General features: G+C 66.7%; 52 protein-coding genes and 1 tRNA gene (2 of these 53 running past the window's edge). 35 read left to right on the top strand and 18 right to left on the bottom strand.

The genetic code is table 11. From position 1 onward, the window contains the following. Both AC5Y4D_RS16650 and AC5Y4D_RS16645 read left to right on the top strand, forming a co-directional pair. A protein-coding gene (locus AC5Y4D_RS16650) for an acetyl-CoA C-acetyltransferase (RefSeq protein ID WP_500037639.1) crosses the window boundary here: on the top strand, window positions 1–396 show its 3' portion. It extends 786 nt beyond the left edge of the window; only the last 396 of its 1,182 coding nucleotides appear in the window; its start codon lies off the left edge, out of view; it ends in the stop codon at window positions 394–396. Window positions 397–540: 144 nt separating this feature from the next. After that, window positions 541–1,467 carry a co-chaperone YbbN gene (locus tag AC5Y4D_RS16645; RefSeq protein WP_500037638.1) on the top strand — a complete coding sequence of 309 codons (927 nt, stop codon included), beginning with the start codon at window positions 541–543 and terminating at the stop codon, window positions 1,465–1,467. A 78-nt stretch (window positions 1,468–1,545) separates the two neighbouring features. On the opposite strand, the gene glgB is transcribed toward AC5Y4D_RS16645, so the two are convergent. Together glgB and AC5Y4D_RS16635 are read right to left on the bottom strand one after the other, a co-directional pair. Further along, on the bottom strand, window positions 1,546–3,744 hold the full coding sequence (gene glgB, locus AC5Y4D_RS16640; protein WP_500037637.1) for a 1,4-alpha-glucan branching protein GlgB: 2,199 nt from the start codon (window positions 3,742–3,744) through the stop codon (window positions 1,546–1,548). 6 nt (window positions 3,745–3,750) lie between these two features. Beyond that, complete coding sequence (locus tag AC5Y4D_RS16635; RefSeq protein ID WP_499941034.1) at window positions 3,751–5,841, bottom strand: alpha-1,4-glucan--maltose-1-phosphate maltosyltransferase; 2,091 nt, start codon at window positions 5,839–5,841, stop codon at window positions 3,751–3,753. A gap of 317 nt (window positions 5,842–6,158) precedes the next feature. Here AC5Y4D_RS16635 and glgP point away from each other — a divergent pair, with 317 nt between their 5' ends. Beyond that, on the top strand, window positions 6,159–8,747 hold the full coding sequence (glgP, locus tag AC5Y4D_RS16630) for an alpha-glucan family phosphorylase (protein WP_499941033.1): 2,589 nt from the start codon (window positions 6,159–6,161) through the stop codon (window positions 8,745–8,747). A 49-nt stretch (window positions 8,748–8,796) separates the two neighbouring features. Here the strand turns inward: glgP and AC5Y4D_RS16625 are convergent, their stop codons facing one another. After that, entirely contained in the window at window positions 8,797–10,800 is a 2,004-nt protein-coding gene (locus tag AC5Y4D_RS16625; protein ID WP_499941032.1) for an ATP-dependent DNA helicase, read from the bottom strand. A gap of 3 nt (window positions 10,801–10,803) precedes the next feature. Next, window positions 10,804–12,102, bottom strand: a complete 1,299-nt coding sequence (locus AC5Y4D_RS16620) for a nicotinate phosphoribosyltransferase (RefSeq protein WP_499941030.1) — start codon at window positions 12,100–12,102, stop codon at window positions 10,804–10,806. 63 nt (window positions 12,103–12,165) lie between these two features. Here AC5Y4D_RS16620 and clpS point away from each other — a divergent pair, with 63 nt between their 5' ends. From clpS to rdgB, 8 genes are all read left to right on the top strand, one after another. Next, window positions 12,166–12,471, top strand: a complete 306-nt coding sequence (gene clpS, locus AC5Y4D_RS16615) for an ATP-dependent Clp protease adapter ClpS (RefSeq protein ID WP_055579620.1) — start codon at window positions 12,166–12,168, stop codon at window positions 12,469–12,471. Between the two features lie 24 nt (window positions 12,472–12,495). After that, window positions 12,496–13,077, top strand: coding sequence for an oxidative stress transcriptional regulator AosR (gene aosR / locus AC5Y4D_RS16610; RefSeq protein WP_500037636.1), 582 nt, complete (start codon window positions 12,496–12,498; stop codon window positions 13,075–13,077). Window positions 13,078–13,093: 16 nt separating this feature from the next. Next, entirely contained in the window at window positions 13,094–14,116 is a 1,023-nt protein-coding gene (locus tag AC5Y4D_RS16605) for a P1 family peptidase (protein WP_500037635.1), read from the top strand. Between the two features lie 76 nt (window positions 14,117–14,192). Further along, window positions 14,193–14,855 carry a rhomboid family intramembrane serine protease gene (locus tag AC5Y4D_RS16600; protein ID WP_499941025.1) on the top strand — a complete coding sequence of 221 codons (663 nt, stop codon included), beginning with the start codon at window positions 14,193–14,195 and terminating at the stop codon, window positions 14,853–14,855. After that, window positions 14,852–15,667: a glutamate racemase gene (gene murI, locus AC5Y4D_RS16595; RefSeq protein ID WP_500037634.1), complete on the top strand. Its 816-nt coding sequence runs from the start codon at window positions 14,852–14,854 to the stop codon at window positions 15,665–15,667. Before AC5Y4D_RS16600 ends, murI begins: the two co-directional genes overlap by 4 nt. Before the next feature lie 70 nt (window positions 15,668–15,737). Further along, window positions 15,738–16,517 (top strand): cyclic nucleotide-degrading phosphodiesterase, encoded by a 780-nt coding sequence (locus tag AC5Y4D_RS16590; protein WP_500037633.1) that lies wholly within the window; start codon window positions 15,738–15,740, stop codon window positions 16,515–16,517. Between the two features lie 30 nt (window positions 16,518–16,547). Further along, window positions 16,548–17,327, top strand: coding sequence for a ribonuclease PH (gene rph / locus AC5Y4D_RS16585; protein ID WP_500037632.1), 780 nt, complete (start codon window positions 16,548–16,550; stop codon window positions 17,325–17,327). Then, complete coding sequence (gene rdgB / locus AC5Y4D_RS16580) at window positions 17,324–17,959, top strand: RdgB/HAM1 family non-canonical purine NTP pyrophosphatase (protein WP_500037646.1); 636 nt, start codon at window positions 17,324–17,326, stop codon at window positions 17,957–17,959. Before rph ends, rdgB begins: the two co-directional genes overlap by 4 nt. Here the strand turns inward: rdgB and AC5Y4D_RS16575 are convergent. Both AC5Y4D_RS16575 and AC5Y4D_RS16570 read right to left on the bottom strand, forming a co-directional pair. Then, the gene (locus tag AC5Y4D_RS16575) at window positions 17,937–18,284 is read right to left on the bottom strand and encodes a DUF3817 domain-containing protein (protein ID WP_500037631.1); all 348 of its coding nucleotides are present in this window, start codon (window positions 18,282–18,284) and stop codon (window positions 17,937–17,939) included. The genes rdgB and AC5Y4D_RS16575 overlap by 23 nt on opposite strands. Further along, window positions 18,281–18,667 carry a hypothetical protein gene (locus tag AC5Y4D_RS16570; RefSeq protein WP_499941016.1) on the bottom strand — a complete coding sequence of 129 codons (387 nt, stop codon included), beginning with the start codon at window positions 18,665–18,667 and terminating at the stop codon, window positions 18,281–18,283. Before AC5Y4D_RS16570 ends, AC5Y4D_RS16575 begins: the two co-directional genes overlap by 4 nt. Before the next feature lie 73 nt (window positions 18,668–18,740). On the opposite strand from AC5Y4D_RS16570, the gene AC5Y4D_RS16565 reads away from it, so the two are divergent. From AC5Y4D_RS16565 to AC5Y4D_RS16545, 5 genes are all read left to right on the top strand, one after another. Continuing rightward, window positions 18,741–18,824 (top strand) — tRNA-Leu (locus tag AC5Y4D_RS16565). A gap of 39 nt (window positions 18,825–18,863) precedes the next feature. Beyond that, on the top strand, window positions 18,864–19,484 hold the full coding sequence (locus AC5Y4D_RS16560; RefSeq protein ID WP_500037630.1) for a TIGR03085 family metal-binding protein: 621 nt from the start codon (window positions 18,864–18,866) through the stop codon (window positions 19,482–19,484). Between the two features lie 129 nt (window positions 19,485–19,613). Further along, window positions 19,614–22,178 carry an ABC transporter ATP-binding protein/permease gene (locus AC5Y4D_RS16555; RefSeq protein WP_500037629.1) on the top strand — a complete coding sequence of 855 codons (2,565 nt, stop codon included), beginning with the start codon at window positions 19,614–19,616 and terminating at the stop codon, window positions 22,176–22,178. Further along, window positions 22,175–23,914, top strand: a complete 1,740-nt coding sequence (locus tag AC5Y4D_RS16550) for an ABC transporter ATP-binding protein (protein ID WP_500037628.1) — start codon at window positions 22,175–22,177, stop codon at window positions 23,912–23,914. Before AC5Y4D_RS16555 ends, AC5Y4D_RS16550 begins: the two co-directional genes overlap by 4 nt. 58 nt (window positions 23,915–23,972) lie before the next feature. After that, the gene (locus AC5Y4D_RS16545) at window positions 23,973–25,040 is read left to right on the top strand and encodes a phosphotransferase family protein (protein ID WP_500037645.1); all 1,068 of its coding nucleotides are present in this window, start codon (window positions 23,973–23,975) and stop codon (window positions 25,038–25,040) included. Window positions 25,041–25,144: 104 nt separating this feature from the next. Here the strand turns inward: AC5Y4D_RS16545 and AC5Y4D_RS16540 are convergent, their stop codons facing one another. Both AC5Y4D_RS16540 and AC5Y4D_RS16535 read right to left on the bottom strand, forming a co-directional pair. Beyond that, entirely contained in the window at window positions 25,145–25,960 is an 816-nt protein-coding gene (locus AC5Y4D_RS16540) for a mycofactocin-coupled SDR family oxidoreductase (RefSeq protein WP_500037627.1), read from the bottom strand. Next, window positions 25,957–27,114 (bottom strand): acyl-CoA dehydrogenase family protein, encoded by a 1,158-nt coding sequence (locus AC5Y4D_RS16535; RefSeq protein ID WP_500037626.1) that lies wholly within the window; start codon window positions 27,112–27,114, stop codon window positions 25,957–25,959. The genes AC5Y4D_RS16540 and AC5Y4D_RS16535 overlap by 4 nt, the downstream gene beginning before the upstream one ends. A gap of 189 nt (window positions 27,115–27,303) precedes the next feature. Between AC5Y4D_RS16535 and fabG the strand changes: the two genes are divergently transcribed. The 6 genes from fabG to AC5Y4D_RS16505 all read left to right on the top strand — a co-directional run bounded on the left by fabG (window position 27,304) and on the right by AC5Y4D_RS16505 (window position 32,869). After that, complete coding sequence (fabG, locus tag AC5Y4D_RS16530) at window positions 27,304–28,053, top strand: 3-oxoacyl-ACP reductase FabG (RefSeq protein ID WP_500037644.1); 750 nt, start codon at window positions 27,304–27,306, stop codon at window positions 28,051–28,053. An 86-nt stretch (window positions 28,054–28,139) separates the two neighbouring features. Continuing rightward, window positions 28,140–29,336 (top strand): acetyl-CoA C-acetyltransferase, encoded by a 1,197-nt coding sequence (locus AC5Y4D_RS16525; RefSeq protein ID WP_499941387.1) that lies wholly within the window; start codon window positions 28,140–28,142, stop codon window positions 29,334–29,336. Then, entirely contained in the window at window positions 29,333–30,538 is a 1,206-nt protein-coding gene (locus AC5Y4D_RS16520; protein WP_499941005.1) for a CoA transferase, read from the top strand. The genes AC5Y4D_RS16525 and AC5Y4D_RS16520 overlap by 4 nt, the downstream gene beginning before the upstream one ends. Beyond that, on the top strand, window positions 30,535–31,728 hold the full coding sequence (locus AC5Y4D_RS16515) for an acyl-CoA dehydrogenase family protein (protein WP_499941003.1): 1,194 nt from the start codon (window positions 30,535–30,537) through the stop codon (window positions 31,726–31,728). The genes AC5Y4D_RS16520 and AC5Y4D_RS16515 overlap by 4 nt, the downstream gene beginning before the upstream one ends. A 4-nt stretch (window positions 31,729–31,732) precedes the next feature. Next, window positions 31,733–32,422, top strand: a complete 690-nt coding sequence (locus tag AC5Y4D_RS16510; RefSeq protein ID WP_499941001.1) for a GntR family transcriptional regulator — start codon at window positions 31,733–31,735, stop codon at window positions 32,420–32,422. 78 nt (window positions 32,423–32,500) lie between these two features. After that, entirely contained in the window at window positions 32,501–32,869 is a 369-nt protein-coding gene (locus tag AC5Y4D_RS16505; protein ID WP_499940999.1) for an Rv1352/Rv1906c domain-containing protein, read from the top strand. On the opposite strand, the gene AC5Y4D_RS16500 is transcribed toward AC5Y4D_RS16505, so the two are convergent. Genes AC5Y4D_RS16500 through AC5Y4D_RS16475 form a run of 6 tightly spaced genes read right to left on the bottom strand, consistent with a single transcriptional unit; the run spans window position 32,866 to window position 39,752 of the window. After that, window positions 32,866–34,380, bottom strand: a complete 1,515-nt coding sequence (locus tag AC5Y4D_RS16500) for a class I adenylate-forming enzyme family protein (protein ID WP_499940998.1) — start codon at window positions 34,378–34,380, stop codon at window positions 32,866–32,868. The two genes, AC5Y4D_RS16505 and AC5Y4D_RS16500, sit on opposite strands and share 4 nt — an antisense overlap. Then, complete coding sequence (locus AC5Y4D_RS16495; protein ID WP_499940996.1) at window positions 34,373–35,875, bottom strand: class I adenylate-forming enzyme family protein; 1,503 nt, start codon at window positions 35,873–35,875, stop codon at window positions 34,373–34,375. Before AC5Y4D_RS16495 ends, AC5Y4D_RS16500 begins: the two co-directional genes overlap by 8 nt. Then, complete coding sequence (locus tag AC5Y4D_RS16490; RefSeq protein WP_500037625.1) at window positions 35,865–37,307, bottom strand: AMP-binding protein; 1,443 nt, start codon at window positions 37,305–37,307, stop codon at window positions 35,865–35,867. Before AC5Y4D_RS16490 ends, AC5Y4D_RS16495 begins: the two co-directional genes overlap by 11 nt. Further along, window positions 37,307–38,092 (bottom strand): enoyl-CoA hydratase/isomerase family protein, encoded by a 786-nt coding sequence (locus tag AC5Y4D_RS16485; RefSeq protein WP_499940993.1) that lies wholly within the window; start codon window positions 38,090–38,092, stop codon window positions 37,307–37,309. Before AC5Y4D_RS16485 ends, AC5Y4D_RS16490 begins: the two co-directional genes overlap by 1 nt. Then, window positions 38,089–38,895 carry an enoyl-CoA hydratase/isomerase family protein gene (locus AC5Y4D_RS16480; protein WP_499940991.1) on the bottom strand — a complete coding sequence of 269 codons (807 nt, stop codon included), beginning with the start codon at window positions 38,893–38,895 and terminating at the stop codon, window positions 38,089–38,091. Before AC5Y4D_RS16480 ends, AC5Y4D_RS16485 begins: the two co-directional genes overlap by 4 nt. Window positions 38,896–38,930: 35 nt before the next feature. Then, window positions 38,931–39,752: an enoyl-CoA hydratase/isomerase family protein gene (locus tag AC5Y4D_RS16475; RefSeq protein ID WP_499990992.1), complete on the bottom strand. Its 822-nt coding sequence runs from the start codon at window positions 39,750–39,752 to the stop codon at window positions 38,931–38,933. Between the two features lie 131 nt (window positions 39,753–39,883). Between AC5Y4D_RS16475 and AC5Y4D_RS16470 the strand changes: the two genes are divergently transcribed. Then, window positions 39,884–40,564, top strand: a complete 681-nt coding sequence (locus AC5Y4D_RS16470; protein ID WP_499940988.1) for a hotdog family protein — start codon at window positions 39,884–39,886, stop codon at window positions 40,562–40,564. Then, window positions 40,561–41,451, top strand: coding sequence for an enoyl-CoA hydratase/isomerase family protein (locus AC5Y4D_RS16465; RefSeq protein WP_499940986.1), 891 nt, complete (start codon window positions 40,561–40,563; stop codon window positions 41,449–41,451). The genes AC5Y4D_RS16470 and AC5Y4D_RS16465 overlap by 4 nt, the downstream gene beginning before the upstream one ends. Here AC5Y4D_RS16465 and AC5Y4D_RS16460 read toward each other — a convergent pair. Further along, window positions 41,448–42,233, bottom strand: coding sequence for a TetR/AcrR family transcriptional regulator (locus AC5Y4D_RS16460; protein ID WP_499940984.1), 786 nt, complete (start codon window positions 42,231–42,233; stop codon window positions 41,448–41,450). The two genes, AC5Y4D_RS16465 and AC5Y4D_RS16460, sit on opposite strands and share 4 nt — an antisense overlap. 231 nt (window positions 42,234–42,464) lie before the next feature. On the opposite strand from AC5Y4D_RS16460, the gene AC5Y4D_RS16455 reads away from it, so the two are divergent. Continuing rightward, on the top strand, window positions 42,465–43,472 hold the full coding sequence (locus tag AC5Y4D_RS16455; protein WP_499940982.1) for a dihydrodipicolinate synthase family protein: 1,008 nt from the start codon (window positions 42,465–42,467) through the stop codon (window positions 43,470–43,472). Between the two features lie 51 nt (window positions 43,473–43,523). Here the strand turns inward: AC5Y4D_RS16455 and AC5Y4D_RS16450 are convergent, their stop codons facing one another. Beyond that, window positions 43,524–44,738, bottom strand: coding sequence for a CaiB/BaiF CoA transferase family protein (locus tag AC5Y4D_RS16450; protein ID WP_499940980.1), 1,215 nt, complete (start codon window positions 44,736–44,738; stop codon window positions 43,524–43,526). A 210-nt stretch (window positions 44,739–44,948) separates the two neighbouring features. On the opposite strand from AC5Y4D_RS16450, the gene AC5Y4D_RS16445 reads away from it, so the two are divergent. The 9 genes from AC5Y4D_RS16445 (at window position 44,949) to AC5Y4D_RS16405 (ending at window position 54,760) form a co-directional block, all read left to right on the top strand. Next, a complete protein-coding gene (locus AC5Y4D_RS16445) occupies window positions 44,949–46,286 on the top strand; it encodes a flavin-containing monooxygenase (RefSeq protein ID WP_499940978.1) in 1,338 nt (445 codons plus the stop codon). Further along, window positions 46,283–46,909 carry a TetR/AcrR family transcriptional regulator gene (locus AC5Y4D_RS16440; protein ID WP_500037624.1) on the top strand — a complete coding sequence of 209 codons (627 nt, stop codon included), beginning with the start codon at window positions 46,283–46,285 and terminating at the stop codon, window positions 46,907–46,909. The genes AC5Y4D_RS16445 and AC5Y4D_RS16440 overlap by 4 nt, the downstream gene beginning before the upstream one ends. A gap of 10 nt (window positions 46,910–46,919) precedes the next feature. Beyond that, window positions 46,920–47,855 (top strand): alpha/beta hydrolase, encoded by a 936-nt coding sequence (locus AC5Y4D_RS16435; protein WP_500037623.1) that lies wholly within the window; start codon window positions 46,920–46,922, stop codon window positions 47,853–47,855. A 121-nt stretch (window positions 47,856–47,976) separates the two neighbouring features. Then, the gene (locus AC5Y4D_RS16430) at window positions 47,977–48,831 is read left to right on the top strand and encodes an enoyl-CoA hydratase (RefSeq protein WP_500037622.1); all 855 of its coding nucleotides are present in this window, start codon (window positions 47,977–47,979) and stop codon (window positions 48,829–48,831) included. A 13-nt stretch (window positions 48,832–48,844) separates the two neighbouring features. Next, window positions 48,845–50,056, top strand: coding sequence for an amidohydrolase family protein (locus tag AC5Y4D_RS16425; RefSeq protein WP_500037621.1), 1,212 nt, complete (start codon window positions 48,845–48,847; stop codon window positions 50,054–50,056). A gap of 8 nt (window positions 50,057–50,064) precedes the next feature. Then, window positions 50,065–51,690, top strand: a complete 1,626-nt coding sequence (locus tag AC5Y4D_RS16420) for an acyl-CoA synthetase (protein WP_500037620.1) — start codon at window positions 50,065–50,067, stop codon at window positions 51,688–51,690. Further along, complete coding sequence (locus AC5Y4D_RS16415) at window positions 51,687–52,532, top strand: amidohydrolase family protein (protein ID WP_500037619.1); 846 nt, start codon at window positions 51,687–51,689, stop codon at window positions 52,530–52,532. Before AC5Y4D_RS16420 ends, AC5Y4D_RS16415 begins: the two co-directional genes overlap by 4 nt. Further along, window positions 52,519–53,556 carry an acyl-CoA dehydrogenase family protein gene (locus tag AC5Y4D_RS16410; RefSeq protein ID WP_500037618.1) on the top strand — a complete coding sequence of 346 codons (1,038 nt, stop codon included), beginning with the start codon at window positions 52,519–52,521 and terminating at the stop codon, window positions 53,554–53,556. The genes AC5Y4D_RS16415 and AC5Y4D_RS16410 overlap by 14 nt, the downstream gene beginning before the upstream one ends. 4 nt (window positions 53,557–53,560) lie before the next feature. Next, window positions 53,561–54,760, top strand: a complete 1,200-nt coding sequence (locus AC5Y4D_RS16405; RefSeq protein ID WP_500037617.1) for an acyl-CoA dehydrogenase family protein — start codon at window positions 53,561–53,563, stop codon at window positions 54,758–54,760. Here the strand turns inward: AC5Y4D_RS16405 and AC5Y4D_RS16400 are convergent. Continuing rightward, a complete protein-coding gene (locus AC5Y4D_RS16400) occupies window positions 54,757–55,005 on the bottom strand; it encodes a hypothetical protein (RefSeq protein WP_499940961.1) in 249 nt (82 codons plus the stop codon). The genes AC5Y4D_RS16405 and AC5Y4D_RS16400 overlap by 4 nt on opposite strands. 187 nt (window positions 55,006–55,192) lie before the next feature. On the opposite strand from AC5Y4D_RS16400, the gene AC5Y4D_RS16395 reads away from it, so the two are divergent. Continuing rightward, window positions 55,193–55,945 (top strand): YoaK family protein, encoded by a 753-nt coding sequence (locus tag AC5Y4D_RS16395; protein ID WP_500037616.1) that lies wholly within the window; start codon window positions 55,193–55,195, stop codon window positions 55,943–55,945. A gap of 48 nt (window positions 55,946–55,993) precedes the next feature. On the opposite strand, the gene AC5Y4D_RS16390 is transcribed toward AC5Y4D_RS16395, so the two are convergent. Then, on the bottom strand, window positions 55,994–56,892 hold the 3' portion of the coding sequence (locus AC5Y4D_RS16390; protein ID WP_500037615.1) for a thiolase family protein. Its footprint extends 247 nt past the window's final position; the window shows 899 of its 1,146 coding nt (coding positions 248–1,146); its start codon lies beyond the right edge, outside the window — the gene reads right to left on this strand; its stop codon occupies window positions 55,994–55,996.

Raw genomic sequence — 56,892 nt, 5'->3', positions numbered from 1 at the left:
GAGAAGGCCCAGGAGTTGGGTCTGACCTGGCTGGCCGAGATCGGCGCCCACGGCGTGGTGGCCGGACCGGACTCCACCCTGCAATCCCAGCCCGCCAATGCCATCAAGAAAGCGCTTGACCGCGAAGGGATTTCGGTCGACCAGCTGGACGTGGTGGAGATCAACGAGGCGTTCGCGGCCGTGTCGCTGGCCTCGACCAAGGAACTCGGCGTGGACCCTGAGATCGTCAACGTCAACGGCGGGGCGATCGCCGTCGGGCACCCCATCGGCATGTCCGGCGCCCGCATCACGCTGCACGTGGCGCTGGAATTGGCTCGGCGCGGATCGGGCTATGGCGTAGCGGCGTTGTGCGGCGCCGGCGGACAGGGCGACGCGCTCATCCTGCGTGCTCCGTGAGTTTGCTGACGACGGCTCATTCAGCGACGGCCGCAGGCTTTGTGAGATTGGTCATATCGCTAAGTTACCGGTCGGTACGTGCGGTTTTCGGTGCCGCCGTGACCGGCTCACGACTGCGGCGGGCGGCGTGACAGACTTAACGGCGTGACACGTCCTCGACCCCCGATCGGGCCTGCGCTGGCCGGCGCGGTCGACCTGTCCGGTCTCAAACAGCGCGCTCAACAGAACGCGGCGAGCGCTTCGACGGGCCCGGCGGGAGGCGAGCCGGGTGGGCCCGGCGCCGCGCAGATCATTCAGGTCACCGAGGCCAACTTCGAAGACGAAGTTATCAACCGTTCCGACGAGGTGCCGGTCGTCGTGCTGCTGTGGTCACCGCGCAGCGAGGTCTGCGTCGAGTTGCTCGAGACGCTGGCCGGCCTGGCAGCGGAGGACAACGGCAAGTGGGCGCTGGCGGCGGCCAACGTGGACGCCTCGCCGGGGATGGCCCGGGTGTTCGGCGTCCAGGCGGTCCCGACGGTGGTGGCACTGGCCGCGGCCCAACCGATCTCCAGCTTTCAGGGTCCGCAGGAGGGCGATCAGCTACGGCGCTGGATCGACAAGCTGCTCGAAGCGACCGCCGGCAAGCTCCGGGGCGCGCCGGCGTCGGGAGAGTCGGCACCGGTCGACCCGGTGCTGGCCAAGGCGCGTGCGGATCTGGACGCGGGCGACTTCGCCGCGGCCAAAGAGTCCTACCAGGCGGTGCTGGAGGCGAACCCGGGCAGCGTCGAAGCCAAGGGCGCCATCCGCCAGATCGAGTTCCTCACCCGCGCCACCGCGCAGCGTCCGGACGCCGTCCTAGCCGCCGATGCCGCGCCGCAAGACATCGAAGCCGCTTTCGCCGCCGCTGACGTGCAGCTCCTCAACCAGGACGTCAGTGGAGCGTTCGCCCGGCTGATTGCGTTGGTGCGCAACACATCCGGAGACGAGCGCACCAAAGTTCGCACCCGGCTGATCGAACTGTTCGAGTTGTTCGACCCGGCTGACCCAGAGGTGATCGCCGGACGGCGCAACCTCGCCAACGCGCTGTACTGAGGTCTTTTCCCAGCGCGAGCAGACGCAGAATCGCGTCATAGCGCTCGCCTGAGTGCGATTCTGCGTCTGCTCGCGGGGTCAGCGTTCCTCGGGTTCCAGCCAGAGCGCCGACATGGGCGGCAGCACCATCACCGCTGACGCGGGTCGACCGTGCCAGGGATCGTCGGTGGCGTCGACCCCGCCGAGGTTGCCGATCCCCGAGCCGTTGTAGACCGTTGCGTCGGTGTTGAGCACCTCCCGCCAGCGTCCGGCCAGAGGCAGGCCGAGACGGTAGTTGCTGTGCTCGGCGCCGGCGAAGTTGAACACGCACGCCATGACCGAGCCGTCGCTGCCGTAGCGCAGGAAGCTCAACACGTTGTTGGCCGAGTCATTGGCGTCGATCCAGGAGTAGCCCTCGGGTGTGGTGTCCTGGCTCCACAGCGCCGGATGGCTGGTGTAGATCGCGTTGATGTCGCGGACCAGCCGTAACGCTCCGTTGGAGAAGCCCTGCTCGTCGAGCTGCCACCAGTCCAGGCCGCGTTCCTCCGACCACTCGGCGCGCTGCCCGAACTCCTGGCCCATGAACAGCAACTGCTTGCCGGGGTGGGCCCACTGGTAGGCGAGCAGGCTGCGCAGGCCGGCCGCTTTGGCGTGATTGTCGCCGGGCATCCGGCCCCACAGCGTCCCCTTGCCGTGCACCACCTCGTCGTGGCTCAGGGGCAGCACGTAGTTCTCGCTGAACGCATACAGCAACGAGAACGTCATCTCGTGGTGGTGGTAGTTGCGGTAGATCGGGTCACGGCTCAGGTAGTCGAGCGTGTCGTGCATCCAGCCCATGTTCCACTTCATCGAAAACCCAAGGCCGCCAAGGTTGGTCGGCCGGGTCACGCCCGGCCACGACGTTGACTCCTCGGCGATGGTGACGATCCCCGGGGCGGCCTTGTGGGCGGTGGCGTTCATCTCCTGCAGGAATTGCACCGCCTCCAGATTTTCCCGCCCGCCGTAGATATTCGGCGTCCAACCACCTTCCGGGCGCGAGTAGTCCAGGTAGAGCATCGATGCCACCGCGTCCACCCGCAGCCCGTCGATATGGAACTCGTGCAGCCAGTACAACGCGTTGGCGACCAGGAAGTTTCGCACCTCGGGCCTCCCGAAGTCGAAAACGTAAGTCCCCCAGTCCAACTGCTCGCCGCGCTTGGGATCGGAATGCTCGTAGAGTGGGGTCCCGTCGAAGCGGCCCAGCGCCCATGCGTCCTTGGGGAAATGGGCAGGAACCCAGTCCACGATGACGCCGATACCGGCCTGGTGCAAGGCGTCGACGACCGCGCGGAACTCGTCGGGCGTGCCGAAGCGCGAGGAGGGCGCGTAATACGACGTGACCTGGTAGCCCCACGAGCCGCCGAACGGATGCTCGGCGACGGGCAACAGTTCGACATGGGTGAAGCCCTGCTCCACAACGTATTCGGTCAACTCGTGAGCAAGCTGACGATAACTGAGTCCGGGCCGCCAGGAGCCCAGATGGACTTCCAGGGTGCTCATCGGCTCGAATACCGGGTTGCGCTGCGCGCGCCGCGCAAGCCAGTCCTCGTCACTCCAGCTGTACTGACTGACCGTGACGCGGGATGCGGTCTGCGGCGGCACCTCGGTACCGAAGGCGAACGGGTCGGCGCGATCGACGACGGCGTCGTCGGCGCCGTGCACCCGGAACTTGTAGAGACCGTCGACGGGGAAGTCCGGCCAGAACAGCTCCCAGACACCGGAGGAGCCCAGCACCCGCATCGGGGCGTCGTAACCGGTCCACCCGTTGAACTCGCCGATCAGGTTGACGCCCTTGGCATTCGGGGCCCATACCGCGAACGATACGCCCGTCACGACGCCGTCGGGTGTGGTGAACGAACGGGGATGGGCGCCGAGCACCTCCCACAACCGTTCGTGGCGGCCTTCGGCGAACAGGTGCAGATCGACTTCGCCCAGCGTCGGAAGGAATCGGTAGGCGTCGGCCACGACGTGCGTACCGGAGCCGTCGTAGGCGACCTCGAGCCGGTAGTCGACCAGGTCGACGAAGGGCAGTGCGACAGCGAACAGTCCGGAGTCGATGTGCTGCAACGGGAATCGCTGCTCGCCGACGAGCGCGACGACGCTGGTCGCGTGCGGGCGAAGGGTCCGGATCACCGTGTGGTCACCGTATTCGTGGGCGCCGAGAATGCTGTGCGGGTTGTGGTGCACGCCGGCGACCAGGCGTCCCAACTCGTCGGGGTCGGGTGCCAGATGTGTCGTGGCGAGATCAGTCCGATTCATTACCTCTCACTTCCTGCGCAGCAGCGTGATTCGGGATTCTTCGGGAATGGCGGGCATGTTGACGATGTGCGCCACTGCCCGGCCCGGATCGAGGCGAACGTAATTGGCTTGGCCCCATTGGTATTCCTCGCCGGTGATCTCGTCGCGGACCCAGAATCGGTCATAGGGCTCCATACCCAGTGCCTCCATGTCCAACCACAGCGTCGATTCCTCGGCCACGAAAGCATTCAGGGTGACGACCACCAGGACGCAGTCGCCGGTGGCCGGGTCGAACTTGCTGTAGGCCAGCAGGGCGTCGTTGTCCAGATGATGGAAGTGGATGGTGCGCATCTGCTGCAGTGCGGGATGCAGGCGCCGAATCTCGTTGAGCCGGGCGATGAACGGCTCCAACGAATTCCCGGCCGCCAGCGCGCCGGCGAAGTCGCGGGGACGTAGTTCGTACTTCTCCGAATCCAGATATTCCTCGCTGCCCTCGCGCACCGCGCGGTGCTCGAACAGCTCGTATCCCGAGTACACCCCCCAGGCCGGACTCATGGTCGCTGCCAGCGCCGCCCGGATGGCGAACATTCCCGGGCCGTTGTGCTGCAGGATCGCATGCAGGATGTCGGGGGTGTTGACGAAGAGGTTCGGGGTGCGGAAGTCGGCGAGTCGGGCGATGTCGTTGCCGAACTCGGTGAGCTCCCATTTGGCGGTGCGCCACGTGAAATAGCTGTAGGACTGGGTGAATCCGAGTTTGGCCAGACCGTACTGACGGGCCGGGGGAGTGAAGGCCTCGGACAGGAACAACACGTCGGGGTCGACGGATTTGACCTGGCCGATCAGCCACGCCCAGAAGTTCGGTGGCTTGGTGTGCGGGTTGTCGACGCGAAAGAACTTGACACCGTGGTCGATCCAGTGCCGCACGACGCGCAGGACTTCGTCGTAGAGACCGGCCGGGTCGTTGTCGAAGTTGATCGGATAGATGTCCTGGTACTTCTTGGGCGGGTTCTCCGCGTAGGCGATGGTGCCGTCTGGCAATTCGGTGAACCAGTTGCGGTGATCGCGCGCCCACGGGTGATCCGGGGCGCATTGCAGCGCCAGATCCAGGGCCACTTCCAGGCCCAGATCGCGTGCGGTGGCGACGAAGTCGTCGAAATCATCGATGGTGCCCAGCTGCGGGTGCACCGCGTCGTGGCCGCCTTCGTCACTGCCGATCGCCCAGGGTGAGCCGACATCGCCGGGGGCGGCGGTGGGATTGTTGTTGCGCCCCTTGCGGTGCACCTTGCCGATCGGATGGATCGGCGGCAGGTAGACGACGTCGAATCCCATCTCGGCGATCCGGGGCAACGCGGCCGCCGCAGTGGCGAAGGTGCCGTGTACCGGTTTGCCGTCGGCGTCCCACCCACCGGTCGAACGCGGAAACATCTCGTACCACGAGCCAAAGTGAGCAAGCGGCCGATCCACCCAGACGTCGAACTGCTCACCGCGGGTGACCAACTCCCGCAACGGGAACTCGTCCAGCAGATCGGCGATCTCCGGTGTCAGCGCCAACGCGGTTCGGGTCACCGGATCGCCCGGCGTCCGCAGCGCCGTAACGGCTTCCAACAGCGGTCCGCGCTGCTGGCGCGGCACACCCGTCGCGGCGCGTTCCAACAGCGCGGCCCCGACCAACAGGTCGTTGGACAGTTCCTTTTCGCCTTGGCCCGCATCGAGTTTCGCGACCAACCCGTGACGCCAGGTATGAATCGGATCACCCCAGCCGTCCACGCGAAACGTCCACAGACCTACCCGGTCCGGAGCGAATTGACCATGGAACACATACGGTTCCAAGCCCAGTGACATCGGCAGGTGTAGCGGTTTGACACGATCTTCCGGCGGCGCTCCCGCCGGCTTCACATCGGTGTCCGGGGCCTGCACCGCCTTGATCCGGCGGACCTCGGTCACCTGCGGATAGCGAGTTCCGAGGTAGCGCACCACCAGGGTGGCCGCCACCGCCTCGTGACCTTCCCGCCATACCGCGGCGCGGACCGGGATTACCTCCCCGACGACCGCTTTGGCGGGATACGTACCGCATGAGACGACGGGCTGGACGTCATCGATCTCGACACGACCGGGCACCAATCACTCCGTTCCGATTCGCCCGGTTCCTCCCCGGTCCGTGTGAGCGGACCGCATCGTCACCGGACGGTTCCGATTTGTCCGGCTCCTCCGCGGCCCGGCCCTGGGCCGCATCATCGCCGGAGTGTTCTGCGAGTACTCACCCCGGGCGAACGCACAGGTCGTTGTCGGGGTGTCATCTGTGGGTCGGTCCGTTCGCCTCTTTGCGCCCCATACCCACCCTAGTGGCCGACTACACCGAAGGTGTCCAAGCCGACTGCCCGACAGATCCCGAAGGAATCCTGCACGCTGCGAAAACCTCAGTAAGGTTGAAATGCGTGAAAGCACTCCGCCGCTTTACCGTCCGTGCCCACCTTCCCGACCGCCTCGCGGCGCTCGACCAGCTGTCGACCAACCTGCGCTGGTCCTGGGAGAAGCCCACGCAGGACCTGTTCGCCACCATCGACCCCGAGTTGTGGTCCCGATGTGGCCAGGACCCGGTCGCGGTGCTCGGCGCGGTCAAGCCGTCGCGCCTGGACGAACTGGCGCTCGACGAAAACTTTCTGCGCCGGCTCGACGAGCTCGCAGCCGATTTGGACGACTACCTGACCCGACCGCAGTGGTACCAGCAGCAGGATGCGGCTCAACTGCCCACCGGCATCGCGTACTTCTCGATGGAGTTCGGGGTGGCCGAGGTCTTGCCCAATTACTCCGGCGGCCTGGGGATACTCGCCGGCGACCATCTGAAGTCGGCTTCTGACTTGGGGCTGCCTCTGATCGCGGTGGGCCTCTACTACCGCTCCGGATATTTCCGCCAGTCCCTGACCGCAGACGGCTGGCAGCAGGAGACCTATCCCTCGCTGGACCCGCAGGGGCTGCCGCTGCGGCTGCTGACCGACGCAGCCGGGGATCCGGTGCTGGTCGAGCTGGCGCTGCCGGACTCCGCGCAGCTGCGGGCCCGGATCTGGGTGGCGCAGGTCGGTCGGGTGCCGCTGCTGCTGCTGGACTCCGACGTCCCGGAGAACGAGCACGAATTGCGCGGTGTCACCGACCGTTTGTACGGCGGCGACCAGGAACACCGCATGGTGCAGGAACTGCTGGCCGGCATCGGCGGCGTACGGGCCATTCGCGCATTCACCGCTATCGAGGGGCTGCCGGCGCCCGAGGTGTTCCACATGAACGAGGGCCACGCGGGATTCCTCGGCGTCGAACGGATCCGCGAGTTCATCACGGACTCGGGTTTGGACTACGACACCGCGCTGACGGTGGTGCGGGCCAGCACCGTCTTCACCACCCACACCCCCGTGCCGGCGGGTATCGACCGGTTCCCGGTCGAGTTGGTGCGACGCTATTTCGACGACGAGCGTGACGGCGTCCCAACGCTGTTGCCCGGCGTGCCGACCGCGCGTGTGCTGGCGCTGGGCGCCGAAGACGACCCCACCAAGTTCAACATGGCGCACATGGGATTGCGGCTCGCACAGCGCGCCAACGGTGTCTCGCTGCTGCACGGCCAGGTGAGTCGGGCGATGTTCAACGAGCTGTGGCCAGGATTCGACCCAGGCGAAGTGCCGATCGGCTCGATCACCAACGGTGTGCACGCGCGCACCTGGGCGGCGCCGCAGTGGCTGCAGCTGGGTCGCGAACTGGCAGGCTCGGATTCGTTCCGCGAACCGGCGGTATGGCTGCGGTTGCAGCAGGTCGACGCCGGACATCTGTGGTCGATCCGTTCCCAGTTGCGGGCCCTGCTGGTCGAGGACGTCCGGGCCCGGCTGCGTGAATCATGGCGGGAACGCGGCGCGTCAGAAGCCGAATTGAGTTGGATCGCAACGGCATTCGATCCCAGCGTGCTCACCATGGGGTTCGCCAGGCGGGTCCCGACCTACAAGCGGCTGACCCTGATGCTGCGCGACCCGGATCGGCTGGAGCGGTTGTTGCTCGATCCGGAACGGCCGATCCAGTTGATCGTCGCCGGTAAGTCGCATCCCGCCGACGACGGCGGCAAGGCACTGATCCAGCAGGTGGTGCGGTTCGCCGATCGGCCGGAGGTGCGGCACCGCATCGCCTTCCTGCCCAACTACGACATGTCGATGGCCCGGTTGCTGTACTGGGGCTGTGACGTCTGGCTGAACAATCCGCTGCGACCGTTGGAGGCCTGTGGCACGTCCGGAATGAAGAGTGCGCTGAACGGTGGGCTGAATCTGTCGATCCGCGACGGATGGTGGGACGAGTGGTACGACGGCGAAAACGGTTGGGAGATACCGTCGGCCGACGGAGTGGCCGACGAGCACCGCCGCGACGACCTGGAGGCCACGGCGCTGTACAACCTGCTCGAGCAGGCGGTGACGCCGAAGTTCTACGAACGCGACGAGCACGGGACGCCGCCGCGTTGGATCGAGATGGTGCGGCACACGTTGCAGACGCTCGGACCGAAAGTGCTGGCTTCGCGGATGGTCACCGATTACGTCGAGCAGTACTACACGCCGGCGGCGCAGTCGCTGCGCAAGACCGTGGCCGCTCCGGAAGGTGGCGAGGTGTTCGATGTGGCACGCGAACTGGCCGCGTACCGTCGTCGCGCCGAAGCCGCCTGGCCCGAGATCGACATCACCGACGTCGACAGCACCGGGCTGCCGGACACCCCCCTGCTCGGGTCGAAGCTGACCCTGACCGCCACCGTGCAACTGGCCGGCCTCTCACCCGACGAAGTGGCCGTGCAAGCGGTGGTGGGCAGGGTCGACGCGGCCGACGAGCTACAGGATCCGCTCGTGCTGGGGATGACCTACGCCGGCAGCGCCGAAGGCGGCAACCAGGTGTTCTCGACGACGACGCCGCTACCGCTGGCCGGGGCGCTGGGGTACACCGTGCGGGTGCTGCCGCGGCACCCGATGCTGGCCGACAGCAGCGAACTCGGTCTCGTCACGCTCGCCTAATGCCGGCGAGCAGTCCCCCGCAAGCGGGAGGTGCCCCCAGCAAAAGCCCCTATTTCGTGCCGAAATCGGGTGCTTTTGCGTCTGCTCGCGCGGGGGAGTTACCCACCAACCGGGTGAGGGCCGCGCGGACCTGGGCGGCGTTCGTCGTCGGCCAGAACGGGGGCAGCGAGGCGCGCAGGTATTCGCCGTAGCGGGCGGTGGCCATCCGCGAGTCCAGTACCGCGACCACGCCGCGGTCTTCGACGCGACGCAGCAGCCGTCCCGACCCCTGCGCCAGCAACAGCGCCGCGTGGCTGGCGGCGACGGCCATGAAACCGTTTCCACCGCGGGCGGCCACGGCGCGCTGGCGGGCGCTGAGCAGCGGGTCGTCCGGCCGCGGGAACGGGATCCGGTCGATCAGCACCAATGACAGCGACGGTCCTGGCACGTCGACGCCCTGCCAAAGCGACAGGGTGCCGAACAACGAGGTCGCCGGGTCGTCGCTGAATTGCTCGACCAGGGCCGACGTGCTGTCGTCGCCCTGGCACAGCACCGGGGTGGTCAGCCGCTCGCGCATCGCCTCGGCGGTCGCGCGGGCCGCACGCATCGATGAGAACAGTCCCAGGGTGCGTCCGCCGGCGGCGGTGATGAGTTCGGCGATCTCGGTGAGTTGCTCGGCCGAGCCGGTGGAATCGCGACCCGGCGGCGGGAGATGCGCGGCGATGTAGAGAATCCCGGCCTTGGCGTGCTGGAACGGCGATCCGACGTCCAAACCGCGCCAGGACTCGTCCCCGCTCAGACCCCACGCGGTCGCCATCGCGTCGAACGCCCCGCCTACCGTCAGCGTCGCCGACGTCAACACCGTCGTCGAGCGGCTGAACACGTGCTCGGCCAGCAGCCCGGCCACCGACAGCGGGGCCACCCGCAACACCGCGCGCGGTGTGCCGCGGTTTTCCTCGTGGTCGAGCCAGACGATGTCGGTGCGATCGGGGATGGCGGGTCCGAACGAAGACAGCATCCGCGCGGCGGTGTCGGAGATCTCGATCAGCGCGGCGGCCGCTTCCGCGCGCGCGGCGGCCGCCCGGGCGTCGCTGGTGCCGTCGATCGCCGAACGGGCCGCGGCGGCTGCGTCGCGCAGCGCGGTCAGGTAGGTGGCAAGTTCGTCGTCGAGATAGTCGATGCGGCCGGGCTGAGCGTCGTGGATCGCCGAGGAGAAGGTCGCCGACGCGGCTTCCAGACGCTGCACCAATTCGGGGTCCACCAACCGGGCGATGCGCCGCGCGGCCACGCCCAGCGTCGCCGACGTCAACTCCGCGGTGGCCACCGACGTGACCCGGTCGACCAACTCGTGCGCCTCGTCCACGACCAGCAAGTCGTGCTCGGGCAGCACGGCCGAGTCCGCCACGGCGTCGATGGCCAGTAGCGCGTGATTGGTGACGACGACATCGGCTTTGCCTGCCCGGCCCCGGGCGCGTTCGGAGAAGCACTCGGTGCCGAACGGGCAGCGGGCCACCCCGATGCACTCTCGCGCCGAGACGCTGACCTGCGACCAGGACCGGTCCGGCACACCGGGTTTCAGGTCGTCGCGGTCGCCGGATTCGGTGGTCGTCGCCCATTCGGTGAGGCGTTGCACGTCACGGCCCAGCGCGCTGATCGTCATCGGGTTGAACAGTTCCTCTTGCGGGACGTCCGACTCGTCGCCTTGACCGCCGTGAATCTTGTTCAGACACAAGTAATTTCGACGGCCCTTCAGTAGCGCGAAGGTCGGCCGTCGCGGCAGCGCGTCGTCCAGAGAGTCGGCCAGCCGGGGTAGGTCGCGCTCGACGAGTTGGCGCTGCAACGCAATCGTCGCCGTCGACACCACCACGGGCACGTCGTCGCTGACCGCACGCAGGATCGAGGGAACCAGGTACGCCAACGACTTACCGGTGCCGGTGCCGGCCTGCACCACCAGGTGCTCGCCGGTCTCAAAAGCCTGCGCGATCGCGGCGGCCATCTGCTGCTGACCGCGACGTTCGCTGCCGCCGAGCGCGGCCACCGCGGTGGCCAGCAGCGCAGTGACCGACTCCGACACTGCTCAGGCCGAGACGATCTGCGTCGGGATCGCGGGTTCGCCGGCCGACAGGCTCAGGCCCTCCCACGGCAGGCTCCGCAATCCCGCCGCCACCCGCTGGCGCGCCGCCGACAGATCGCCGTCGTAGACCACCTCACCGCCGCGCACCAGCGGCGTCGTCAGTACCCGGTGCGGCTCCTCGACTCGGGGCGGGCGCCCGGCCGGATGCACGATCTCTTCGGTGATGGTGCCGGTCGGCCGGGACACCCGCAGCGCCGCTTTGCGGCCACCGTGTGATTGCTTCTGGCTGCTGCGTTTCTGCACCGGAATGCCGTCCACCTCGACGAGTTTGTAAACCATGCCGGCGGTCGGGGCGCCCGAACCGGTCACCAACGAGGTACCGACGCCGTAGCGGTCCACCGGCGCGGCCGCCAGAGCGGCGATGGAGAATTCGTCGAGATCGCCGGTCAGGACGATGCGGGTCTGCGTTGCACCCAGTTGGTCGAGTTGGGCGCGGACCTGATGCGACAGCGCGGCAAGATCACCGGAATCGATGCGCACCGCCCCGAGGCCCGGGCCGGCGGCAGCCACGGCGTTGGCCACTCCCGTCGTCACGTCATAGGTGTCGACCAGCAACGTGGTGTCCACGCCCAGGGCATCGACCTGTGCGCGGAACGCGGCGAGCTCGTCGGGACCACTGTCCCAGGTGTGCACCATGGTGAACGCGTGCGCGGCGGTACCCACCGCGGGCACGCCGTAGAGCCGCTGGGCCTCGAGGTTGGAAGTGCCGGCGCAACCGGCGAGGTAGGCGGCGCGCGCTGCCGCCACGGCGGCGCGTTCGTGGGTACGGCGGGTGCCCATCTCGATCACCGGGCGATCGCCGGCGGCACTGACCATCCGGGCCGCGGCCGACGCAATCGCCGTGTCGTGATTGAAGATCGACAGCGCCAGGGTTTCCAGCAGCACGCACTCGGCGAAGCTGCCGTGCACCGACAACACCGGGGAGTTCGGAAAGTACAGTTCGCCCTCGGCGTAGCCGTCGATGTCACCGCCGAACCGGAAATCCCGCAGATAGGCGATCGTGTCGGAATCCAAGAACTGGGCCAGCAGCTCGCACGCGGCATCGTCGAACCTGAACTGCGACAAGGCTTCCAGCAGCCGGCCGGTTCCGGCGACCACCCCGTAGCGGCGCCCCGGCGGGAGACGCCGGGCGAACAGGTCCCAACTGGTCCGTCGCCGGGCGGTGCCGTCGCGCAGAGACGCGGCCAACATGGTCAGTTCGTACTTGTCGGTCAGCAGCCCAGCCGATGCCGCTTCAGTCACGGGCGTTCACCTCGCTAACGGTATCGGCTGACCACTCGACGCGCGCTCGGTATTCTTGGCCCCATGGTTGTAGCGATAGCGCCGGCCAAGCCGGGCAGCACGGGGCAACGCGAATCCGCTCCGGTCGAGGCTACGACGAGCCCCTGGGTGACCATCGTCTGGGACGACCCCGTCAATTTGATGACGTACGTGACGTATGTATTCCAGAAGTTGTTCGGCTACAGCGAGCCGCACGCCACCAAGCTGATGCTGCAGGTGCACAACGAAGGCAAGGCGGTGGTGTCCTCGGGCAGCCGCGAGTCCATGGAAGTCGACGTGTCCAAGCTGCATGCCGCCGGTTTGTGGGCGACCATGCAGCAGGACCGCTGAGATCCGAGCTCTCCGGTATTCATCGTGCGCAAATGGAAGCGCGTGGAGACGCGCAACGGTCCTCGTTTCAGGTCGTCCCTCGCCCCGCATGAAGCGGCCCTGCTGCAGAATCTGGTCGGCGCGATGATCGGCTTGCTCGACGAGCGCCAGTCGACCTCGCCGTCCGACGAACTCGAGGAGATCACCGGGATCAAGACGGGGCATTCCCAGCGTCCGGGCGACCCCACGCTGGGGCGGCTGCTCCCCGATTTCTATCGAAGCGACGACGCGGATCCGCTGACTCTGGAAGGGTCCGAGGCGCTCAACTCGGCGCTGAGGAGTCTGCACGAGCCCGACATCATCGACGCCAAACGTAGTGCCGCCCAACAGTTGTTGGATACGGTGCCGGCCAACGGCGGTCGCCTGGAGCTCACCGAAGAGAGCGCCAACGCATGGATCTCCGCTGTCAACGACCTGCGGCTGACGCTCGGGGTCATGCTCGAGATCGGTCCGCAGGGCCCCGAACGGCTGCCCGCCGACCATCCGCTGGCGGCGCATTTCGACGTCTACCAATGGCTGACGGTGTTGCAGGAGTACCTGGTCCTGGTGCTGATGGGGTCCAGATGACCTTGTTGGCCGCGCAATGAACTCCATCACCGACGTCGGTGGCATCCGCGTCGGCCACCACCACCGGCTGGACCCCGATGCCTCGCTGGGTGCCGGGTGGGCGTGCGGCACGACGGTGGTGTTGCCGCCGCCGGGCACCGTCGGAGCCGTCGATTGCCGGGGCGGTGCACCGGGGACGCGCGAAACCGATCTGCTCGACCCGATCAACAGCGTGCGCTATGTGGACGCGGTGTTGTTGACCGGTGGCAGCGCCTACGGGCTGGCCGCCGCCGACGGCGTGATGCGCTGGCTGGAGGAACAGCAGCGTGGTGTCGCCATGGAGGGCGGCGTCGTGCCGATCGTGCCGGGCGCGGTGATCTTCGACCTGCCGGTGGGCGGTTGGGGGTGCCGACCGACGGCCGAATTCGGTTATGCCGCATGCGAAGCCGCCTCGGACGAGGTGCCGGTCGGGACGGTCGGTGCCGGGGTGGGCGCACGGGCGGGCGTGCTCAAAGGCGGCGTGGGAACCGCGTCGCTCACCTTGCCGTCCGGTGTGACGGTCGGCGCGCTGGTGGTGGTCAACGCCGCCGGCGACGTCGTCGACCCCAGCACCGGTCTTCCCTGGATGGCCGAGCTGATCGGCGAGTTCGCTCTGACGCCCCCGCCGCCCGCAGAGATCGACGCGCTGGCGCAGCTGCCGTCGCCGTTGAGCGACCTGAACACGACGATCGCCGTGGTCGCGACCGACGCGGCACTGAGCCCGGCCGCGTGCCGGCGGATGGCGATCGCGGCGCACGACGGCCTCGCGCGCGCCCTGCGTCCGGCGCATACCCCACTGGACGGCGACACGGTCTTCGCGCTGGCCACCGGCGCCATCGAGGTGCCGCCGTCGGCCAATACCCCCGCCGCGATGTCTCCGGAGACCGGGCTACTCACCGCGGTGGGTGCCGCGGCGGCCGACTGCCTGGCGCGTGCGGTGCTCAGCGGGGTGCTCGCCGCCCGGTCGGTGGCCGGCATACCGGCTTACCGTGACGTGGTGCCCGGGGCGTTCGGGAAGTGATCGGTGTCGGCAGAATCCCGATCGGCGACCGCCCCGGTAGCCTGGTTGATGCCGAAAACGCTCCGGAAGGGCAGCCATGGGCTTGAGGTCACGCACACCTGCGACGCAGGAGAAAAAGCCCCGATGGGTGGTCGGGGGAGCCACCATCCTCACCTTCGTCGCGTTGCTCTGGCTCATCGAGCTCTGGGACAGCCTGAGCAATCATCGCCTCGACTCCAACGGCATCCGGCCGCTCGAGGCTGACGGGTTGCGAGGCATCCTCGTCGCGCCCCTACTCCATTCGAACTGGGATCACCTGATCGCCAACACCATTCCGGCGCTGGTGCTCGGTTTCCTGATGACGCTGGCGGGCCTGTCGCGGTTCATCTTCGCCACGGCCATCATCTGGATCCTCGGTGGCTTCGGCACGTGGCTTATCGGCAATGTGGGCGCGCACTGCCCGTACGTCGGTGTGCGGTGCGAGACCAACCACATCGGCGCGTCGGGCCTCATCTTCGGCTGGCTGGCGTTCCTGATCCTGTTCGGGTTCTTCACGCGCAAGGTGTGGGAGATCGTCGTCGGCATCATCGTGATGTTCATCTACGGCGGCGTCCTGCTCGGCGTGCTGCCCGGCACCCCCGGCGTCTCGTGGCAGGGACACCTGTGCGGCGCCATCGCCGGGGTGGTCGCGGCGTACCTGTTGTCGTCTCCGGAGCGCAGAGCCCGCGAGCGCAAGCGAACGCCGCACGTCAAGCCATGAGCTCACCGCTGTCACCCGTCGGGATCTTCGACTCCGGCGTGGGCGGACTGACGGTCGCCCGCGCGATCATCGACCAATTGCCCGACGAGGACATCGTCTACGTCGGTGACACCGGCAACGGTCCCTACGGGCCGCTGGCCATCCCCGAGATCCGCGCGCACGCGCTGGCCATCGGGGACGACTTGGTCAGCCGGGGCGTCAAGGTTCTGGTCATCGCCTGCAACTCCGCGTCGGCGGCATGCCTGCGCGACGCGCGGGAACGCTACGACGTGCCCGTCGTCGAAGTGATCCTGCCTGCGGTGCGGCGCGCGGTCGCCGCAACCCGTAACGGCCGCATCGGGGTGATCGGCACCCGGGCAACCATCGAGTCGCACGCTTACCAGGATGCGTTCGCCGCGGCCCGCGACACCGAGATCACCGCGGTGGCCTGCCCGCGGTTCGTCGACTTCGTCGAGCGCGGGGTCACCAGCGGGCGTCAGGTGCTGGGCTTGGCAGAGGGCTACCTGGAACCGCTGCAGCGCGCCGGGGTCGACACGCTGGTACTCGGGTGCACGCACTACCCGTTGCTGTCGGGACTGATCCAATTGGTGATGGGGGAGGACGTCACGCTGGTCTCCAGCGCCGAGGAGACCGCCAAACAGGTGCTTCGCGTGCTCACCGAAACCGACCTGCTGCACCCGCACGACGGGTCGTCCGCAACGCGGGTGTTCGAAGCCACCGGTGACCCGGAGTCCTTCACCCGACTGGCGGCGCGGTTTCTGGGTCCGGCTGTCACAGGTGTCGAGCCCGTCCGTCGCACCCACGTCCATTAGCTGTGCAGGCGACTCCGACCTTTGAATGCGGCGATGTTTTCCCCATCGTGGTAGTGGGCATGGCACAGTGGTGTCCGTGCGATTAACCGTGCTCGGATGCTCCGGTAGCGTCGTGGGTCCGGATTCGCCCGCGTCGGGCTATCTACTTCGGGCTCCGGATACCCCACCGCTGGTCATCGACTTCGGCGGAGGTGTACTCGGCGCCCTGCAGCGCCACGCCGATCCCAGCTCGGTGCACGTGTTGTTGTCGCATCTGCACGCCGACCACTGCCTGGATCTGCCGGGCTTGTTCGTGTGGCGTCGCTACCATCCGACGTCACGTCCCGCCGGCAAAGCGCTGCTGTACGGGCCGAGCGACACCTGGTCGCGGCTGGGCGCGGCGTCCTCGCCGTACGGCGGCGAGATCGACGACTGCTCGGACATTTTCGATGTCCGCCACTGGGTCGACCGCGAGGCGGTGACCATCGGCGCGCTCACGATCACACCTCGGCTGGTGGCGCACCCCACCGAGTCGTTTGGTCTGCGCTTCACCGACCCTTCCGGAGCATCGCTGGTGTACAGCGGTGACACCGGTGAATGCGACCAGCTCGTCGAACTGGCGCGCGGCGCCGACGTCTTCCTCTGCGAGGCGTCCTGGACGCATTCGCCCAAACACCCACCAGATCTGCATCTGTCCGGGACCGAGGCGGGCCGGGCGGCGGCGCGGGCCGGTGTCCGCGAGTTGCTGTTGACGCATATCCCGCCGTGGACGTCGCGTGAGGACGTGATCAGCGAGGCCAAGGCCGAGTTCGACGGGCCGGTGCATGCCGTGGTGCCCGGCGAGACGTTCGAAATCCGCCGGACCGGCTAGCGCGTCGACGCGACGGCTAGGGTGGGCGTCGTGTCCAAACGAGAAGACGGCCGCCTCGACGACGAGCTTCGCCCGGTGGTCATCACCAGGGGTTTCACCGAGAATCCTGCGGGCTCGGTGTTGATCGAATTCGGCCAGACCAAGGTCTTGTGCACGGCCAGCGTCACCGAGGGGGTGCCGCGGTGGCGCCGAGGATCCGGTCTGGGTTGGCTTACCGCCGAATACGCGATGCTGCCCTCGGCGACTCACACCCGCTCCGACCGCGAATCGGTCAAGGGACGGATCGGCGGCAGGACCCAGGAGATCAGTCGGCTGGTCGGTCGGTCACTGCGCGCGTGCATCGATCTGGCGGCGCTGGGCGAGAACACCATCGCCGTCGACTGCGACGTGTTGCAGGCCGACGGCGGCACCCGCACGGCGGCGATCACCGGCGCCTACGTGGCGTTGGCCGACGCGGTCACCTACCTGTCCGCGCACGGGAAGTTGTCCGACCCGAGGCCGCTGTCGTGCGCGATCGCGGCGGTGAGCGTCGGGGTGGTCGACGGCCGGGTGCGCGTCGACCTGCCTTACGAAGAGGACTCACGGGCCGAAGTCGACATGAACGTGGTCGCCACCGACACTGGGACGTTGGTCGAGGTGCAAGGCACCGGCGAGGGTGCGACGTTCCCGCGCTCGACCCTGGACAAGCTGCTGGACATGGCGCTGGGCGCCTGCGACTCGCTGTTCGCCGCGCAGCGTGAGGCCCTGGCGCAGCCGTATCCCGGTGTGCTCCCCGAAGGGCCGTCGCAGCCGAAGGCGTTCGGAAGCTGAGCGGGTTGCTGGTCGCCAGCCGCAACCGCAAGAAGCTGGCCGAACTGCAACGGGTGCTGGACGGAGCCGGGCTGTCCGGGGTGACGCTGATGTCGCTGGACGACGTGCCGCCGTTCGACGAAGCACCCGAGACCGGTGCCACCTTCGAGGACAACGCGCTGGCCAAGGCCCGCGATGCGTTCGCCGCGACCGGCCTGCCCAGCGTCGCCGACGACTCCGGGTTGGAAGTCGCCGCGCTGAACGGGATGCCGGGGGTGCTGTCGGCGCGCTGGTCGGGCAAGCACGGCGACGACGCCGCCAACACCGCGTTGTTGCTGGCCCAGCTTCGTGACGTGCCCGACGGGCGGCGCGCAGCGGCCTTCGTCTCAGCCTGCGCGCTGATCTCGGACGCCGACGAAGTGGTGGTGCGCGGGGAGTGGTCCGGGTCCATCGCTCGGGAGCCGCACGGCGACGGTGGGTTCGGCTACGACCCGGTGTTCGTCCCCGAGGGTTCGGGCGGGCGCACCGCCGCGCAACTCAGTCCGGCTGAAAAGGACGCGGTATCGCATCGCGGCCGCGCGCTGGCTTTGCTGTTGCCCGCGTTACGGGGGCTGCCGGGGCTGAGCGCGCTCAGAGCGCGAACTGCACTTTGATCTCGCGGGTCTGGCGTTGCTCGACGACGATCCCCAGGATCGGGACGGTGCCGGCGAGCAGCACGCCGACCGTCTTTCCGATCGGCCAACGGACCTTGATGGCGAGATTGAACGCCGCCAGCATGTAGACGAAGTACATCCAGCCGTGCACGACCTCGATCCAGCGGATCTCGCGATCGAACACCAGATGCGAGACGATCTCGCCGCACAGTGCGATCAGCCAGATGCCGGTGATCCACGCCATGATCCGGTACGCGGTCAGCGCGGTGCGGATCTTCTCGACGGGGAACACCGAGGTGCCGCGTTCTGTGTCGGGGTTGCTCATGCGGTTGTCCTGTTCTGTTTTTCGGCGTCGTTCTTGGCGAGTTCGGCCAGGTAGGCGTTGTATTCGCGCAAGGCGGGATCGTCAGACGGTGGCGGTGGCGGCTTCGGGCGTTCGGGTAGCAGCCCGGGAGGTATCTCGTTGGCCGTGTGGCGCGGCTCCGGCGGCGTGTCCTCGTACCGGACGAAGTTGCGGTACGCATAGACCCAGAACCAGGCGAAGAGCGGCCATTGCAGCGCGTAGCCGAGGTTCTGGTAGCCGCCCGACACCGACTGGAACCTGGTCCACTGCCACCAGCCCAGCGCCAGGCAGGCACAGGCCGCGAGGATCACCAGAGCGATCAGCGCGGGCCGGTGGCGGCGTCGTCGAGGAGCCTGGGTGGACACAACATGACGGTACCGCGCGGCGCCCCGCCGACGGCTCCGTCGGGTAGCCGGAGCGGTACCATCGGCAAGGCGCGCGGGCGTGATGAAATTGGCAGACATGCCGGCTTTAGGTGCCGGTGCTCGAGAGAGCGTGTGGGTTCGAGTCCCTCCGCCCGCACAGATCTTTGCTCCTGCATCGACTTCGAGGGAGGGCGATTTGTCCGTCGCACGACGTGAGCGTGCCGCTCTGGTGGAAACCATGCTCGCAGCCGGACCCGAAGCGCCCACCTTATGCGAAGGCTGGACCACCCGGGATCTGGCCGCGCACCTGGTGATTAGGGAGTACCGTCCGGACGCCGGGCCCGGAATCCTGATTCCGTTCTTCGCCGGCCACACCGAACGACTGCAGAACAAGGTCGCGGCGGAGACCGACTGGGAAGACCTGGTGGACAAGGTCGCTTCCGGTCCGCCGGCCTACTCGCCGTTCAAGTTGCTCGATCCGGTGGCCAACGTCGGTGAGATGTTCATCCACCACGAGGACGTGCGCCGCGCCCGGCCGGGCTGGGAGCCCCGCGAACTCGATCCCGAGCTGGCGGCCAGGTTGCGGCGCAACCTGTCGCTGATGGGCCGGTTGACGTTGGCGAAGGTTCCCGGACGGGTCGCGTTGCGCACCACCGACGGCAAAACGGTGCTGATCGCCGGACGCGGGCCGGCGGTGACGGTGACCGGGCCGCCCGAGGAATTGCTGCTGTTCGCGGTCGGCCGGGAAGCGCGGGTGGACTTCGACGGTGACGAGGCGGCGATCCGCGCCGTTCGCGAGGCGCCCAAGAGCCTGTAGCCGCCACCAGTTTGACCGGCGGTAAGGTAACCCTTAGTTTGTGGGGGTAACTTACTAGCTCGGAGCGTGGCAGCTGATGAAAACCGTGTCCCGGGTGGTGAGTGAAACCGCCGCGGGAGAGGACCGTTGATGGCACGCGGATTTTCCGGCGTGATGATGAAGGGCTTCGGCGCGCGCGACCACATCGCGACTGTGCTCGAAACCTTCGAGATCGCACCGCATTTCGTGCGGATCCGGATGGAGTCACCGACGCTGTTCGGTGAGGTCGAGCCGGAGCCGGCCGCGTGGCTGCGGTTCTGGTTCCCCGACCCGAAGGGCTCCAAGACCGAATTCCAGCGCGGTTACACCCTTTCCGAAGCTGACGCGTCCACCGGCAGGTTCGCCGTCGACGTGGTGTTGCACGAGCCTGCCGGACCCGCCTCCACGTGGGCCCGAAGCGTGCAACCCGGGACGACGATCGCGGTCATGGCACTGATGGGCTCCTCGCGCTACGACAGCCCCGACGAACAACCGGCCGGCTATCTGCTGATCGGCGACTCGGCGTCGATCCCGGGCATGAACGGGATCATCGGAACCGTCCCGGACGACGTGCCGATCGAGATGTACCTCGAGCAACACGACGACAACGACCCCTTGATCCCCATCACGCGGCACCCCCGGCTGCAGGTGCATTGGGTCGCGCGCCACGACGACAGATCACTGGCGAACGCGATCGAAAGCCGGGACTGGTCGAACTGGTACTGCTGGGCCACGCCAGAAGCCAACGCGCTCAAGAACGTTCGCAAGAGGCTGCGCGACGAGTTCGGCTTCCCCAAGTCCGAGGTCCATGCGCAGGCATATTGGAGTGCCGGCAAGGAGATGGGCACCCGCCGCGGCGACGAGCCGGACACCACCGCCGCCGACGATTCGGCTGAAGTGGTTGTGGCGCAACCGGAATCGGCGGCCCGGGGGAGTTGGCGAGCCCAGGCCGCCGGTCAGCTGCTGGCACCGCTGCGTCCGGCGCTGATCGCCTCGGGGGTGCTGCAGGCCATCGTCACGCTGGTGCAGCTGGCGCCGTTCGTCCTGCTCGTCGAATTGGCCCGGCTCCTGGTCGCCGGCGCTGACGAGTCTCGGCTGTGGAACCTCGGCCTGTGGGCGGTTTCGCTATTGGGGCTGGGCACCGTGCTGGGGGCAGGGCTGACCCTGTGGCTCCACGTCGTCGACGCGCGGTTCGCCAGCGACCTGCGATCGCGGTTGTTGGGCAAGCTGTCCCGACTGCCGCTGGGCTGGTTCACCGCACGCGGGTCGGGGTCGATCAAGCAACTGGTGCAGGACGACACACTGTCGTTGCACTACCTGGTCACCCATGCCATTCCGGACGCGGTGAACGCGGTGGTGGCACCGGTGGCGGTGCTGCTCTACCTGTTCGTCGTCGACTGGCGGGTGGCGTTGGTGCTGTTCGGTCCGGTCCTGGTCTACCTGGTGACATCTTCGATGCTGATGATTCAATCCGGGCCGCGGATCGCGCAGTCGCAGCGGTGGGCGGAGAAGATGAGTACCGAAGCCGGCGCCTATCTGGAAGGACAGCCGGTGATCCGCGTTTTCGGCGGTGCCGCCGCGTCGAGCTTCCGGCGGAGCCTGGACGAGTACATCGAGTTCCTGGTCGCCTGGCAACGTCCGCTGGCCGGCAAGAAGACCATGATGGACCTGGCCACCCGTCCGTCGACGTTCCTGTGGCTGATCGTGACCGTCGGCACCCTGCTCGTCGTCACCCACCGGATGGATGCGGTCGACTTGCTGCCGTTCCTGTTGTTGGGCACCACATTCGGAGCCCGACTCCTGGGCATCGCCTACGGCGTCGGTGGCATCCGTGCCGGGACGATGGCCGCCCGCCGCCTGCAGACCGCCCTTGCCGAGCCGGAACTGACCGTCACCGCGGCCGCGCCCCACCCGGCCGAGTCGGCGGTGGTGTTCGACCATGTCAGCTTCGGCTACCGACCCGGCGTACCGGTGATCCGTGACGTGTCACTGGAATTGCGGCCCGGTACCGTCACCGCACTGGTCGGCCCGTCGGGATCCGGAAAGTCCACGCTCGCAGCGCTGTTGGCGAGGTTTCACGACGTCGAGGAAGGCGCGATCCGGGTGGGTGGCAACGACATCCGGTCGCTGAGTGCCGACGAGCTCTACACCCGGGTCGGATTCGTGCTCCAGGAAACACAACTCGTGCACGGCACCGTCGCCGAGAACATCGCGCTGGCCGTCCCGGAAGCCACCCTCGAGCAGATCCAGACCGCGGCGCGCGACGCGCAGATCCACGACCGGATCCTGCGGCTGCCCAACGGCTACGACACCGTGCTGGGCGCAAGCACCGCGTTGTCGGGTGGCGAGCGGCAACGCCTGACCATCGCCCGCGCGATCCTCGCCGACACGCCGGTGCTCATCCTGGACGAGGCCACCGCCTACGCCGACCCCGAGTCGGAATACCTTGTGCAGCAAGCCCTCAACCGACTGACCCGAGACCGCACCGTGCTGGTGATCGCACACCGGCTGCACACCGTCACCGGGGCCGATCAAATCGTCGTGCTCGACCACGGCCGCATCACCGAACGCGGTACCCACGACGAACTGCTGGCCGCCGACGGCCGCTACCGCCGGCTCTGGGAAACGGGTCGGCCCCGGGCGACGGTGGGCGCGGGGCAGGAGGTCACCGGATGATCCGCACCTGGCTTCGTCTCGTCCCGGCCGATCGTCGCGGCAAGGTGGCTGCTTATGCGGCAATGACTTTCGTCTCCGTCGTGCTACGTGCGGTGGGTGCGGTGCTGCTCGTCCCGTTGGTGGCGGCCTTGTTCGGCGACACACCCCAACGCGCGCTGGTGTGGCTGGGCTGGTTGACCGCCGCGACCGTGATCGGCTGGATCATCGACACCACCACCGCGCGGATCGGATTCGACCTGGGGTTCGCCGTTCTCGACCACACCCAGCACGACGTGGCCGACCGGTTACCCGACATCCGGCTGAACTGGTTCACCGCCGAAAACACCGCGACGGCAAGGCAAGCCATCGCGTCGACCGGACCCGAACTCGTCGGTCTGGTGGTCAACCTGCTGACGCCGCTGATCAGCGCCATCCTGCTGCCCGCGGCCATCGCCTTGGTGTTGCTGCCGATCTCCCGGCAGCTCGGTGTCGCCGCGCTGGCCGGGGTGCCGCTGTTGCTGGGGGCGCTGTGGGCTTCGGTGCGCCTGTCGCGCAAAGCCGATGCGGCCGCCGGTGCGGCCAACAGCAGGCTGACCGAGCGCATCATCGAATTCGCCCGCACCCAGCAGGCGCTGCGGGCTGCGCGACGCGTCGAACCGGCCCGCAGTCTGGTCGGCAATGCCCTCAGCGCCCAGCACAGCGCGACGATGCGGCTGCTGGGCATGCAGATCCCCGGCCAGTTGCTGTTCAGCATCGCCAGCCAGTTGGCGTTGATCCTGCTCGCCGGCGTCACCACGGCCCTGACCGTGGGCGGCACGTTGGGTGTGCCCGAAGCCATCGCGCTGATCGTGGTGATAGCCCGCTACCTCGAGCCGTTCACCACCGTCAGCGAACTGGCGCCGGCACTGGAGAGCACCCGAGCCACTCTCGGCAACATCCGCTCGGTGCTGACCGCGCCCGCTGTGGGCGCCGGGACGGCCCGGTTGCGCCCGGCAGGCTCGGCGCCGCGCATCGTCTTCGACGACGTCACCTTCAGCTACGACGGCAGCACCCATCCTGCGCTGGACGGGGTGAGTTTCTCGCTGGAGCCGGGAACCGCGACGGCGATCGTCGGGCCGTCGGGCTCCGGCAAGAGCACCGTCCTGGCGCTGATCGCCGGCCTGCATCAACCCACCCGAGGGCGGGTCCTGATCGACGACCTGGACGCGGCCACCCTGGACGCCGACGCCCGGCGCAACGCCAGCAGCGTCGTCTTCCAGCATCCCTACCTTTTCCACGGAACGATCCGCGAGAACGTGCTGGCCGGCGCCCCGGATGCGGACGAGGACCGGTTCACCCGCGCCGTCGGTCTGGCCCGGGTCGACGAGCTCACCGGCCGCCTGCCAGACGGCGCGCAGACGGTGGTGGGCGAAGCCGGCTCGGCACTTTCGGGCGGCGAACGTCAGCGGGTCAGCATCGCGCGTGCCCTGCTCAAGGGTGCCCCCATCCTGCTGGTCGACGAGGCGACCAGCGCACTGGACAACGAGAACGAGGTCGCGATCGTCGACGCGCTCACCGCCGACCCGCAGGCGCACACCCGGGTGATCGTGGCCCACCGGCTGGCCAGCATCCGGCACGCCGACCGGGTCCTGTTCGTCGAGAACGGTCGGGTGATCGAAGACGGCGCGGTCGACGACCTGCTGGCCGCCGGCGGCCGGTTCAGCGAGTTCTGGCGCCAGCAGCACGAAGCCGCGGAATGGCGGATCCTGGCCGACTAGGACGGGCACACCGAAAGTCCTGCGGTATGGCTTACAGTCGAGTGCTGTGAGCGTCTTGATGTCGATCCCGAGGTACCCCGCCGACGTGACCGCCGAATGGCTTTCGGCGGTGCTCAGCCAAAGTGGCGCGCCCGTCGAGGTGACCGCAACCGACGTGACTCCGATCGGCACCGGGCAGACCGGCGCCACCTACCGCGTGACGGCCACCTACGGCGGCGATCCGGGCGGTTTGCCGCCCACGTTCGTGATCAAGCTGCCGGCCCAGGACGACGCCGTGCGTGACCGCGTCGTCATCGGGTATCGCAGCGAATGCGCGTTCTATGCTTCGGCCGCCCACCGCGTGCAGGTACCGACACCGCGCTGCTTCTACTCCCAAATCAGCGACGACGCAATGAATTACGCGCTGCTGCTGGCCGACCAGGCGCCGGCGGTGCAGGGTGATCAACTGCTGGGCTGCGGGGAGCAGGAGGCGCGACTGGCGGTGGTCGCACTGGCCGGACTGCACGGACCCAGCTGGTGCGATCGGTTCTGGCTGGACTTTCCCGGTGTCGCGTTCGGTCGTCCCGACGAAGCCGGCGCCCAGGGCATGGGCGAGGTGGCCAAGATGAGCGCCGACATCACCCTGGAGAAGCTCGGCGATCGGATGAGCCTCGAAGACCGCGACACCTTCGCTGCCACAATGGGTTTGGTCACACCGTGGCTGATGGCCGAGCACCACCGGTTCGCGCTGTTGCACGGCGACTACCGGCTGGACAACATGTTGTTCGATCCCGACCACACCCGCATCAGCGTCGTCGACTGGCAAACGCTGGGGGTGGGATTGCCGGCACGCGATCTCGCCTATTTCGCTGCGACCAGCCTGAACTCGCAACTGCGGGGGGCCGTCGAGGAAGACCTGGTGACCGAGTACCACCGGGCGCTGCTGAGTTACGGCGTCCGCGACTACGACCGCGAAACGTGTTGGCGCGACTACCGGCTCGGCGTGTTGCAGGCGCCGCTGATCTCGGCGCTGGGGTTCGCCTTCGCCACCTCCACCGAGCGGGGTGACGACATGGTGCTGACCATGCTGTCGCGCGGCTGTCAGGCGATTCGCGACCTGGGCACCCTGGAACTGATCTCGGGCTAGGGCGTCTCCTGCGCTGAGGGCGCTCCCGTTCGCTGCGTTGATTCTGCGCTCAGGGCGCAACCTACTCGCACTTTGTCGCCCTAGGCGCAGAGTCAACGCGCTAATCAGTACTTCGTCGACCCCTGGTCCACCGGGATCTCCGCTGCTGTGACGTAACGGGATTCGTCACTGGCCAGCCAGCAGACCGTGTCGGCGATGTCTTCCGGCTCGGCCGCCCAGGTCGGCAGGAACGGCGTGATCATGTTCGCCAGTTGAGGATTGGTCTCGATGGCCTTGCCCATGGCCTCGATCATCTGCCCGCTGCCCATCGGAGAATTGACCGGCCCGGGATGCACGCTGTTGACCCGAATCGAGTGCTTGCCCAGTTCGGCGGCGAACGCGCGGGCCATGCCGGTGACGGCGTGCTTGCTGGCCGTGTAGTGCACCATGAACGGCTGCAGTTTCGCTCCGGCGGCCGAACTGATCAGGATGATCGAGCCGCCGCGGCCGCCGTCGATGATGTGGTGCGCTCCGGCCATCACGGTGTTCCAGGTGCCGGTCACGTTGATGTCCAACACGTCCCGGAATGACTTGGGGGAGATGTCGTTCCAGGCCTGCGGAGCCGAGATCCCGGCATTGGCCACGATGATGTCCAGGCGCCCCAATTCCGCGACGCCGGCCTCGACGATCCGGCGCAAGCCGTCATGGTCGCGGGTGTCGGCCACCGTGGCGATGATTCGACGGCCCGTCTCTTCGACCAGGCGAACCGTTTCGGCCAAGTCGTCCGGGGTCGCCGAATCGTAAGGGACACAATCGGGAAGCTGCCCCGCGATATCGACGGCGATGATGTCGGCGCCTTCCCGGGCCATTCGCACCGCGTGCGCGCGGCCCTGGCCACGCGCCGCTCCGGTGATGAACGCGACCCTGTTCTTCAGCCTCATCGTTGCGCCGCCTTCACCAGGTTGGAGCCGATGATCAGTTGCTGGATCTCGCTGGTGCCCTCGTACAGTCGCAGCAGCCGGACATCGCGGTAGATGCGCTCGACCGGGACCCCGCGCATATAGCCGCTGCCGCCGTGCACCTGGACCGCGAGATCGGCGACCTTGCCGGCCATTTCGGTACAGAACAGCTTCGCCGCCGACGGCGCGATCCGGCGGTCTTGGTCGTTGACCCAGGCCCGCGCGGTGTCGCGGACCAGCGCGCGCCCGGCCAGCACCCCGGTCTGCATGTCGGCCAGCATCGCCTGCACCAGCTGGAAGTTGCCGATCGGGGTGCCGCCCTGGGTTGCGGTGGCGGCGTAGGCCACCGACTCGTCCAGGGCGCGCTGCGCCGCGCCGACTGCGAGCGCGGCGATGTGCACTCGGCCGCGCGCCAGCGAGGTCATCGCCGCGCGGTAGCCGATGTCTTCGCTGCCGCCGACGAGGGCGCTGTCGTCGACGCGCACCTCGGTGAAGCTGACGTCTGCGGTCCAAGCACCCTCCTGACCCATCTTGGCGTCCTTGGCGCCCACCTCGACGCCGGGCACATCGGCCGGCACCAGGAACACCGCAATCCCGGGACCTTTCTCGTCGGCCGGGCGGGTGCGCGCGAAGACCACGAACAGATCGGCGACCGGTGCGTTGGTGATGAAGCGCTTCTGCCCGTCGATCACCCAATCTTGGCCGTCGCGAACGGCTTTGGTCTTCAATCCGGCCGGATTGGATCCCGCGCCGGGTTCGGTCAGGGCGAAGGAGGCGACGACGTCGCCGGAGGCGATCGATTCGAGCCAACGCGACTTCTGCTCGTCGGTGCCGAACCCGACGAGAACCTGTCCGGCGATGCCGTTGTTGGTGCCGAACATCGACCGCAGCGCCAACGAGGTGTAGCCCAACTCCATTGCCAGCTCGACGTCTTGGCTCAGGTTCAGGCCGAGGCCGCCCCATTCCTGGGGGATCGCGTAGCCGAACAGGCCCATCTTCTTGGCGTCGTCGCGCAGTTCGTCGGGCACCCGGTCCTCGTCGAGGATCTCCTGCTCACGCGGGACGACCGCGGTGCGGATGAAGTGGCGGGTCTGCGCCAGGATCTCCCGGAAGTCCTCGTCAGAGACCTCGCTCATCGCTACCTGCTCCTTCGGCTCAGTTGTGGGGGGCGCGAACAGACGTAAAAGCCCCTCATTTCCCCCGGAAATGGGGGCTTTTACGTCTGTTCGCGGGCGGGTTGGCGGGTTGATAGGGTAGGCCAGGATCATATATGAAATACAATATTTGAGTTGACGGTGCTCGCTCGGGTGCCCCGAACAGAAGGCGTGATACAGGTGTCGTTGTTGGACGGTCAGACCGCGGTGGTCACGGGTGCTGCGCAAGGTCTTGGTTACGCGATTGCGGAGCGATTCATTGCCGAAGGTGCGCGGGTGGTGCTCGGCGACGTGAACCTCGAGGCGACCGAGGTCGCGGCCAAACAACTGGGCGGCGAGGACGTCGCCGTCGCGGTGCGCTGTGACGTCACCCGATCCGAAGAGGTCTCCAACCTCATCCAGACCGCCATCGATCGGTTCGGTGGTTTCGACATCATGGTCAACAACGCCGGAATCACCCGCGACGCGACCATGCGCAAGATGACCGAGGAGCAGTTCGACCAGGTCATCAACGTGCACCTGAAGGGGACGTGGAACGGTACCCGGCTGGCCGCGGCGGTCATGCGGGAGAACAAGCGGGGCGCCATCATCAACATGTCGTCGGTCTCCGGCAAGGTCGGGATGGTCGGCCAGACGAATTACTCGGCAGCCAAGGCGGGGATCGTCGGCATGACCAAGGCGGCCGCCAAAGAGCTTGCGTACCTGGGTGTCCGGGTGAACGCCATCGCTCCGGGGCTGATCCGGTCGGCCATGACCGAGGCCATGCCGCAACGGATCTGGGATTCGAAAGTGGCTGAAGTTCCGATGGGGCGCGCCGGTGAACCCAGCGAGGTGGCCAGCGTCGCCCTGTTCCTGGCTTCCGACCTGTCCTCCTACATGACCGGCACGGTCATGGAGATCACCGGCGGCCGGCACCTGTGACGGAGAGCGCCGCGAGCAGACGCAAAAGCCCCCAATTCGGGACGAATTGGGGTGCTTTTGCGTCTGCTCGGCAGCACGAGGCGGTCATCTGCGAACCGGTACGGACGCCGATCGGCCGGTACGGCGGCATGTTCAAGTCGCTCAGCGCCGTCGACCTCGGCGTCGCAGCGCTGCGCGGCCTGCTGGACCGCACGGGGATCGCCCCGGACGCGGTGCAGGACGTCATCCTCGGGCACTGTTATCCCAGCAGCGAGGCGCCCGCGATCGGGCGGGTGGTGGCGCTGGACTCCGGTCTGCCGGTGACCGTTCCGGGTATGCAGGTCGACCGCCGCTGCGGGTCGGGTCTGCAGGCCGTGATCCAGGCGTGCCTGCAGGTGAGCTCCGGCGACAACGATCTCGTCGTCGCGGGCGGCTGCGAGAGCATGAGCAACGTCACCTTCTACTCCACCGACATGCGTTGGGGCGGAGGCCGTTCCGGTGTCCGGGTGCACGACGCGCTGGCCCGTGGTCGCAGCACCGCAGGCGGCCGTCACTACCCGGTGCCGGGCGGGATGCTGGAGACCGCTGAGAACCTGCGCCGGCAGTACGGGATCTCCCGGCAGGAGCAGGACGAGCTCGCGGTGCGGTCGCACCAGCGGGCGGTGGCCGCGCAGCAGGACGGCGTGCTCAAAGACGAAATCGTTCCGGTCACCGTGGCGACGCGGCAGGGCGAGCAGGTGATCGACACCGACGAGCATCCCCGCGCCGATACCACGGTGGAGTCCCTGAGCAAACTCAAACCTGTTCTGCTGAAGGATGATCCGGAGTCGACGGTGACGGCGGGCAACGCCAGTGGGCAGAATGACGCCGCGTCGATGTGCGTGGTGACCACCGCGGAGAAGGCGAACGAACTCGGGTTGAGGCCGTTGGTGCGGCTGGTGTCGTGGGGCCAAGCGGGGGTGGCGCCCAACATCATGGGAATCGGCCCGGTGCCGGCGACGGAGGTGGCGCTGGCCAAAGCAGGCCTGCGGCTGAGCGACATCGACCTGATCGAACTCAACGAGGCCTTCGCCGCCCAAGCGCTTGCGGTGATGCGAGAGTGGAATTTCGGTGCCGCCGACCACGATCGGACCAATGTGCTCGGTTCGGGGATCTCCCTGGGACACCCGGTGGGAGCGACGGGTGGCCGGATGCTGGCCAGCCTGGCCCGCGAGTTGGACCGGCGCCAGGCGCGTTACGGCTTGGAGACGATGTGCATCGGTGGCGGGCAGGGGCTGGCCGCGGTCTTCGAGCGGGTCACGTGACCACGCTGCCGCTGGCCGGCGTCCGCGTCGTCGAGGTGTCCAGCTTCGTCGCCGCACCGCTGTGCGGATTGACGTTGAGCCAGCTTGGCGCACAGGTTATCCGTGTCGATCCGATCGGTGGCGCCTCCGATGTGCAGCGTTGGCCGCTGACCGAGGGTGGCACGTCGATCTACTGGACGGGACTGAACAAGGGAAAGCGTTCGGCCACAGTGGATTTCCGGGCGCCCGAGGGGCAGGAGTTGGTTCAGCGCCTGATCGTGGAGGGCGACGGCATCGTCGTCACCAACTCGGCTGGCCTGTCCTGGCTGAGCCATGAGGCGTTGGCGGCCAAGCGTTCCGACGTCATCCATGTCCAGTTGCTCGGGCGCGGTGACGGATCCACCGGCGTGGACTACACGGTCAACGCGGCCATCGGATTTCCGCTGGTCACCGGTCCGGCCGACCACGCCGCGCCGATCAACCATGTGCTGCCGGCCTGGGACGTCAGCTGTGGCCTGTACGCCGCGCTGGCCGTCGTCTCCGCCGTGCATCGTCGCGACCAATCCGGGGCAGGTGCCCGGGTCAGTCTGGCCCTGGAGGATGTCGCGTTGGCCACCGCCGGAAACCTCGGGTTACTGACCGAACCCCAGGTGCTCGGGACGCAGCGACCACGGGTCGGCAATGCCGTCTATGGCCAGTACGGGCAGGATTTCGTCAGCCGGGACGGCGCCCGGTTCATGGTCGTGTTGTTGACGCGCAGGCACTTTCGTGACCTGGTCGACGTGACCGGTACCGGTGCGGCGGTCACGGCGCTGGCCGAAGCGCTGGGTGTGGACTTCGGTACCGAGGGCGACCGCTACCGCTACCGCGACGTGTTGTCCGGTCTGTTCGGCACCTGGTTCGCCGATCACACCGCCGACGAGATCGGTGCGGCGTTGTCGGGCACCACGGTGCTGTTCGAACGGTACCGCACCTTCGCCGAGGTGGCCCGCGACCCGAAAGTGACTGCGAATCCGCTGTTTTCCCGACTGCACCAACCGGGCGTCGGAGACTATCTGGCCCCGGCCATGCCGACCGCGTTCGACGGGGTGCATCCGACCAGCGCGGCGGCGCCGGTGCTGGGGGCCGATACCGCCGACGTGCTCGCCGAGTACCTGGGACTGACGGACGACGACATCGCGCGTCTGGCGACCGCGAAGACGATAGGGACGAACAGCGCATGACCAGACTCGCCCAGACTCTCGGCCTCACCGAGATCCAGACCGAAATCGTCGCCACGGTACGGCAATTCGTCGACAAGGAGATCATTCCGACCGCGCCCGAACTGGAACGCAGCGACACCTACCCGCAGGCCATCGTCGACGGCCTGCGCGAGATGGGGTTGTTCGGCCTGATGATCCCGGAGGAGTACGGCGGGCTGGGGGAGTCGCTGCTCACCTACGCGCTGTGCGTCGAGGAACTCGCGCGCGGCTGGATGAGCGTGTCCGGGGTGCTCAACACCCACTTCATCGTCGCGTACATGCTGCGTCAGCACGGAACCGAGGAGCAGAAGCAACGGTTCCTGCCGCGGATGGCCACCGGCGAGACCCGCGGCGCGTTCTCCATGTCCGAACCCGAGTTGGGCTCCGACGTGGCCGCGATCCGCACCCGCGCGACCCGCAACGACGACGGCACCTACACCATCGACGGACAGAAGATGTGGCTGACCAACGGGGGCAGCTCCACGCTGGTCGCGGTGCTGGTGCGCACCGACGAGGGAGCGGACAAACCACATCGCAACCTGACCGCTTTCCTGGTCGAAAAGCCCACCGGCTTCGGCGAAGTGGTGCCCGGCCTGATCATTCCCGGCAAGATCGACAAGCTCGGCTACAAAGGCATCGACACCACCGAACTCATCTTCGACGGCTACGGGGCGAGCGCCGGCGACATCCTCGGCGGCAAGCCGGGCCAGGGCTTCTTGCAGATGATGGACGGCATCGAAGTCGGCCGGGTCAACGTGTCCGCGCGCGCCTGCGGTGTCGGCATCCGGGCCTTCGAACTGGCGGTGCGCTACGCCCAGCAGCGGCAGACCTTCGGCAAGCCGATCGCCGAGCACCAGGCGATCGCGTTCCAGCTCGCCGAGATGGCCACCAAAGTCGAAGCCGCGCACCTGATGATGGTCAACGCAGCGCGACTGAAGGACTCCGGCGAACGCAACGACGTCGCGGCCGGAATGGCGAAATACCTTGCCAGCGAGTTCTGTTCGGAGGTCACCCAACAGAGCTTCCGGATCCACGGCGGCTACGGCTACTCCAAGGAGTACGAGATCGAGCGGCTGATGCGCGACTCACCGTTCCTGCTGATCGGCGAGGGCACCAGCGAGATCCAGAAGCAGATCATCAGCAAGCGCCTACTCGACGAGTATCGGATGTGAGGCGATGACGGTTCCGGATTTCGGTTCGCGGCCACAGCTTTCCGAGGACGTCGCGGCCTTTGTCCGAAAGAGGATATTCGAGGGCACTTACGCGGCCGGCCAGTATGTGCGGCTGGATCAACTGGCCGCGGAGTTGGGGGTCAGCGTCACGCCGGTGCGGGAGGCGTTGTTCGCGCTGCGCGCCGAAGGTCTGGTCGCTCAACAGCCCCGGCGCGGCTTCGTGGTGCTGCCGCTGACACGGCGGGACCTGGCCGACGTCGCCAATGTGCAGGCCCATGTGGGCGGTCAATTGGCAGCGCGGGCCGCGCTGCATATCAGCGATCAGCAGCTCAGTGATCTCAAGGACATTCAGGCTCACCTGGAGAAGGCGTACGCCGCCGCCGATGACGAACAGACCATCCGGCTCAACCACGAATTCCATCGGGCGATCAACATCGCCGCGGATTCACCGAAGTTGGCGCAGATGATGTCGCAGATCACCCGCTATGCGCCCGAGTCGGTGTTCCCGATGATCGAGCACTGGCCCGAGCGGGCCGTCAAGGACCACCGCCGGGTGCTGGCGGCGCTCGACGCGCACGACGAGGAGTCTGCGCGCGTAGCGATGTCCGATCACCTTGCGGCGAGCGCGGTTCCGCTGATCGAGCACCTGATCGAGCGTGGTGTGGTCGTGCAGGCATCGCACGCATCGGATTGAGGCGCCGCTTCCCGGCGGATACGAACAACGGCGAGATTCCGAAAGTGCCATTCCTGGTCGCGGGTCTAGACTGCCGCTATGCGTATCACGCGAGCGTCCCGCGCCGTCGCCTTGATAGTGACCGGCGTGTCGGCGATTGCGCTGTCCCCACCGGCCGCGGCCGATCCGATGGACCCGATCCCGGGCAACGGAGTCTTCGTCGTCGGACCTGACATTGCGCCGGGCCTCTACCGCACGGCGGGGTCGGCCTCGGTCATCGGCGTGTGGATCAACAATGTGCCGACCCAGGATTCGATGTGCGCATGGTTCACCTACAGCACACCCGACGCCAACAAAGAGCATGTCCTGCAGACGAATATCTCCGTCGGTCCGATGTTCGCGAACATCAACACGTCGGTGAAGGCATTCGAGTCGCAGAACTGCCAACCCTGGGAGCGCGTCCCCTAGGAAGCCTCCTGCGCCAACATCTTTCGTAAGGCCCGGACGTCCACTTTGCCGGTACCGCCGCGGGGCAGCCCATCGTCGGACTCCAGCAGCATCCACACCGTCGGCACTTTGAAGGCGCTCAGCAGTCCGCGGACGGCGCCGCGCAGCTGGTCCACGGTCAGTGTGCGGCAGACCACCGCCGCGCCCACCTGTTCGCCGGTCACCCCGGGAACGTTGGTGACGTAAGCACTTTCGACACCCTCGATCATGCGCAGCGCCCGCTCCACCTCGCTGGGATAGACCGTGGCCCCGCTGACCTTGAACATGTCGTCACCGCGGCCGTGGTAGAACAGGAACCCTTCGGGGTCGAGGCGCCCGAGGTCACCGGTGGGGTAGAAGCCGTCGGCGGTGAACACCTCTTCCCTGCTGCGGCGACAGATGCCGCGCAACGTGTGCGGTCCGCGGATCTGGATCATGCCGACTGTGTCCGCCGGCAGCGCTGCGCCGGTGTCCGGATCGGCGATGCGAACCTCCATGCCGGGAAACGGTTTTCCGCAACTGCCCCATGCCGTCTTGGGCATATCGGTGTCAGCCGGGAAGCCGCAGTACGGCCCGAACGCTTCGGTCATGCCAAACAGGGACGCGCGTGCGCCCGGTTGCGCGCGTTGCTCGGGCGGCAGCAGCGCATCCAGGCTGCCCGGTCGCAGCGCGGACAGGTCGACGTCGGCGCGGCTGGAGTGACGGGCCAGTGCCTGCGCCTGGTCGGGCCAGCCGCGAAACAGCGTGACCCGTTCACGTTCCAGTAACCGCAGGGTGGTTTCGGGCTGCGGCGCGGCTTCGGTCACCAGCGTCGCGTCCGCCACTAGCGCCGACAGAATCCCACTGCCGAACCCACCCACCCAGAAGAACGGCATCGGCAGGTACAACCGGGTCTCGGCGCTGATACAGCGGGCCGCGAGCCCCGACCGCACCGCACCGAGCGCGCTGCCATGCGAGTGAATGACTCCCTTGGGTGCCCCGCTGCTTCCCGAGGTGAAGATGATCACCAGCGGGTCGGCCGGGGTGACCGTGGCGCCCATCGCCTCGATGCGTCCGTCATGCGTGGCCGCCCCGGATAGCTGGTCTGCTGACCAGATACGTTGCAGCGCAGGCAACTCGAACTGTGAGACGGCTGCGACATCGTCGATATAGCGATGCCCGCGAAACTCGGTCACGCTCACCAGCACCTGCACCGCGGCCATGCGCAGCTGCGCGATCAGTTCAGCGCGCTGTAGCAGGGTGCTCAACGGAACCAACACCGCGCCGATGCGGGTGACGGCAACCGCGATCTGTACCCAACGCACGCTGTTGGGCATGATCAGGCCCACCCGGGTGCCCTTGCCGACCCCGGCTTCGATCAGGGTGTTCGCCAATTCACTTGTGGTCGAGTCGAGTTCGCTGTAACTGACCCTCTCTGAGGGGTCGATCACCGCAGGCTTGGCGCCCCGGCGGACGGCGTGCAGGCGGACCAGCCCGTCGATGGTGTCAGCCATCGAACAACTTCTTCAGCTGCTGCATGTCGACCTTGCCGCTGGACAGCAGCGGCACCTGGTCAGCTGACACGGCTACGAACCGTTTGGGAATCTTGTACGACGACAGTTCGGACTCCAGTCGCGTGCGCAGCGCCGCTTCGTCGAAATCGTCGGCACCGTCGGGCATCACGACCGCGGCCGCCACCACCTGACCGCGGCGGACGTCCGGCAAACCCACGACATGGGCCGCCAGGCCGATCCTGCGGAAGGCTCTTTCCACTTCCGCGGCAGACACATTCGCGCCGGCGGTCTTGATCATCCCGGTTAGCCGCCCCACGAAGTACAGGTAACCGTCGTCGTCGGCGCGCACCAGATCTCCGGTGTGGAACCAGCCGTCGCGGTCGAAGCATTCCTCGCGACTGCGCTTGTGATATCCCTGCATCACGTACGGTCCGCGGATGCACAGTTCCCCGACACCGTCGACCGGGCCGGCGATCCTGGTTTCGAAGCCGGGCGCCGGGCGGCCGTAGGAGCCGCGGCGGGCCTCGGGTTGCTCGGATTCGTCTTCGCTGATCAGCAGCACGCTGCCGGCTTCGGTCATCCCCAGCATGTTGTGCCGCAGTTCTGAGTCGGCGGGTCGGACCTCGGGCGCCATGATCGGATACAGGTTGCCCCGCCGCAACGACGACAGGTCACGGTGCGGGTAACTGGGATGCTGCGTCAGATGCATGATTCCGGTGACGAATCCGTTTGTGACGGTGGGCTTCTCGGACTCGAGCAGGTCCAGCGTCACGGCCGCGTCGGTGGCATTGGAGCACACCAGCGTGGACCCGGCCACCAACGTGGCCAGCAACCCGAACGCCAACCCACCTATCCAGAAGAACGGCGAGTTGCAGAACAGTTTGTCCGACCGCTCCAACCTGCGGATCTCGTTGAGGTTGCGCTGGTGTCCCAGCAACGCGGAGTGGGTGTGCACCACACCCTTGGCTGTGCTGGTGGAACCGGACGTGTAGACGATGGCCAGCACGTCGGAGCCCTCGACGTCGTCTTCCAGTGCGGTCAGCAGCGCGGGTTCGACGTTGTCGTCGGGCAGGCTATCCCAGTCGAACACGACGTGGCGCAACTGCGGCGCGGCCGCGGTCGCGCCGGTGAGCCTGTGTGCGTAGTCGTGGGAACGAAAAGAACGTGTACTCAACAGGATTGCGGTGTCGCTGGCAACCAGCTGCTCGAGCAACTCCGGCGCGGTGGCGAAAGTCGAGAAGGGCACGACCACCGCGCCGATTCGCGCGGCGGCCAGCATCGCGACGACGAACTCGGTGCCATTCGGATACAGCAGTCCGACATGGGTTCCCTTCCCGGCACCCAGGCCGATCAGCCCGCGCGCCAGGCCAGCCGAGCGAGCGTCGGCTTCGGCGTAACTGATCCGGTCGTCGTCGCACACCAGCAGCGGATGCTGTGCTCGCGCGCCGGCCTGTTCCCGCAATAGCGCAGGGACGGTGCGGCAGTCACCGGGCATGTTCGGCACTGAAGAAGGAGCGAACCGCGCCCAGATCGGCCTTACCGGACGGTGTGCGCGGTATCGCCTCGACGATCACGATCCGGGTGGGAATCTCGTAGCCCGCCAGCTGAGTTCGCAGATGGTCCACCAGTTGGTCGACGGTCACCACTTCGCGCAACTCGACCATGGCCACCGGCGTCTCCCCGAGACGTTCCTCGACATGCCCGACCACGACGGCGCCCTCGACCGCCGGGTGCGCCTCCAGGGCGGTACGCACGTCGTCGGGCATGATCTTGAATCCGCCGCGGATGATCGCCTGGTCGGCGCGACCGAGGATCCAGACGAAGCCGTCGTCGTCGATGCGCGCCAGGTCGTTGGTCTGCATCCAGTCGGCCGCGGGCCCCAGCTGGGCTGGTTTGACCTCGAGCCGGCCGACTTGATCGGGTCCGAGCGGCGCGCCACCGTCGCCGGTCACCCGCAGTTGCGCACCGGGATTGGCCCGCCCGACGCTGCCCCGTTTGGCGGCCCAGAAGCGTTGGTGGTCGGCCAGCGTCCACCCCGCCACCCCGCCGCCGAATTCGGTTGCAGCATAAGAAGTCAGCACGGGGATGCCGAACTTCACGGTGAATGCGTCGGCATCGTCGGCCGATAACGGCGCGGTGCCGCAGGTGACGGCGCGGATGCCGTCGAGGTCGGTTCGCGTCAGATCCGAGTGCAGCACCGTGCGCAGCGCAGCGGGCACCAGCGACACCGCGCGGGGGCGGTGTCTGCGGACCGCGTCGGACCAGGTGTTCAACTCGAATCGTTCCAGCAGCACAAAGGGTCTCGCCTCGGCGACGCATTGCAGCACCCGGAACACCCCGCCGATGTGCACCAGCGGCGAGTTCACGATCGCCACCCCGCGCCGCAGCTCGGTGGGCGCGGGCGCCTGCCGGTACCCCGAACCCATCACACTGTGCGCCAGCATGTCGTAGCTGAGGTCGATGCGCTTAGGCGGCCCGGTGGTGCCACTGGTCAGCATCACCACCGCGACGTCGGCGCCGGCTTCATCGACGGCGGACCCGGATGGTTGCGCGCCGTCGTCGAGCGTGCCCGAGATCGCCACCGTGGCCGTCTCGGGCGCGACGAACGTCGCCAGGTCCTCGGGTTCACCGATCACCAACGGCAGTCGCAGCCCGGCGATGTCGGCCCTGGTGCGCTCGTCGCCGCGTGACGGGTTGATGGTGACGACGGTTCCCCCGCCCAGCAGTGCCCCGAGGAACGCCGACACGTGCCCCGGCCGATTGCGCAGCAGCATACCGACTTTGGAGTGGTGCGCGGCCAGCGGAGCGGTGCGTCGCGCGGCGTCGGCGATCTGTGCCCACGAGAACCATTGGCCGGCGTACTCGACGGCGTGCGCCCCCGGCTGCAGATCCAGTACGTCACCGATGCGCCGACTCAGAGCATGCATTACCGGACCTTGGGTTCCCCGGGCCTGGACGACTTCGGTTGTGCGGCAAGCTCGGCGGTGCCCAGCGGATTGCCCAGCCGGGTGTAGATGAGTCCCTGCTCCATCGCGGCCCGGTACGGTTTGTCCAGGGACTCCCAGATCGCCTTCACCGTACCCTGGGTCGCCGACGGCGGTTTGGCCGCTATCGTGGCCGCAATTTCGTGGGCGCGGTCCCACAGCCGTTCCGGGGCAACCACTTCCGACACCAGTCCGATGCGCAGCGCGGTGTCGGCACTGACCCGTTCGTCGTTGCCCATCAACGCGATCCGCAATGTCTCACCCAACCCGATGCGACGCATCAGTCCGATCGGCTCCAGCGCACAGACCAACCCGGCCGAGACGTGCGAGTCGAAGAACGTCGCGTCCGCCGCGCAGATCACCACGTCGGCCTCGTTCAGGAAGTAGTAGGCACCGGCGGTGCACATGCCCTGCACCGCACAGACCACCGGCTTCCACATCTTCTGCCATTTGGGGCTCAACAGTTCGCCGGGATCTTCGTGGTTCCAGACATTGTCGGGCTGGCCGTAGGGACTCTTGATGTCCAACCCGGCGCTGAACGCCCGCGTGCCGGCGGCGCGCAACACCACCGCGTGCACCGAGTCGTCGACTTTGACCCGGCGCCAGGCCTCGGCCATCTCCGCGCACATCGTCCGGTTGAACGCGTTGAGTTGTTGCGGCCGGTTCAGGGTGATGGTCGCGACGTGGTCGGTGGCGTCCACGTCGAGCAGGATCGTTTCGAAGGTCATCGACATTGCCAATCCGGCTTACGCTTCTCCACGAACGCCCGCGGCCCTTCCTGCGCATCCTCGGTGCGCAGCACCCGCTCGCGGAATGTCTCGGCGAGGATCTCGGCCTCGTGCAGCGGCACGTTGAGCCCCTTCAGAATGGCCAACCGGGTTCCCCGGACCGCAAGCGGCGCATTGGAATTCACGATGTCGGCGATCTCGCGGGCCCGGTCCAGAAGGTGGTCGTGCTCGACGACCTCGCTGACCAATCCGAGTTCGTAGGCGCGCTGGGCACTCATCCTTTCGTGCTTGCCCATCAACGCCATTCGCAGCGCGATCGATCGGGGCAGCACCCGCGACACCCGCACCATCTCCCGGCCGGCCACCAGCCCGATGCTCACATGCGGGTCGAAGAACGTCGCCCGGTCCGAAGCGATCACGATGTCGGACGTGGTGACCCAGTCCATGCCCGCACCGCAACACAGACCGTTGACAGCGGTCACCACCGGCTTGGCCATGGTGCGAAACGGTGGGGTGCCCTCCTGCGGTGCCTCCCACTGGTCATAGGTCGACAGGTAGGGCCGTTCGTAGATCACCTTGCCGTCTTCGGGAATGGCCTTGACGTCGGCTCCCGTGCAGAAGGCCCGTCCGGTGCCGGTGACGACGGTCAGCCACACCTTGTCGTCGTTCTCGGCCTCGTCGTAGGCGGCCCGCAGCTCGGTGATCATGTGCGGGCTGAGCGCATTGAGAGCCTCTGGGCGGTTCAGCGTGATGGTGGCGGTATGCCCGTCGACGTCGTAGCCGATGGTGTCGAATGCGGGCATCGAAGTTCCTTTGTCTCGGTGGATGATGTCGGTGCTCAGCGACCGTCGAAGTCCGGCGCACGCCGATCCCGGAAAGCCTGCAGGCCCTCCTTGAAATCTCTGGTGCGGCAGGCCAATTCGAGGTTATACAATTCCTGCGTCATGGACTCGGCCAGGGTCGCGCGCTGGCCGTGGTGCAATGCCTGTTTGGCCAAACCCATCGCCACCGTCGGACCTTTGGCGAGACGCGCCAGGAGTTGCGCGGCGGTGTCGTCGAGCTCGGCCGGGCTGACCGCCTGGTGGATCAAACCCCAGTCCGCCGCCTGGGCGCCGCTCACCTTTTCGCCCAGCAGCAACATCCGTTTCGCGCGTGCCAGGCCGACCAGGCGGGGCACCAGCCAGCTGGACCCCGAATCCGGGCTGAACCCGCGGTCCACGAACGGTTCCCAGAACGTGGCTCCGTGGGCGGCCACGGTGAAGTCTGCGGCCAGCGCGAGGTTGCACCCCATCCCAACCGCCCACCCGCGCACGCTGCAGACGACCGGCAACTGGATGGTGTGGATCAGTTCGATCACCCGGTGCGCCGCGTGCGGCACTCGTCGCACCAGGTCCCCGCTGCGCGGCCGTTGCCCGTCGGGCCGGTTGGCCGCCACCCAGTCCGAGCCGGCGCAGAAGTCGTCGCCGGCCCCGCGCAGGTGCACCGCACGTAACGAGTCGTCGGAGGCGGCATCGGTCAATGCATCGACGAGAGTCTCGATCATCAACGGGGTCAACGAATTACGCCGAGCCGGCCGGTCCAGGGTGATCTGCAGCGTCGCATCGGCACGGGAAAGCGCCACCGTACCTTGGGCGTCGGCCGCCTCGGCCTGGTGACTCACGCTGGAATCCGACCCTTCCCGTCCATACGGTTACCCATACAGTATGCAATACGATTGCTAACGTGTATAAGTTAGCAAGAAACCCTACCGGCCAAAACGGGGCCGGTGGAACCGGCGACAAAAGAGGAAACATGGCCGAGGGCACCAGCCCTGCGAGCACCGGAAACGCTAGATTCGGCGAGGCCCCCCTTGCCCAGACGATCGCCGCGGCCGCTGCCATGCGTCGGCTCAGTTCCCTGCTGCTCTCGTTGGAGAGCCCCCATCCGACCGTCGAGGCGATGTTGGCCAGATTCGCCGAATGGGAAACCGAGCTAGCCGCTGCCGCGCCCGCCGACAGCGCTCCGCGCATCGGTGTCGTCGAGAACGACCCGAGGCGGGTGTACCTGAACCACGCGACCGACATCGGTTCCTACAACCCGTGCTTCCCCGAGTACCGATTCGACGAACTGGATCCCGACGCCGCTGCCGGCCGGGTCACCTTCCCGTTGCTCTACGAAGGGCCGCCGGGGCTGGTGCACGGCGGCTTTCTGGGAGTGTTCTTCGACTGCGTGATACAGCACCACAACTGTGTCACCGGGCTGTCCGGCAAGACGCGATCGTTGGGCGTGACGTTCCGCCGTCCGACGCCGCTCTTGACGGAGCTGAGGTTCGAGATCGTTCGGTCGCAGGTGGAGCGGGGCATCACGTCGACGGCGCGGCTACTGCTCGACGAGGAAGTGCTGTGCATCGGTGAGGTGAACACGTTGGCTTCGCGCCCCGATCAACTTGCCACGACCCAATTCGGCAGGCGGAGAACGGAGACCGGCGCATGACCGACCCGAACGCATCCGATGACCGCGTGCTCTTCGAGGTCGACCCCGACCGCAGGATCGCCACGATCACGCTGAACAATCCCCGACAACGCAACTCCTATGACGCAGCGATGCGAAACGCGGTGTCGCGCTGTCTGGATCGTGTTGCCGACGACGACGACATCACGGTGGTCCTGCTGCGCGGGGCGGGTGGAGTGTTCAGCACCGGCGCGGACATGAACAACGCCTACGGCTGGTACGGCGAGTCCGGCGGGCAGCCCAATGCGAAGCGGCGCCCCAGTCAGCGTCGCCGACTCACGGTGGACCGCAAGTCATTCGGCTTCTACCACAACCTGATGGGTTTCCCGAAGGTGACGGTGGGGGAGATCGCGGGCTACGCCCTGGGCGGCGGTTTTGAGATGGCACTGATGACCGACATCTCAGTGATCGCCCGCGACACCAGAATCGGGATGCCGGCGACGCGATTCCTGGGACCCGCGTTGGGCAGCTTGCACCTGTTCTTCCATCGTCTGGGGCCGGTGCTGGCCCGACGGCTCCTGCTGACCGGTGACATCATCGATGCCGGCCAGCTGGAGCATCTCGGAATCTTCACCGACACATGCGATTCCGAGTCGGTGACGGCACGTGCGCGCTATTGGGCCGAGAAGGTCGCCAAGATGCCCGCCGACGGAGTGGTGATCGCCAAGGAAGCATTCCGTCTCGTCGAGCAGACCCAGGCGTATAACGGCGAGGAAGTCGCCAGCTATCTCTTTCACGCGTACGGCACCAACCTGCAGTTCGGGCCCGACGAATTCAATTTCGTCAAGACCCGCGCACAGCACGGCACCAAGGAAGCTTTCCGATTGCGCGACGAGCACTTTCACGTGCCCGAACCTGACGGGTCTTAACGGCTGGGGGTCGACTTGGTCCGTCGGGGGGCCGTCGACTTGGCGGCCTTGCGCGGCCTCGTCTTCCCGCTTTTCTCGATCAGCCGGCCGGCGTGGTCGAGGATGCAGTCGAGACCGTATTCGAAATTGGTCTCGTCCGGAGCCCCGATGCGGTGACCCTGCCCGGTGACCTGTGCGATCAGCGGGGTGGTTTGCGGATCGATACCCACGGCGTCCTCGATGGTGCGTGGCCCGCTGTCGGCCGACTGGTTCTTCTCGAAGAGGCGCTGCAGCACCACCGAACCTCGGACATGCAGGGAAATCGCGGAATAGGTGTCGAAGGCGTCTTCGGGTGACAACCCCGCCTCTACCAGATTGGAGATGGCGCGCTCCATTTCCTGGGCACCCATGCGCGCCGCCTTCGGGCTGAGCGCCGCCCGGATGAGAATCAGGTCGCACAGAATCGGGTTGCCCATGAACGTCTTACGCATCGAGCGGGCGTGATTGCGCAATGTCTCGCGCCAGTCGCTGGCTTCGACGTAGGGGGTGGAGAACACGTACTTGCCCAGGGCGCGGTCGGTCATCGCGTTGAGCAGATCGTCCTTCTTTCGGAAGTACCAGTAGATGCTGGTCACACCGACGCCCAAGTGTTTGCCCAGCAGCGGCATGCTCAGATTGTCGATCGACACCTGCTCGGCGAGTTCGAATGCACCGCTGATGATGTCGTCGGGATTGATGGAACCGCGTTCGCGTCGCTGACGCTTTTCAGCGGTTGCCTGCTTTGCCACCGCGGGCACCTCCATGACGATCTGTCCTGCGTGATCTACCAGCAGCTCTACCCTGAACTGCGACCCACAACCTTACCGGTAACCGTCGATTGAGCTCGTTCCAAGCGTCGTTACTTCTGTTACTGTAACCGCTATCGTAGGCATTTTGGTAGGGTGCGCGAGCAGACGCAAAAGCACCCCGAAATGTGCCATTTCGGGGGCTTTTGCGTCTGCTCGCCACAAAAACTCGCCACGAAGGAGTGGGTCATGGCGACGGCTGCTGAAGCACGCACCTGGGCGCCCGAAGTTTTGCGGGGGATCGGCAACTCGCTGTACACCCCGTTCTGCGGCGAGGACGGCGACGACATCGACTGGGATGCCTATCGGACGCTGGTGCGTTACTGCGTCGCGGATCTCGGACACCCGATGTTGTGGTGTACCAGCGGAATCGCCGAGTTCTGGGCGTTGACCCTCACCGAACGCAAACGTTTGCTCGAGGTGGCCATCGAGGAGGCGCGGAATTTCAACCCGGACGTCGTCGTACAGGCCTGCACGGCGGCGATCACGGCCAAGGACTGTCTGGAGCTCACGCTGCACGCGCAGCAGGTGGGAGCCGACATCGCCTACATCCAGACGCCCATGATGGAAGTGCACGGCGGTGCGGGCGTACTCAAATTCTTCAAATACATCGCGGCGCGCACCGATATCGCGTTGGGCATGTTCAACTCTCCGTCCTCGGGATATGTGCTGACTCCGGCCGAAAGTGCGCGGATCTACGACGAAGTGCCGGCGGTCTGCGCCACCAAAGAAGGCGCGTTCCGGCCGGCGGCCAGCCGGCGACTGCATGACTTGGCCCCCGGTCTGGTGCTGTGGGAATGCGACAAGACCGTGTACCGCGCCGGCTGGTTGCGCGAGGGGATCGTGTGCCCGGCGCAGTTGGGTACTGCGGGCTATCTGTACGAAACTCCCTCGCGGCGAATATTTTCCGAGTACTGGGATCTGATCCAGAGTGGCAAACTGCTGGAAGCGATGGACTACGCTCGCGATTCCGGGTTGGACCAGTTTGAGCTGGACATAGCGTCCTGGTTTACCTGCTACCCGGGCCGCCCCGACTATTTCACCCACTGGGGTGGCGGGTTCAAGTACGCCGCCTTTCTGCTCGGGCTGCCGATCGGCGCCTACCCGCATTCCCGGCCGCCACAGGTCGAACTGCCGGAGGAAGCCAAGACCCAGATGCGGGCCGCCTACCGTCGCCTCGGACTCGTCGACCCATAGCCGTCGAAGTCGGACCTTTACCCGGGTTGCGCGGTCGCGGTGACCGCGAACTCAGGCTATGGCGCCCGAGTCCTTGAGTTCAGCGATGCGGTCCCAGTCCATGCCCAGCTCCATCAGGACGATCTCGGTGTGCTCGGAGGCTTGCGGTGCCCGCGTCGTCACCAATGGTTCGTGGTTGAACTGGATGGGTCCGCGGACCACCCTGAACGGTGCACCGCCGCCGGCGAGTTCGACTTCGGCGATCATGTCGTTGGCCAGGGCCTGCTCGTCACCGGCCAGATCGATGAAGCTCTGAAACGGTGCCCATTGTCCCTTCATCGTCTTGAGGTGCCGGCGCCAGTAGTCAAAAGGCTTGCCCGCGAACGCCTCCGCGATCAATTCCGCTGCCGCGTTGGCGTTCTGGATCAGCGGAAGCACCTCGGAGAAGCGCGGATCGTCGGCGGCCTCGGGAATGCCCAGATGTTCGAAGGTGTCACGGATCAAACCAGTCGGACTGATGATGCACAAGTTGATGGTGCCGCCGTCGGACGTCTGATAGTTGCCCATGAACGGATTCACCAGGAACGCCTCGGTGCCCGGCATGGGTGTGCGCATCGTCTCGCCGGCTTCCATGCCCTGCGTCATGCTTGCGCCCGCGGCCCACCACGCGGTGCTCAACAACGACACGTCGAGCTCCACCGCCTCACCGGTGCGCTCCCGATGCAGCAGCGCTGCCGAAATGCCGCCCGCGATGAACATGCCGCCGATCGAATCCCCGAACGCGGGAATCCCTTGCGACAGAGGCGCTCCCAACTCCTCTGGCGTCAACGCGTGACCGATGCCGCTGCGTGTCCAGAACACCGTCCCGTCGAATCCGCCGACGTCACGTTCGGGTCCTTTGTCGCCGTACGCCGTGCCGCGGGCGTAGACGATGTCCGGGTTCACCGCGCGGATGTGTTCCACGTCGAACTTGTTCTTCTGCCGCACCCTGGGCATGTAGTTGGTGAGGAAGACGTCGGAGGTCTTGGCCAGTTCGTAGATCACCTCCTGGCCACCGGGCGTCGACACGTCGATCCCGACACTGCGTTTACCCCGGTTGGGGTGCTCCATCAGTGGATGCCGTTCCGGGTCGACCTGAATGCCGCCCATGTTGATGAAGCCGCGTTGGGTGTCCCCGCGCAACGGGTGTTCGACCTTGATGACGTCCGCGCCCCAGTCGGCCAGGATGGCGCCCGCCGCCGGGACGAACGTGAACTGCGCGACCTCCAAGACCCGAAAGCCCTGCATCACTTTGATCATTGGCGACCAATCGGTGCTCGATGGTGGGTGAGTGGCGTCGAGAATCGCCCGGGGTCACCGGGCGTGCCACGTGAAAAAGCGTACTGCAATCCGGCACTGTTGAGACAACAGTAAACAGAACGGCGCCCGCCCGGTGAGCGGTTTGACGGTTGTCAGAATTCATTGACTCACGTCAAAAACCAGTGTTAGCCTCCGGCAATGCGCGCTTCGGCCAAGCGGCCCCGTACCGCGGTCATCGGTGCCGGTATCAGCGGCCTGACGGCCGGCAAGATGCTCAAGGACTACGGGGTGCCCTACACCACCTTCGAGATGTCCGACCGGATCGGCGGCAATTGGGCGTTCGGCAACCCCAACGGTCACAGCAGCGCCTACCGGTCGCTGCATATCGACACCTCGAAACATCGGTTGTCTTTCAAGGACTTTCCGGTACCGGAAGACTTCCCGGCGTTCCCGCACCACACCGACATCAAGAACTATCTCGACTCCTACGCCCAGGCGTTCGGTCTGCTCGAGCACATCGAATTCGGCAACGGCGTCGTGCACGCCCGTCCGGCCGGATCGGGCTGGGAGATCGAGGATCAGTCCGGCGCCAGGCGTGAGTTCGATCTGCTGGTGGTGGGTAACGGTCACCATTGGGATCCGCGGATGGCCGATTTCCCGGGCGAGTTCACCGGCGAGACGATCCATTCGCACCATTACATCGACCCGCACACTCCACTGGAGTTGACGGGCAAGCGGATCCTGGTCGTCGGCATCGGCAACAGCGCCGCCGACATCGCCGTCGAGTTGTCTTCGCGGACACTGCAGAACACCGTCACCTTGTCGACGCGGTCCAGCGCGTGGATCGTGCCGAAGTACCTCGCCGGTCAGCCGGGCGACAAGTTCTTCCGCACCACGCCGTATCTGCCGCTGGCCTGGCAGCGCAAAGCGGCGCAGCTGATGGCTCCGATGCTCGGCATAAATCCCACGCTGTACGGGCTCCCGCCGGCTAATCACAAACTGTTCGAGGCGCACCCCACCCAGTCGGTGGAACTGCCGTTGCGGCTGGGATCCGGGGACATCACGCCCAAACCCAACGTCGCTCGACTCGACGGCGACACAGTACATTTCGACGACGACACCAGCGATGTCTTCGACGCGATCGTCTACGCCACGGGCTACAACATCACCTTCCCGTTCTTCGACCGCGACTTCGTCAGCGCGCCGGACAACGCGATCCGGCTCTACAAGCGGATGTTCAAGCCAGGTGTGGAGAACCTGGTCTTCATCGGTTTCGCCCAGGCGATTCCGACGTTGTTCCCGTTCGTCGAATGCCAGTCGCGGCTGCTGGCCGCGTACGCCGTCGGACGCTACGCGCTGCCCTCGGTCGCCGAGATGGAACGGGTGATCGACGCCGACCAGCGGCTCTACACCGGGCACTGCGTCGACCGGCCGCGGCACACCCAACAGGTGGACTACTTCTACTACGAGCACGATCTGCGTGCGCGCGAGATCCCGGCGGGCATGAAGCGCGCCGCGGCAGGAGTCGGGCGGTGACCAGGGCGCGCACCGATCGCAGGTCGGTGCAGCGCGGTGACCAGCGGCGCGACGCCATCCTGGATGCGCTCGAAACCACTTTGCAGGACCACGATTTCGACGACGTCAACATCGCTCAGGTGACCGCGCGGGCCGGCGTCACCCGGCCGGCCTTCTACTTCTACTTCGAGAACAAGGCGACCGCCGTCGCCGCTTTGATGGAACGCATGGTCGACGACACCATGTTCGTCAACGACGTCTTCACCATGAGTGACCGCTCTCCGCAGGAACGGGTCCGCGGGATGCTCGAGGGGTTGTTCGACACCTGGGAGCGACACCGGTACATGTTCAAAGCCGCCCTGCAGGCTCGTGGCCGCAGCGCCGCGGGACGCGAGATCTGGGACGAGGCCCGTGCGTCGTTCGTCGGCCCGGTGGCCGACATGATCCGCGGCCAGCGCGCTGCCGGTGTCGCGCCGGACGGGATCGACGCGACCGTGTTGGCGACCGTCCTGCTCGAGGTCAACGATCGGCTGCTGGAACGGATGACCTTCGGTTGCGCACTGTCCCGGTCCGAATTGCTCGACGGCGCCGCCGCGGTGTGGCTGGGCGCGGTGTACGGGATCGTCGGAAACACCGACCGATGAGGAGAATCAGATGCCATACCAGGAGCTGACGTTCCAGTCGCACGGGGTGACGTGCAGTGCGTGGCACTTCCCCGGCCGGACAGACGGCACCGCCGGACGGCCGGTGGTGGTGATGGCCCACGGGTTCGGTGGCACAAAGGATTCCGGTCTGCAGTCGTTCGCGGAGGAGTTCAGTGCCGCCGGCTTCGACGTGTTGGCCTTCGACTACCGGGGCTTCGGCGCTTCCGAAGGTCTTCCTCGGCAGTCGATCTCGATCACACGACAGGAACAGGATTTCCGATCGGCGATTGAGCTGGCCAAGACGCTTCCCGGGGTGGACCCGAAACGGGTTGTGCTCTGGGGTGTTTCGATGTCGGGCGGCCAGGTCATCAGGGTGGCTGCGGGTCGTGAGGACGTCGCGGCGGTGATCGCGATGACTCCGCTCACCGATCCGTTGGCCACCAGCGTGGCGGTGCTCAAGCAGTACACCATCGGGACCGCGCTGCGCGCGACCGTCGACGGCGTCAGAAGCCGATGGGCGGTGCGACGCGGGCGCACCCCGAAGCTGATGAAGCTGACGTCCCGGCCCGGGGAGCATGGCGCGCTGTCCCTGGACGGCGCGTACGAAAACTACCTGTCAATCGCGGGACCGTCCTGGCGCAACGAAGTGGACTCCGCGGTCGGATTCGAACTGGCCAAGATCAGGACCAGGACCGCCGCCAAGCAGTTGCGGATCCCGCTGTTGATCCAGATCGCCGATTTCGACCGCTTCGTGCCCGCGGCCTCGGTCGCCCGCACCGCCGTGCACTGCCGGGCGCAGGTGCATCACTACCCGTGCGACCACTTCGACGTATGGCCGGGCCACGAGTGGTTCCAGCAGGCCTGCGACGACCAGATCCGCTTCTTGGCACGGTTGCCGGGAACGGCGGAGGTAGGGCCGGCGAACATCGGCGGACTAGCCCGCTGATCAGGCATTTGATGAGCCGACGAGGCCTCCGGGGCACTTTGCAGAAAGATGTACCGATAGGTATACAGTATGTACTGCGCGGGCGTGCGCCGATGGCCCGTCGAAGGAAGGGGCGGCTCCGATGAGCACCGATGGCAACGTGGTCGCCGAGCGGCCGACCGCGTCCAGCGAAGCCGTGCTCTACGAAGTCTCCTACACCGGCGTCGCGGTGATCACGCTCAACCAGCCGAAGCGGTTGAACGCCTGGGGTCAGCCGATGATGTCGATGTTCTACCGCTACTTCGAGGAGGCGGAGGTCAACCCCGCCGTCCGCGTCATCGTGCTGACCGGCAACGGACGGGCGTTCTGCGCCGGCGCGGACATGGGTGGCCTCAACTCGATCTCGGCGACGACGGTCGAGTCGGCGAGCAAGACGGACATCAGTTCGTTGGTCGCCGAGAAGCACCCGTACTTTTTGACCCAACTGCGCAAACCGGTGATCGCGGCGATCAACGGATCCGTCGCGGGCATCGGACTCTCGCTGGCGTTGATGGCCGATGTCCGGTTCGCCGCCGCCGGTGCCAAATTCACCACCGCGTTCGCGCGACGAGGGTTGGTCGCCGAGTACGGCATCTCCTGGATCCTGCCGCGCCTCGTGGGGTGGGGTGCCGCCACGGATCTGTTGCTGTCCGGCCGGACCTTCCTGGCCGAGGAGGCCGCTGAACTGGGTCTGGTCAAGGAAGTGGTGGCCGGCGACGAGCTGCTGGAGCGCGCCACGGCTTACGCCGACGACATCGCCCGCAACTGCGCGCCGAGTTCGCTTGCCGCGATGAAACAACAGCTCTACGCCGACGCCGGCTTGCCGATCGTGGAGACCAGCAACAAGGCCGAGCGGCTGATGCACGAATCCATGACGCGCCCAGACTTCATCGAAGGCATCACCGCGTTCTTCGAGAAGCGCGCCCCGAATTTCCCACCTCTTGCAGCCCGAGACTGAGAGGACGTCCGCGATGAGCACGTTGGACTACCAGGCGATCGACGTCGACAACCACTACTACGAACCCATCGATTCGTTTACCCGGCACCTGCCCAAGGAATTCAAGCGCCGCGGTGTGCAGATGTTGCAAGACGGGAAGCGCACCTGGGCGGTGATCGGCGAACGGATCAACCAGTTCATCCCGAACCCGACCTTCGACCCGATCATCGAGCCGGGCTGTCTGGACCTGTTGTTCCGCGGCGAAATTCCCGAAGGTGTCGACCCCGCTTCGCTGATGAAGGTCGACCGGATGGCGAACCATCCCGAGTACCAGAATCGTGACGCCCGGGTGAAGGTGATGGACACCCAGAACCTCGAAACGGTGTTCATGCTGCCCACTTTCGCCTGCGGCGTAGAGGAGGCCCTCAAGCACGACATCGACGCCACCATGGCCTCGGTGCGGGCGTTCAACCTCTGGCTGGACGAGGACTGGGGCTTCGACCGTCCCGATCACCGCATCATCTCGGCGCCGATCATCTCGTTGGCCGACCCCGAAAAGGCAGTCGAGGAAGTCGATTTCGTGCTGGGCAAGGGTGCCCGCATGGTGCTGGTCCGTCCCGCGCCGGTGCCGGGAAGGGTCAAGCCGCGCTCACTGGGCGATCCGGTGCACGATCCGGTCTGGGCGCGGCTGGCCGAGGCCGGCGTCCCGGTCGGGTTCCACCTCAGCGACAGCGGCTACCTGGCGATCAACGCGCTGTGGGGCGGCAAGGCCACCTTCGAGGGATTCGGCAAGAAGGATCCGTTGGACCAGGTACTCCTGGACGACCGGGCGATCCACGACACCATGGCGTCGATGATCGTGCACCAGGTCTTCACCCGTCATCCGAAGTTGAAGGTCGCCAGCATCGAGAACGGCTCGTATTTCGTGTACCGGTTGATCAAGCGGCTCAAGAAGGCCGCCAACACCGCCCCGTACCACTTCAAGGAAGACCCGGTGGAGCAGCTGCGCAACAACGTCTGGATCGCGCCGTACTACGAGGACGACGTGAAGCTGCTGGCCGAGACGATCGGCGTGGACAAGATCCTGTTCGGTTCGGACTGGCCGCACGGGGAGGGGCTCGCCGACCCGATGGCGTTCACCGCCGACATCCCGCAGTTCCCGGAGTTCAGCGCCGAGGACACCCGAAAAGTGATGCGGGACAACGCGCTCGAGCTGCTCAACGCGAACGTCCCGGCGTCGGTGTAGCGCATCCGATGGGCGAGTGGACGATCGGATCGGTGCTCGACGCGGTCGCCGATGCCGTGCCCGATCGGCTGATGACGATCAGCGGCGACCGCCGCAGTACCTTCGCCGAGTCCGCGGAACGTACCCGCCGACTGGCGAACTATCTGGCGGACAACGGTTTCGGCGCGCATACCGAACGGGACGCGCTGGGCAATTGGGAGTGCGGGCAGGACCGCGTCGCGCTGATCATGCACAACGACCTGTATCCCGACATGGTCATCGCGTGCCTGAAGGCCCGGGTGGTGCCGGTCAACGTGAACCACTACTACACGCCGCGGGAAGTCGCCGACCTGCTGGCCTACGTCAAGCCCCGCGGCGTCATCTATCACCGCGCGCTGGGCGCAAAGTTCGCCGATGTGCTGCCCGGTGACGATGTCGAGTTGCTGATCGCGATCGACGACGGGAGCGACCTACCCGACTTGCCGGGTGCCGTCGCGCTGGAAGACGCTCTGGCACAAGGCGGTTCCGATCACGAGAATGCGCCACGACCGGACGACGTGCTGATGATCTGCACCGGCGGGACGACCGGCCGGCCCAAGGGTGTGATGTGGCGGCAGTCCGACATGTATGTCGCGTCGATGAACGGCGACGACCATTCGGGCGTCGAGGAGATCTATCAGCGGGTGCAGAACGCCGGCGCGCCGTGGTTCGCGGTGTCCCCGCTGATGCATGCGGCGGGGCTGTGGACGGCGTTCTCGGCGATCCTGAACGGGCAGACCGTCGTTCTGTACGACACCCGACGCAACTTCGACCCCGTCACGGTGCTCGAGACCGCCGAGCGCGAGAAGGTCGGCCTGATGACCATGGTCGGCGACGCGTATGCCGCGCCACTGGTGGACGAACTCGGCCGGCGCGAGTACGACCTGTCCAGCATGTTCGCCATCGGTACCGGCGGGGCGGCTACCAATGTCAAACATCAGCAGGCATTGCTGCGTTACCTGCCGCACATCACGTTGATCAACGGCTACGGATCGTCTGAGACGGGCAACATGGGCTACGGCCACAGCCGGCAGGGCACTCAGGTCGACACCTTCACGATCAGGCCGGGCGGACTCGTGCTGGCCGAGGACTACAGCCGATTCCTCGACCCGGGTGAAGCGCAGATCGGCTGGGTGGCCCGGGCCGGGCGAATTCCGTTGGGCTACTTCGACGACGAGGCCGCCACCACCAAGACGTTCCCGGTAGTGGGCGGGCAACGAGTGGTGATATCGGGTGACCGTGCTTCGGTGGACGACGATGGCACGCTTCGGCTGTTCGGCCGAGATTCCCTGGTGGTCAACACCGGTGGGGAGAAGGTGTTCGTCGAGGAGGTCGAAGAGGTGCTGCGCGCGAACCCCGCCGTCGCCGACGCGCTGGTGGTCGGCCGGGACAGCGAGCGTTGGGGCCAGGAGCTGGTGGCTCTGGTCGAGTTACGCGACGGGGCCGAGCATGACGAGCAGGCGCTGCGCGCGCACTGTAGCGCCGCGCTGGCCCGATTCAAGACGCCCAAGGCGTTCATCGTGGTCGATCGGGTGCGCCGGCTGGGCAACGGCAAGGCGGACTACCGATGGGCCAAACAGCACGCCACCGAACCCGCGAGGACGGCCCGGCAATGACACCACCACGCAAAGTCATCGACTGCCTGGTCAACGTCCACTTCGGGGAAACCGAGACACAACCGGAGTTCATGAAGAGGGTCCGCGACGACTACTTCAAGGGACCGAAATCGATGTTCGACCCGGTGGACCTCGCCGAACTCCTCGACGAGATGGACGAACACGGGGTGCAGAAGGCCATCCTGATGGACAATCTGGTCAAGCCCTCGGTCACCGCACGTAAGTTCGCCGAAGCCCGTCCGGACCGCTTCGCCCTGGCGATCGGCGGTGTCAACCTATTACGTCCGGTGGCGTCGCTGCGGGAGCTGACCGCGACGGTCGCCGACCTTCCGGTCGCCTACACCGCTGTGGGACCGAGCTTTTGGGCCGACGGGATGTATCCGCCCAGCGATGCCGTGTACTACCCCCTGTACGCCAAATGCGCCGAGATCGAGCTGCCGCTCTGCGTCAACACCGGCCTCCCCGGACCGCCGATCCCCGGCGAGGTGCAGAACCCGATCCACCTGGACCGGGTTTGTGTGCGATTCCCGGAGTTGAAGCTGTGCATGATCCACGGTGCGGATCCGTGGTGGGACGTCGCGATCAGGATGCTGATCAAGTACCGCAACCTGCGCCTGATGACATCAGCGTGGTCGCCGAAACGGTTGCCGGACAGCTTGATCCACTACATGCGCACGCGTGGGCCGAACAAGGTGATCTTCGCCTCCGACTGGCCGGTGCTGCGCCAGCATCGGGTGGTGCCGGAAGCCAACGCCCTCGACCTGCCCGCGGACGTGCTGGACAACTACCTTTACAACAACGCCGACGAATTCTTCTTCAGGAGTACCGATGGATCGCTATGAACTGCGCCGGGTCGACTACAGCTTGACCGACGACCATAAGGCGCTGCAGGCCGCCTACCGGCAACTCTTGGAGACCCACTGTCCCATCGAGACTGTTTGGGCCGCACAAGAATCCGGGTTCGACAAGAGCCTGTGGGAGCGACTGTGCGCGACGGGTGCCACCTCGATGGCGGTTGGTGAAGACGCCGGCGGTGACGGCGCGACGCTGGTGGATCTCGCGTTGGTCGCCGAAGAACTGGGCCGCGCGCTTGCGCCGGTGCCGTGGATCGAGCATGTCTGTGCCGCGCGGCTCGCGGAACGGCTGGGCGGCGTCGAGACGGACGTCGTCGAGGGCAACCGTATCCTCGGGCTCGACATCGCACCGACACCCGTTGCGGGTGCTCGCCTTATCGCTTCGGCGGCCATCGCCGACGCCTTGATCGTCGCCGACGGTGACGAAGTGGTGCTGCTCAGGTTCGCCACCCGGCCGGCGCGGGTGCCCAACCTGGGGCAGCTGCCGATGGCCTGGGTAGACCCCGGCTCCGCGGATTCGCGGACGGTGCTGGGTTCCGGCCCGGAGGCGGTCACGGCCTACCGCCGGGCGGTCGACGAGTGGCGGGTGCTGACCGCCGCGTCGCTGACCGGCCTGATCGAGCAGACCATGACGATCGCCGCCGAGTTCGCGAAATCGCGCTACACACTTGGCGTCCCGATCTCGACTCTGCAGGCGATCTCACATCCGCTGGCCAACATGGCGATCGTGGTGCAGGGCGGTCGCAACCTGGCCCGCCGTGCCGCCTGGTACCTGGACAATGAGCCCGACATACGTCCCGAACTGCCCGGGTGTGCGTTCGTGTTCATGGCCGAAGAAGCGCCCAAAGCGGCCACCATGGCAACGCACATCCAGGGCGGCCTCGGGGTCTCCGTGGAGGCCGCCGCGACCGCGTACCTGGTGCGGGCCCGCGGCTGGGCGCTGGCCGGTGGCGATCCGGGCATCACCGCCAAACAGATCGGACAGCTCGTAGCCGAGCGGGAAAGCGCCTGACACAATGGATTTCACACTTGTAGACCTGGAAGACGACGACCAAGCCTTCCTGGCCGAGGTGCGCGCCTTTCTGGCCGAACACGTCACCGACGATGTGCGCCGGCGTGACCGCGACACCGGGGACAACTTCGACGAAGCCGTGCATCTGGCGATCGGCGCGGCCGGCTACCTGCAGAGAGAATGGACGCCGTCCAGCGAGGGCGGTTTCAGCCGGGTCCGGCGTCGCATCTGGGAGCTGGAAAAGCGCCGCGTGCACACGCCGTGGGTGACGTGGGGTACCACCGCGATGGTGGCCCGGGCCGTGGCCGCGTTCGGCAAACCCGAACTCGTCGAGGAGGTCATGCCCAAAGTCTTCACCGGTGAAGTGCGAATGTGCCTGGGCTACACCGAACCTGAAGGCGGGTCCGACGTCGCGACGTGCAAGACGCGGGCGGTGCGGGAGGCGGACGGGTCGAGCTGGATCATCAACGGCTCCAAGATGTTCACCACCGGCGCGCACAACTGCCAGTACGTGTTCCTGATCACCAACACCGATCCGGACGCCCGGAAACACAAGAGCCTCACCATGTTTCTGGTTCCCCTCGACCTGCCCGGCATCGAGATCCAGGGCATCCGCACCGTCGACGGCGACCGCACCAACATCGTCTACTACAGCGACGTCCGGGTCGACGACAAATACCTACTCGGTGAGGTCAACGGTGGCTGGACCGTGCTGCGCGGGCCGCTGGACGCCGAGCACGGCGCGGTCTCCGCAGCGCCCGACGGCCTGCAGGACGTCGCGATCATGGCGCATCAGACCGGTTTCATGTCCGCCGCGGTCGACGCCGTCGCGGCCAACGTCGGCGCCCCGGGTCCGGATGGGAAGCGCCGGATCGACGACGGGTCGGTGGCCTACCGGCTCGGGCGCAGCGCTGCCCGGTTGGAGGCGGCGCTGTCCACGCCCAGCATCTTCGGTCGGGTCGCCCAGGCGCAGACAATGCGTGACATCGGACCCGACCTGATGGACATCTCCGGACCCGCCTCGGTGCTACCGATCGAGACCGACGGCGCCGCCGACGACGGGACGTCGGAGTATCTCTACCGATTCGCACCGCTGGCCGGCATCTACGGCGGCACCCTGGAGGTGTTCCGCAACATGATCGCCCAGCATGTGCTGGGGCTGGGCAAGCCGGCTTACGCGCCGCCCGCCACGAAGGTGTCCTAGACCTGCGGGGTGGGACTCTGCCCCGATTCCCATTTCGCTGCCAGCGACCTCTTGACAGTGCTGCCCGCCGCAAAATCGACCTGGAACGTTTCCCCCTCGTCGCCTTCGAACGTGACGAGGTATCCGGTGTCGGTGGCGTCCTTGAACACCACTTTGTGGGACTCTTCGCCCGAGCCGCGGTCGACGGCGATGATATCGCCGGGGGCGACGTCGTCGATGCGATCGTTTCCGGAGATTTCAGCCATACCGTCGACGGTAGCCGACTGACCGATAGTGACCTGTCACACGGTCCGTAACGGGTCGTCGCCGGGACATGGCCTGGGGCCCCAAGTCGTCGACCGCCAAGAATCCTTTGAGAATCCTCCAAAGCGGGACGTCCAGCATTGCTGTCAGCGCACGAGATCATGGCCGACAGACCTGGAGATTCCACGAATGACTACGGACGGCATTCCGAACGTTCAACAGCCTGACCCCGACGCATCCCATTCCCGCGGACGCCTGCTCGGTTATTGCGCGGCACTCGCGCTGACCGCCGGCTTCGTCAACGCGGTCGCGCTGCTCGTCTTCGCCGTGCCGGTCGGCAACCTCACCGGGGTCACCACTCAGCTGGGGATGGACACCGCCCATCCCTGGCTCTACGAAACCCACGTGCTGGCCGGGATCCTGCTGGGGTTCCTGCTGGGAGCGGCCGTCGCCGGGACATTGCTCGGCCACACCCATGCCGCCAAAACCAAAGGACATGCCCTCGTGCTGATCATCGAGGCGGCGTTGCTGCTGCTCGCCGCCGGGGGAGTGGAACTGGCCGCGGTGCGGGCGCAGATCTCCGCGCTGGGCATCGAGGAGACCGCGGTACAGGCGTTGCTGGCCGCGGCGGCCCTCGGTCTGCAGAACGGCCTCACGTCGAGCTACCGCGGCATGTCGGTCCGCACCACTCATTTCACCGGCACCGTCACCGATCTGGGACTCATGCTCGGCCGCAGCCGCAAACACGGGGTCGACAAGTGGAAGGTCGCGATCCTCACGGTGACTCTGCTGCTGTTTCTCACCGGCGCGGTAGCCGGGTTGTTGGCCGGCTCTTGGCTCGGCGGACACGCACTGCTGGTGCCGGCTTCGATGTGCGTGGCAGTCGCAGCGACCAAGGTGCTGCACGGCGCCGAGCCCATGGCGGCGCGAGCAGTCGCATAATCGCATCGAATCGCTTGTGTCCGTGTGATTCTGCGTCTGCTGGGATCGCTAGGTGGTCAGGACGCTGGCGGCCGCGGTGCCCGGCGCCCCGTACAACTGGGTGAAGCCGACCTTGGGTTCGCCCGGAACCTGACGGTCACCGGCCTGGCCGCGCAACTGCCGGACGATCTCGTGGATCTGGCGCAGACCCGAAGCGCCGATCGGCTCGCCGTTGGCGATCAATCCGCCGTCGGTGTTGACCGGCATCGAGCCGCCGATTTCGGTGGCGCCGTCGGCCAGCAGCTTCTCCTGATCTCCGTCGGCGCAGAAGCCGCATTCGGCCATGTGGATGATCTCCGCGCCGGCGTCGGTGTCCTGCAGCTGGATCACGTCGACGTCGTCGGGGCTGACCCCGGCCTTCTCGAACGCGGCCCGGGCGGCATAGACGGTGGGTGAGACGTCCTCCTCGACTGGTGCGAACGTGGTGTTCACCTCGTACGCCCCGTATTTGCGGGTCCGCACCTCGACCGACCTGAGATAGACCGGCTTGTCGCAGTAGCGGTGTGCGAGGTCGGCCCGACACATCACCACCGCCGCCGCGCCCTCGTCCGGCGCGCAGAACATGTATTGGGTGAGCGGATAATTCAGCATCGTCGAGTTGAGGATGTCGTCCTCCGCAATCGGCTTGCGCCGGAACGCATTCGGGTTGAGCACGCCGTTGCGGAAGTTCTTGGCGGCCACCCTGGCCAGGGTGCGCTGGGAGATGGCATGATCGTGCAGGTACCGGTTGGCCTTCATGCCGAAAAATTGCGTGGTGAGGTACTGGCCGTTCTCGGCGTACCAGCGGGGCATGCCCACCAGCGCCGGATCCTCGGTGAACGCGCCCCGCGGGTGCTTGTCCAGGCCGACGGCAATGCCGATGTCGTAGTCTCCCAGGCGAATTCCGTCGGCGCAGGCCTTGGCGGCAC

It is taken from the genome of Mycobacterium sp. NGS67 (assembly GCF_059812185.1).
Note: the sequence above shows the minus strand (reverse complement) of the source record. Positions and strands in the feature narration are given on the sequence as shown.

Excerpts from the sequence above, each read along its gene's own strand:
- glgB (WP_500037637.1), bottom strand. The coding sequence starts at position 3,744 with ATGAATCGGACTGATCTCGCCACGACACATCTGGCACCCGACCCCGAC.
- clpS (WP_055579620.1), top strand. The coding sequence starts at position 12,166 with ATGGTTGTAGCGATAGCGCCGGCCAAGCCGGGCAGCACGGGGCAACGC.
- AC5Y4D_RS16605 (WP_500037635.1), top strand. The coding sequence starts at position 13,094 with ATGAACTCCATCACCGACGTCGGTGGCATCCGCGTCGGCCACCACCAC.
- AC5Y4D_RS16600 (WP_499941025.1), top strand. The coding sequence starts at position 14,193 with ATGGGCTTGAGGTCACGCACACCTGCGACGCAGGAGAAAAAGCCCCGA.
- murI (WP_500037634.1), top strand. The coding sequence starts at position 14,852 with ATGAGCTCACCGCTGTCACCCGTCGGGATCTTCGACTCCGGCGTGGGC.
- AC5Y4D_RS16575 (WP_500037631.1), bottom strand. The coding sequence starts at position 18,284 with ATGAGCAACCCCGACACAGAACGCGGCACCTCGGTGTTCCCCGTCGAG.
- AC5Y4D_RS16555 (WP_500037629.1), top strand. The coding sequence starts at position 19,614 with ATGGCACGCGGATTTTCCGGCGTGATGATGAAGGGCTTCGGCGCGCGC.
- AC5Y4D_RS16550 (WP_500037628.1), top strand. The coding sequence starts at position 22,175 with ATGATCCGCACCTGGCTTCGTCTCGTCCCGGCCGATCGTCGCGGCAAG.
- AC5Y4D_RS16545 (WP_500037645.1), top strand. The coding sequence starts at position 23,973 with ATGTCGATCCCGAGGTACCCCGCCGACGTGACCGCCGAATGGCTTTCG.
- AC5Y4D_RS16540 (WP_500037627.1), bottom strand. The coding sequence starts at position 25,960 with ATGAGGCTGAAGAACAGGGTCGCGTTCATCACCGGAGCGGCGCGTGGC.
- AC5Y4D_RS16535 (WP_500037626.1), bottom strand. The coding sequence starts at position 27,114 with ATGAGCGAGGTCTCTGACGAGGACTTCCGGGAGATCCTGGCGCAGACC.
- AC5Y4D_RS16515 (WP_499941003.1), top strand. The coding sequence starts at position 30,535 with ATGACCAGACTCGCCCAGACTCTCGGCCTCACCGAGATCCAGACCGAA.
- AC5Y4D_RS16510 (WP_499941001.1), top strand. The coding sequence starts at position 31,733 with ATGACGGTTCCGGATTTCGGTTCGCGGCCACAGCTTTCCGAGGACGTC.
- AC5Y4D_RS16505 (WP_499940999.1), top strand. The coding sequence starts at position 32,501 with ATGCGTATCACGCGAGCGTCCCGCGCCGTCGCCTTGATAGTGACCGGC.
- AC5Y4D_RS16500 (WP_499940998.1), bottom strand. The coding sequence starts at position 34,380 with ATGGCTGACACCATCGACGGGCTGGTCCGCCTGCACGCCGTCCGCCGG.
- AC5Y4D_RS16495 (WP_499940996.1), bottom strand. The coding sequence starts at position 35,875 with ATGCCCGGTGACTGCCGCACCGTCCCTGCGCTATTGCGGGAACAGGCC.
- AC5Y4D_RS16490 (WP_500037625.1), bottom strand. The coding sequence starts at position 37,307 with ATGCATGCTCTGAGTCGGCGCATCGGTGACGTACTGGATCTGCAGCCG.
- AC5Y4D_RS16485 (WP_499940993.1), bottom strand. The coding sequence starts at position 38,092 with ATGACCTTCGAAACGATCCTGCTCGACGTGGACGCCACCGACCACGTC.
- AC5Y4D_RS16480 (WP_499940991.1), bottom strand. The coding sequence starts at position 38,895 with ATGCCCGCATTCGACACCATCGGCTACGACGTCGACGGGCATACCGCC.
- AC5Y4D_RS16470 (WP_499940988.1), top strand. The coding sequence starts at position 39,884 with ATGGCCGAGGGCACCAGCCCTGCGAGCACCGGAAACGCTAGATTCGGC.
- AC5Y4D_RS16465 (WP_499940986.1), top strand. The coding sequence starts at position 40,561 with ATGACCGACCCGAACGCATCCGATGACCGCGTGCTCTTCGAGGTCGAC.
- AC5Y4D_RS16460 (WP_499940984.1), bottom strand. The coding sequence starts at position 42,233 with ATGGAGGTGCCCGCGGTGGCAAAGCAGGCAACCGCTGAAAAGCGTCAG.
- AC5Y4D_RS16455 (WP_499940982.1), top strand. The coding sequence starts at position 42,465 with ATGGCGACGGCTGCTGAAGCACGCACCTGGGCGCCCGAAGTTTTGCGG.
- AC5Y4D_RS16450 (WP_499940980.1), bottom strand. The coding sequence starts at position 44,738 with ATGCAGGGCTTTCGGGTCTTGGAGGTCGCGCAGTTCACGTTCGTCCCG.
- AC5Y4D_RS16445 (WP_499940978.1), top strand. The coding sequence starts at position 44,949 with ATGCGCGCTTCGGCCAAGCGGCCCCGTACCGCGGTCATCGGTGCCGGT.
- AC5Y4D_RS16435 (WP_500037623.1), top strand. The coding sequence starts at position 46,920 with ATGCCATACCAGGAGCTGACGTTCCAGTCGCACGGGGTGACGTGCAGT.
- AC5Y4D_RS16430 (WP_500037622.1), top strand. The coding sequence starts at position 47,977 with ATGAGCACCGATGGCAACGTGGTCGCCGAGCGGCCGACCGCGTCCAGC.
- AC5Y4D_RS16425 (WP_500037621.1), top strand. The coding sequence starts at position 48,845 with ATGAGCACGTTGGACTACCAGGCGATCGACGTCGACAACCACTACTAC.
- AC5Y4D_RS16420 (WP_500037620.1), top strand. The coding sequence starts at position 50,065 with ATGGGCGAGTGGACGATCGGATCGGTGCTCGACGCGGTCGCCGATGCC.
- AC5Y4D_RS16415 (WP_500037619.1), top strand. The coding sequence starts at position 51,687 with ATGACACCACCACGCAAAGTCATCGACTGCCTGGTCAACGTCCACTTC.
- AC5Y4D_RS16410 (WP_500037618.1), top strand. The coding sequence starts at position 52,519 with ATGGATCGCTATGAACTGCGCCGGGTCGACTACAGCTTGACCGACGAC.
- AC5Y4D_RS16405 (WP_500037617.1), top strand. The coding sequence starts at position 53,561 with ATGGATTTCACACTTGTAGACCTGGAAGACGACGACCAAGCCTTCCTG.
- AC5Y4D_RS16400 (WP_499940961.1), bottom strand. The coding sequence starts at position 55,005 with ATGGCTGAAATCTCCGGAAACGATCGCATCGACGACGTCGCCCCCGGC.
- AC5Y4D_RS16395 (WP_500037616.1), top strand. The coding sequence starts at position 55,193 with ATGACTACGGACGGCATTCCGAACGTTCAACAGCCTGACCCCGACGCA.